General features: G+C 43.3%; 62 protein-coding genes and 3 tRNA genes (2 of these 65 running past the window's edge). 42 read left to right on the plus strand and 23 right to left on the minus strand.

What is annotated here, in order from left to right; translation table 11 throughout:
- From pfkC to BKM01_RS01595, 7 genes are all read left to right on the plus strand, one after another.
- Positions 1-612 carry the 3' portion of an ADP-specific phosphofructokinase gene (gene pfkC, locus BKM01_RS01565; RefSeq protein WP_072360474.1) on the plus strand. It extends 864 nt beyond the left edge of the window, so 612 of the gene's 1,476 nt are visible here — the last part of the coding sequence; its start codon lies off the left edge, out of view; it ends in the stop codon at positions 610-612.
- Complete coding sequence (locus tag BKM01_RS01570) at positions 613-1,935, plus strand: ADP-dependent glucokinase/phosphofructokinase (RefSeq protein ID WP_072360472.1); 1,323 nt, start codon at positions 613-615, stop codon at positions 1,933-1,935. It abuts the gene before it with no gap.
- Between the two features lie 137 nt (positions 1,936-2,072).
- The gene (locus BKM01_RS01575; RefSeq protein WP_072360470.1) at positions 2,073-2,792 is read left to right on the plus strand and encodes a sugar phosphate isomerase/epimerase family protein; all 720 of its coding nucleotides are present in this window, start codon (positions 2,073-2,075) and stop codon (positions 2,790-2,792) included.
- Positions 2,793-2,838: 46 nt separating this feature from the next.
- Positions 2,839-3,354, plus strand: coding sequence for an ArsR/SmtB family transcription factor (locus BKM01_RS01580; protein ID WP_072360468.1), 516 nt, complete (start codon positions 2,839-2,841; stop codon positions 3,352-3,354).
- A 69-nt stretch (positions 3,355-3,423) separates the two neighbouring features.
- A complete protein-coding gene (locus BKM01_RS01585; RefSeq protein ID WP_072360466.1) occupies positions 3,424-4,560 on the plus strand; it encodes a radical SAM protein in 1,137 nt (378 codons plus the stop codon).
- Positions 4,557-5,411: a DUF4130 domain-containing protein gene (locus tag BKM01_RS01590; RefSeq protein ID WP_072360464.1), complete on the plus strand. Its 855-nt coding sequence runs from the start codon at positions 4,557-4,559 to the stop codon at positions 5,409-5,411. Before BKM01_RS01585 ends, BKM01_RS01590 begins: the two co-directional genes overlap by 4 nt.
- Position 5,412: 1 nt before the next feature.
- A complete protein-coding gene (locus tag BKM01_RS01595) occupies positions 5,413-7,515 on the plus strand; it encodes a MutS-related protein (RefSeq protein ID WP_072360462.1) in 2,103 nt (700 codons plus the stop codon).
- On the opposite strand, the gene hisB is transcribed toward BKM01_RS01595, so the two are convergent.
- From hisB to hisG, 3 genes are read right to left on the minus strand one after another with little or no spacing between them, the layout of a single operon-like run.
- Positions 7,516-8,094, minus strand: coding sequence for an imidazoleglycerol-phosphate dehydratase HisB (gene hisB, locus BKM01_RS01600; protein ID WP_072360460.1), 579 nt, complete (start codon positions 8,092-8,094; stop codon positions 7,516-7,518). It abuts the gene before it with no gap.
- Positions 8,095-8,096: 2 nt separating this feature from the next.
- A complete protein-coding gene (hisA, locus tag BKM01_RS01605; RefSeq protein ID WP_072360458.1) occupies positions 8,097-8,849 on the minus strand; it encodes a 1-(5-phosphoribosyl)-5-[(5-phosphoribosylamino)methylideneamino]imidazole-4-carboxamide isomerase in 753 nt (250 codons plus the stop codon).
- A 12-nt stretch (positions 8,850-8,861) separates the two neighbouring features.
- The gene (gene hisG / locus BKM01_RS01610; protein ID WP_072360823.1) at positions 8,862-9,716 is read right to left on the minus strand and encodes an ATP phosphoribosyltransferase; all 855 of its coding nucleotides are present in this window, start codon (positions 9,714-9,716) and stop codon (positions 8,862-8,864) included.
- Positions 9,717-9,933: 217 nt separating this feature from the next.
- Here hisG and BKM01_RS01615 point away from each other — a divergent pair, with 217 nt between their 5' ends.
- The 10 genes from BKM01_RS01615 (at position 9,934) to BKM01_RS01660 (ending at position 20,217) form a co-directional block, all read left to right on the plus strand.
- Positions 9,934-11,133 carry a methionine adenosyltransferase gene (locus tag BKM01_RS01615; RefSeq protein ID WP_072360456.1) on the plus strand — a complete coding sequence of 400 codons (1,200 nt, stop codon included), beginning with the start codon at positions 9,934-9,936 and terminating at the stop codon, positions 11,131-11,133.
- 175 nt (positions 11,134-11,308) lie between these two features.
- A tRNA-Tyr gene (locus BKM01_RS01620) sits at positions 11,309-11,420 on the plus strand.
- A gap of 95 nt (positions 11,421-11,515) precedes the next feature.
- Positions 11,516-11,588 (plus strand) — tRNA-Asp (locus BKM01_RS01625).
- A 182-nt stretch (positions 11,589-11,770) separates the two neighbouring features.
- Entirely contained in the window at positions 11,771-12,436 is a 666-nt protein-coding gene (locus BKM01_RS01630) for a sarcinarray family MAST domain-containing protein (RefSeq protein WP_084006312.1), read from the plus strand.
- A 127-nt stretch (positions 12,437-12,563) separates the two neighbouring features.
- Positions 12,564-13,415: a sulfide/dihydroorotate dehydrogenase-like FAD/NAD-binding protein gene (locus BKM01_RS01635; protein WP_072360452.1), complete on the plus strand. Its 852-nt coding sequence runs from the start codon at positions 12,564-12,566 to the stop codon at positions 13,413-13,415.
- On the plus strand, positions 13,406-14,782 hold the full coding sequence (gene gltA, locus BKM01_RS01640; RefSeq protein ID WP_198926190.1) for an NADPH-dependent glutamate synthase: 1,377 nt from the start codon (positions 13,406-13,408) through the stop codon (positions 14,780-14,782). Before BKM01_RS01635 ends, gltA begins: the two co-directional genes overlap by 10 nt.
- A 39-nt stretch (positions 14,783-14,821) precedes the next feature.
- Positions 14,822-16,795, plus strand: coding sequence for a phosphoadenosine phosphosulfate reductase domain-containing protein (locus BKM01_RS01645; protein ID WP_072360448.1), 1,974 nt, complete (start codon positions 14,822-14,824; stop codon positions 16,793-16,795).
- 79 nt (positions 16,796-16,874) lie between these two features.
- Positions 16,875-17,969 carry an AI-2E family transporter gene (locus BKM01_RS01650; RefSeq protein ID WP_072360446.1) on the plus strand — a complete coding sequence of 365 codons (1,095 nt, stop codon included), beginning with the start codon at positions 16,875-16,877 and terminating at the stop codon, positions 17,967-17,969.
- Positions 17,970-18,021: 52 nt separating this feature from the next.
- Entirely contained in the window at positions 18,022-19,917 is a 1,896-nt protein-coding gene (locus BKM01_RS01655; protein WP_072360444.1) for a threonine--tRNA ligase, read from the plus strand.
- A 27-nt stretch (positions 19,918-19,944) separates the two neighbouring features.
- Positions 19,945-20,217 (plus strand): acylphosphatase, encoded by a 273-nt coding sequence (locus tag BKM01_RS01660; protein ID WP_236953531.1) that lies wholly within the window; start codon positions 19,945-19,947, stop codon positions 20,215-20,217.
- A gap of 1 nt (position 20,218) precedes the next feature.
- Here BKM01_RS01660 and ftsA read toward each other — a convergent pair whose 3' ends face one another.
- On the minus strand, positions 20,219-21,583 hold the full coding sequence (gene ftsA, locus BKM01_RS01665) for a coenzyme F390 synthetase (RefSeq protein WP_257790287.1): 1,365 nt from the start codon (positions 21,581-21,583) through the stop codon (positions 20,219-20,221).
- The gene (locus BKM01_RS01670; RefSeq protein ID WP_072360438.1) at positions 21,580-21,786 is read right to left on the minus strand and encodes a hypothetical protein; all 207 of its coding nucleotides are present in this window, start codon (positions 21,784-21,786) and stop codon (positions 21,580-21,582) included. Before BKM01_RS01670 ends, ftsA begins: the two co-directional genes overlap by 4 nt.
- Positions 21,787-21,890: 104 nt before the next feature.
- Between BKM01_RS01670 and BKM01_RS01675 the strand changes: the two genes are divergently transcribed.
- Positions 21,891-22,343, plus strand: coding sequence for a toprim domain-containing protein (locus tag BKM01_RS01675; RefSeq protein ID WP_234993665.1), 453 nt, complete (start codon positions 21,891-21,893; stop codon positions 22,341-22,343).
- A 132-nt stretch (positions 22,344-22,475) separates the two neighbouring features.
- Here BKM01_RS01675 and BKM01_RS10870 read toward each other — a convergent pair whose 3' ends face one another.
- Together BKM01_RS10870 and BKM01_RS01680 are read right to left on the minus strand one after the other, a co-directional pair.
- Positions 22,476-22,613 carry a hypothetical protein gene (locus BKM01_RS10870; protein ID WP_164999314.1) on the minus strand — a complete coding sequence of 46 codons (138 nt, stop codon included), beginning with the start codon at positions 22,611-22,613 and terminating at the stop codon, positions 22,476-22,478.
- A gap of 171 nt (positions 22,614-22,784) precedes the next feature.
- The gene (locus BKM01_RS01680) at positions 22,785-24,413 is read right to left on the minus strand and encodes an ABC1 kinase family protein (RefSeq protein WP_072360436.1); all 1,629 of its coding nucleotides are present in this window, start codon (positions 24,411-24,413) and stop codon (positions 22,785-22,787) included.
- Between the two features lie 87 nt (positions 24,414-24,500).
- Between BKM01_RS01680 and thiI the strand changes: the two genes are divergently transcribed.
- Positions 24,501-25,676 carry a tRNA uracil 4-sulfurtransferase ThiI gene (gene thiI / locus BKM01_RS01685; protein ID WP_072360434.1) on the plus strand — a complete coding sequence of 392 codons (1,176 nt, stop codon included), beginning with the start codon at positions 24,501-24,503 and terminating at the stop codon, positions 25,674-25,676.
- An 18-nt stretch (positions 25,677-25,694) separates the two neighbouring features.
- Here thiI and BKM01_RS01690 read toward each other — a convergent pair.
- From BKM01_RS01690 to BKM01_RS01715, 6 genes are all read right to left on the minus strand, one after another.
- Positions 25,695-25,766: transfer RNA gene (locus BKM01_RS01690), tRNA-Ala, on the minus strand.
- A 22-nt stretch (positions 25,767-25,788) separates the two neighbouring features.
- Positions 25,789-26,058 carry an elongation factor 1-beta gene (locus BKM01_RS01695; protein WP_072360431.1) on the minus strand — a complete coding sequence of 90 codons (270 nt, stop codon included), beginning with the start codon at positions 26,056-26,058 and terminating at the stop codon, positions 25,789-25,791.
- 9 nt (positions 26,059-26,067) lie between these two features.
- Positions 26,068-26,232, minus strand: coding sequence for an HVO_2753 family zinc finger protein (locus BKM01_RS01700; protein ID WP_013038060.1), 165 nt, complete (start codon positions 26,230-26,232; stop codon positions 26,068-26,070).
- Between the two features lie 65 nt (positions 26,233-26,297).
- The gene (locus tag BKM01_RS01705) at positions 26,298-26,927 is read right to left on the minus strand and encodes an amino acid kinase family protein (RefSeq protein WP_072360429.1); all 630 of its coding nucleotides are present in this window, start codon (positions 26,925-26,927) and stop codon (positions 26,298-26,300) included.
- 13 nt (positions 26,928-26,940) lie between these two features.
- Entirely contained in the window at positions 26,941-27,903 is a 963-nt protein-coding gene (locus tag BKM01_RS01710) for a hydantoinase/oxoprolinase family protein (protein WP_072360427.1), read from the minus strand.
- Positions 27,900-28,823, minus strand: a complete 924-nt coding sequence (locus tag BKM01_RS01715; RefSeq protein WP_072360425.1) for an ATP-grasp domain-containing protein — start codon at positions 28,821-28,823, stop codon at positions 27,900-27,902. The genes BKM01_RS01710 and BKM01_RS01715 overlap by 4 nt, the downstream gene beginning before the upstream one ends.
- A gap of 105 nt (positions 28,824-28,928) precedes the next feature.
- Between BKM01_RS01715 and BKM01_RS01720 the strand changes: the two genes are divergently transcribed.
- The 5 genes from BKM01_RS01720 (at position 28,929) to trkA (ending at position 34,615) form a co-directional block, all read left to right on the plus strand.
- Positions 28,929-29,330, plus strand: coding sequence for a heat-shock protein (locus tag BKM01_RS01720; RefSeq protein ID WP_084006320.1), 402 nt, complete (start codon positions 28,929-28,931; stop codon positions 29,328-29,330).
- 107 nt (positions 29,331-29,437) lie between these two features.
- On the plus strand, positions 29,438-29,980 hold the full coding sequence (grpE, locus tag BKM01_RS01725) for a nucleotide exchange factor GrpE (RefSeq protein WP_072360420.1): 543 nt from the start codon (positions 29,438-29,440) through the stop codon (positions 29,978-29,980).
- A gap of 69 nt (positions 29,981-30,049) precedes the next feature.
- Positions 30,050-31,921: a molecular chaperone DnaK gene (gene dnaK / locus BKM01_RS01730; protein WP_072360418.1), complete on the plus strand. Its 1,872-nt coding sequence runs from the start codon at positions 30,050-30,052 to the stop codon at positions 31,919-31,921.
- A gap of 70 nt (positions 31,922-31,991) precedes the next feature.
- A complete protein-coding gene (gene dnaJ / locus BKM01_RS01735) occupies positions 31,992-33,188 on the plus strand; it encodes a molecular chaperone DnaJ (protein ID WP_072360416.1) in 1,197 nt (398 codons plus the stop codon).
- A gap of 92 nt (positions 33,189-33,280) precedes the next feature.
- On the plus strand, positions 33,281-34,615 hold the full coding sequence (trkA, locus tag BKM01_RS01740) for a Trk system potassium transporter TrkA (RefSeq protein ID WP_072360414.1): 1,335 nt from the start codon (positions 33,281-33,283) through the stop codon (positions 34,613-34,615).
- An 81-nt stretch (positions 34,616-34,696) separates the two neighbouring features.
- Here trkA and BKM01_RS01745 read toward each other — a convergent pair whose 3' ends face one another.
- Positions 34,697-35,929, minus strand: a complete 1,233-nt coding sequence (locus tag BKM01_RS01745) for an NAD(P)/FAD-dependent oxidoreductase (protein WP_072360412.1) — start codon at positions 35,927-35,929, stop codon at positions 34,697-34,699.
- Complete coding sequence (locus tag BKM01_RS01750; RefSeq protein ID WP_072360410.1) at positions 35,926-36,099, minus strand: 4Fe-4S binding protein; 174 nt, start codon at positions 36,097-36,099, stop codon at positions 35,926-35,928. Before BKM01_RS01750 ends, BKM01_RS01745 begins: the two co-directional genes overlap by 4 nt.
- Before the next feature lie 148 nt (positions 36,100-36,247).
- Here BKM01_RS01750 and cutA point away from each other — a divergent pair, with 148 nt between their 5' ends.
- On the plus strand, positions 36,248-36,559 hold the full coding sequence (cutA, locus tag BKM01_RS01755; protein ID WP_072360408.1) for a divalent-cation tolerance protein CutA: 312 nt from the start codon (positions 36,248-36,250) through the stop codon (positions 36,557-36,559).
- On the opposite strand, the gene cofC is transcribed toward cutA, so the two are convergent.
- Genes cofC through cofG form a run of 4 tightly spaced genes read right to left on the minus strand, consistent with a single transcriptional unit; the run spans position 36,552 to position 40,330 of the window.
- Complete coding sequence (gene cofC, locus BKM01_RS01760; RefSeq protein WP_072360406.1) at positions 36,552-37,181, minus strand: 2-phospho-L-lactate guanylyltransferase; 630 nt, start codon at positions 37,179-37,181, stop codon at positions 36,552-36,554. The genes cutA and cofC overlap by 8 nt on opposite strands.
- On the minus strand, positions 37,178-38,248 hold the full coding sequence (cofH, locus tag BKM01_RS01765) for a 7,8-didemethyl-8-hydroxy-5-deazariboflavin synthase subunit CofH (RefSeq protein WP_072360404.1): 1,071 nt from the start codon (positions 38,246-38,248) through the stop codon (positions 37,178-37,180). The genes cofC and cofH (BKM01_RS01765) overlap by 4 nt, the downstream gene beginning before the upstream one ends.
- On the minus strand, positions 38,245-39,333 hold the full coding sequence (gene cofH / locus BKM01_RS01770) for a 7,8-didemethyl-8-hydroxy-5-deazariboflavin synthase subunit CofH (RefSeq protein ID WP_072360402.1): 1,089 nt from the start codon (positions 39,331-39,333) through the stop codon (positions 38,245-38,247). Before cofH (BKM01_RS01770) ends, cofH (BKM01_RS01765) begins: the two co-directional genes overlap by 4 nt.
- Before the next feature lie 13 nt (positions 39,334-39,346).
- On the minus strand, positions 39,347-40,330 hold the full coding sequence (gene cofG / locus BKM01_RS01775) for a 7,8-didemethyl-8-hydroxy-5-deazariboflavin synthase subunit CofG (RefSeq protein WP_072360400.1): 984 nt from the start codon (positions 40,328-40,330) through the stop codon (positions 39,347-39,349).
- A 102-nt stretch (positions 40,331-40,432) separates the two neighbouring features.
- Here cofG and BKM01_RS10705 point away from each other — a divergent pair, with 102 nt between their 5' ends.
- Both BKM01_RS10705 and BKM01_RS01780 read left to right on the plus strand, forming a co-directional pair.
- Positions 40,433-40,594 carry a hypothetical protein gene (locus BKM01_RS10705; RefSeq protein ID WP_157769602.1) on the plus strand — a complete coding sequence of 54 codons (162 nt, stop codon included), beginning with the start codon at positions 40,433-40,435 and terminating at the stop codon, positions 40,592-40,594.
- 8 nt (positions 40,595-40,602) lie between these two features.
- Positions 40,603-41,154, plus strand: coding sequence for a Maf family nucleotide pyrophosphatase (locus BKM01_RS01780; RefSeq protein WP_233125691.1), 552 nt, complete (start codon positions 40,603-40,605; stop codon positions 41,152-41,154).
- A gap of 27 nt (positions 41,155-41,181) precedes the next feature.
- Here BKM01_RS01780 and BKM01_RS01785 read toward each other — a convergent pair whose 3' ends face one another.
- From BKM01_RS01785 to BKM01_RS01795, 3 genes are all read right to left on the minus strand, one after another.
- Positions 41,182-42,162 (minus strand): bactofilin family protein, encoded by a 981-nt coding sequence (locus tag BKM01_RS01785; protein WP_072360398.1) that lies wholly within the window; start codon positions 42,160-42,162, stop codon positions 41,182-41,184.
- Between the two features lie 146 nt (positions 42,163-42,308).
- Positions 42,309-43,589: a phytoene desaturase family protein gene (locus BKM01_RS01790; RefSeq protein WP_072360396.1), complete on the minus strand. Its 1,281-nt coding sequence runs from the start codon at positions 43,587-43,589 to the stop codon at positions 42,309-42,311.
- Positions 43,586-43,747: a 4Fe-4S binding protein gene (locus BKM01_RS01795; protein ID WP_072360394.1), complete on the minus strand. Its 162-nt coding sequence runs from the start codon at positions 43,745-43,747 to the stop codon at positions 43,586-43,588. Before BKM01_RS01795 ends, BKM01_RS01790 begins: the two co-directional genes overlap by 4 nt.
- 194 nt (positions 43,748-43,941) lie before the next feature.
- Between BKM01_RS01795 and BKM01_RS01800 the strand changes: the two genes are divergently transcribed.
- The 15 genes from BKM01_RS01800 (at position 43,942) to BKM01_RS01870 (ending at position 55,376) form a co-directional block, all read left to right on the plus strand.
- The gene (locus tag BKM01_RS01800) at positions 43,942-44,361 is read left to right on the plus strand and encodes a DUF22 domain-containing protein (RefSeq protein ID WP_072360392.1); all 420 of its coding nucleotides are present in this window, start codon (positions 43,942-43,944) and stop codon (positions 44,359-44,361) included.
- Between the two features lie 11 nt (positions 44,362-44,372).
- Complete coding sequence (locus BKM01_RS01805) at positions 44,373-44,879, plus strand: hypothetical protein (protein WP_072360390.1); 507 nt, start codon at positions 44,373-44,375, stop codon at positions 44,877-44,879.
- A gap of 314 nt (positions 44,880-45,193) precedes the next feature.
- Positions 45,194-45,517, plus strand: a complete 324-nt coding sequence (locus BKM01_RS01810) for an NADH-quinone oxidoreductase subunit A (protein WP_394339268.1) — start codon at positions 45,194-45,196, stop codon at positions 45,515-45,517.
- The gene (locus tag BKM01_RS01815; protein WP_072360387.1) at positions 45,502-46,077 is read left to right on the plus strand and encodes an NADH-quinone oxidoreductase subunit B; all 576 of its coding nucleotides are present in this window, start codon (positions 45,502-45,504) and stop codon (positions 46,075-46,077) included. Before BKM01_RS01810 ends, BKM01_RS01815 begins: the two co-directional genes overlap by 16 nt.
- Positions 46,078-46,081: 4 nt before the next feature.
- Complete coding sequence (gene fpoC / locus BKM01_RS01820) at positions 46,082-46,558, plus strand: F420H2 dehydrogenase subunit FpoC (protein ID WP_072360819.1); 477 nt, start codon at positions 46,082-46,084, stop codon at positions 46,556-46,558.
- Positions 46,559-46,567: 9 nt separating this feature from the next.
- Positions 46,568-47,692 (plus strand): F420H2 dehydrogenase subunit FpoD, encoded by a 1,125-nt coding sequence (gene fpoD, locus BKM01_RS01825; protein WP_072360385.1) that lies wholly within the window; start codon positions 46,568-46,570, stop codon positions 47,690-47,692.
- A gap of 4 nt (positions 47,693-47,696) precedes the next feature.
- A complete protein-coding gene (fpoH, locus tag BKM01_RS01830) occupies positions 47,697-48,725 on the plus strand; it encodes a F420H2 dehydrogenase subunit FpoH (protein WP_072360383.1) in 1,029 nt (342 codons plus the stop codon).
- Between the two features lie 4 nt (positions 48,726-48,729).
- On the plus strand, positions 48,730-49,143 hold the full coding sequence (gene fpoI, locus BKM01_RS01835; RefSeq protein WP_013038034.1) for a F420H2 dehydrogenase subunit FpoI: 414 nt from the start codon (positions 48,730-48,732) through the stop codon (positions 49,141-49,143).
- Positions 49,140-49,412: an NADH-quinone oxidoreductase subunit J gene (locus BKM01_RS11110; RefSeq protein WP_072360381.1), complete on the plus strand. Its 273-nt coding sequence runs from the start codon at positions 49,140-49,142 to the stop codon at positions 49,410-49,412. The genes fpoI and BKM01_RS11110 overlap by 4 nt, the downstream gene beginning before the upstream one ends.
- The gene (fpoJ, locus tag BKM01_RS11115) at positions 49,402-49,755 is read left to right on the plus strand and encodes a F420H2 dehydrogenase subunit FpoJ (protein WP_250644926.1); all 354 of its coding nucleotides are present in this window, start codon (positions 49,402-49,404) and stop codon (positions 49,753-49,755) included. Before BKM01_RS11110 ends, fpoJ begins: the two co-directional genes overlap by 11 nt.
- Positions 49,752-50,054: a F420H2 dehydrogenase subunit FpoK gene (fpoK, locus tag BKM01_RS01850; protein WP_072360379.1), complete on the plus strand. Its 303-nt coding sequence runs from the start codon at positions 49,752-49,754 to the stop codon at positions 50,052-50,054. Before fpoJ ends, fpoK begins: the two co-directional genes overlap by 4 nt.
- Before the next feature lie 4 nt (positions 50,055-50,058).
- Entirely contained in the window at positions 50,059-52,071 is a 2,013-nt protein-coding gene (gene fpoL / locus BKM01_RS01855; RefSeq protein ID WP_072360377.1) for a F420H2 dehydrogenase subunit FpoL, read from the plus strand.
- Positions 52,071-53,558, plus strand: a complete 1,488-nt coding sequence (gene fpoM, locus BKM01_RS01860) for a F(420)H(2) dehydrogenase subunit M (protein ID WP_072360375.1) — start codon at positions 52,071-52,073, stop codon at positions 53,556-53,558. The genes fpoL and fpoM overlap by 1 nt, the downstream gene beginning before the upstream one ends.
- A gap of 2 nt (positions 53,559-53,560) precedes the next feature.
- A complete protein-coding gene (fpoN, locus tag BKM01_RS01865) occupies positions 53,561-55,012 on the plus strand; it encodes a F(420)H(2) dehydrogenase subunit N (RefSeq protein ID WP_072360373.1) in 1,452 nt (483 codons plus the stop codon).
- Position 55,013: 1 nt separating this feature from the next.
- The gene (locus BKM01_RS01870) at positions 55,014-55,376 is read left to right on the plus strand and encodes a F420H2 dehydrogenase subunit FpoO (RefSeq protein ID WP_072360371.1); all 363 of its coding nucleotides are present in this window, start codon (positions 55,014-55,016) and stop codon (positions 55,374-55,376) included.
- Positions 55,377-55,406: 30 nt separating this feature from the next.
- Here BKM01_RS01870 and BKM01_RS01875 read toward each other — a convergent pair whose 3' ends face one another.
- Positions 55,407-55,861: the 3' portion of a nucleoside recognition domain-containing protein gene (locus BKM01_RS01875; RefSeq protein ID WP_072360369.1), read on the minus strand. 484 nt of this gene lie beyond the right edge of the window; the window shows 455 of its 939 coding nt (coding positions 485-939); its start codon lies off the right edge, out of view; its stop codon occupies positions 55,407-55,409.

Consider the following 55,861-nt stretch of genomic DNA (forward strand, 5'->3'; position numbering starts at 1 on the left):
AAATTCATTCGCTCGGCAATTCTGAATGATATTGTGCGCAATCATGTCCATTCACTGGGTCTTGATACTGTGGAAGTTGCCAATGCATTGAATGTTTTAGGTTATGAAGAACTTGCATATTCGGTAATCAAAAAGGAAGAAGATGCTATAGTATCCCTTTATGAAGGAGCTGTCCGGCTGCTTCATGAGCTCAAGTTACAGAGGATTCATGTACACTCCTTGGGCTTTTATATCTGTGTTGTTTCCAAAGATTGTCCAATTGATGTTGAACAACATCTTGATTCCCTGCTTTTTGCATCCACTACAGCTGCTTCCAGGGCCCTTCTGGGCGGGATAAAAAGTTTTGAGGACATAAAAGCAGGTCTTGATGTACCTATATCCACCCAGGGAATGGACCAAATTGAAAAACTGGGTGCCTATCTTGTCAGGCAGGGAAAATGTAATCTGGAAGATTTTGAAAACGGTTGTATCTGCACCCGCAATCATGATATATTGATAATTCCGGCCAGGGTGGTGGATCATCCCGTTGATACGGTAGGTATAGGAGACACGATTTCAGCAAGTGCCTTTGCAGCTGTGCTGGCAGGCATGTGCAGTCTGCGGGAGGATTGAATGAATATCCTTTGCGGTTACAATGCTAATATCGATGCAGTTTACAGGGTAACCGGCAGGGATGTGGAATCCGTCCTTGGTGAGGTGGATAAAAATGAACTGCTGATGAAGCTTGAAAACCAGCCACATATTATCAATTCCCTCGAAGATTTCCTTGCCGGTCTTATCCATTGTATGGAATACGGCAGGGGTGCAGAATGGTTCATTTATTCCATGGATGTTCTTGATTATCTCAAAAAACGTTTTTTTGAAGAGGCAGAGATCAGGATAGGAGGGAATATGGGTATAATGGCCAATGTCCTCTCCGGGCTCAATGTAGATATGATTGTTCCCAATGTTGTTTATCTTTCCGGGACACAGGAGGCTCTTTTTTCAAAAAGGGGAATGGTGCTCCCTCCAAAATTCGAAAGCCAGAGTGGAGATGAGGAACCGGTACATTTTGTTTTTGATTTCCGTCAGGGAGATAGTTTCAACTTATACGGCCGCAGGATAACTGTATCCCGGGAAAACAGGTTCATTGCAACATTTGATGAATTCAACCCTCAAATGACGATTTCTTCCTTCTTCAAGCAATATGCAACAGCACATATTGGGGAAATCGATGGTGCAGTTGTATCCGGTTTTCATATGCTCCAACCCTCTTATCCGGATGGTTCTTCTTTCAAAGAAAAGTTGTCCCCTGTCCTTGCACAGATTGATGAATGGAATTCGGTGGCTGGGTTTTTCATCCATGCTGAGTTGGGTCATTTTGCGACAGCGGATATGGCCAAAAATGTCTTCGTTGAACTTGCAGGAAGGGTTGATTCTATGGGTTTGAATGAAGACGAACTTGCAACCCTGACGCAGAAGATGGGTTTTGGGATTGAAGGCATACATGAAATGGATATTTCCGCAATGTTTCAAGCGGCCCGCAATTGCATTAAAAATAGTTTGGCCAGAGCCCTTGTTGTACATACCAGGGATTTTGTCTTTTGCCTCTCTGCTTCAGATAACATGGATGAAGAGAAAATAGATGCTATTGATTTTGGTTTGAAGTGTGCGGCATACTTTGCTTCTTCAGGATCATTGCCTGACAGGTCCAAACTGGAGGAAAGGTGCAGTCAATTCAAGCGCAGTGAATATGGTAGCCTGCAGGTCAAGAGAATAAAGTCTATTACTGGAGCCAAGCAGTACGGTTTTGGAATCGATGGTATCTTCAATGAGTATTATTTTTGTGCGATTCCCACACTTGTGGTCAATGAGCCGGCAGTGACAGTTGGATTGGGAGATACATTTACTGCATCTTCTTTTCTGCGCTTGCTTGAATTACGCAATAAATCCTAAAATTTTAATTTATCCATTTTATTTTGCTGCTTTTATTGATTTTATTTGATTCGAGTTAATCTTAATATAGTCTCAAGTACACTTGCCATAAGTTAAAATAATTAGGGTTCTTATTTGTAACTCAGGAGTATTTTCTTATGATCGGTATCTCTTCGTTTGCTTATCACGACTTATCTCTTGGTGAAGCTTTACAAAATATTGAACACGTTGTCAATTGTGCAGAAATCTTTTCCGAAGGAAAACATGACCTCTTCAGGCAGGATGAAATCACTTTTTCCTATGACCTGGAATATACGGTTCATGCTCCCAGTACAGACCTCAATCTTGCAAGTATTCGCGAGCCTATAAGGAATGCAGCTCTTCAACTTGTGGAAGACATGGCAGATATATGTAATGAAATTGATGCTGAAGTCATGGTTGTCCATCCCGGTTATTTCCCCTTTGCTTATGATAGGGATTTTGCATTTAATGCATTCCAAAAATCGTTGCCTGTACTGGAAAGGATTGGTGAGGATGCCGGTGTACGGATATGTGTGGAAAATATGCCCAAATGGGAATGTTTCCTTTTCAGGGAACCGGATTTTGAGATAGGGGCAAATGATTTTGTACTGGATATTGGTCATGCCAACACAATGGGCAATCTGGAGGCTTTTCTTGAACGTGAGATTTCCCATTTTCATATTCATGATAACCACGGGAATAACGATGAACATTTGCCTCCTGGTGAGGGAAACATTGATTTTTCGGCCATACAGGGATTACTCCGCCAAAACAACTCTATTAAGATAATTGAGAATAAATCAGCTGAAGATGCTCTTCAAAGTATTTCTGCTCTGAAAAATATGGGTATCAAATGAACAAATCCAGTTAAATTTATATATTTACAATTCACTTGACTTATGTATGAGTTCAATGGGATGCAGGATTTTTCATGCACTTGGTAGTGAAACCCGGATTAAAATACTGGAACTCTTAAGCAGCAACGAAATGCATATATCTGAAATTGCCCGGGAGCTGGATATTTCAGTACCGGTAATTTCCAAGCATGTAAAGGTGCTTGAAGAATCCGAACTTCTTGAAAGGCATGTTTTCGGTAAATCCCACGTATTAAAACCCAACAGGAAAAATATCCATCTGGCCGTTGATTCGTTTGCTCCCACCAGGCATGTGGAAGTCGAGAAAGGTGCTTCCCTTATGGAAGCCCTGCGCAATGTGGCAGATATTGATGTCAGGAAAAAGGGGGATAGGGAGATGATTGTTTCTACTGATGGGGAGGAAGGCCTTTTTGTCTATGAGATTGATGGCCAATTCGGGGATAAAAACGTGAATGACTGCGTGCTGGAAGATGATACAATCGTGGACTGGAAAAAGCTGGAACCTATCACACGGATTCGGCTTGACATCCATGTCAGGGAATGAAGGTGCCCAATGAATACTTTCAATCCACTTTCTTGTCTCTTATATAGGCGATGAACTTAGTTACATGTAATGAGTATTCCTTCAGACGGCTATCATTTCACTTTGCATGAGAGGATGCGATACCTTTCCTCGGGTACAAAGTATGACAGCTGTAACCAGAGTGCAGTATGCCACGCTTTCGGGCCAGACGGGCGCTGCATACAATTATACAAGACATTGCTGACCAACTACTGTGCCGGAGAATGTACCTATTGCCCGAATCGCTGCCATAGGGATGTGCGCAGGGTTTCCCTGTCCCCGGAAGAGATTGTGAAGATTACCTGGGACTTTTACAGGAAAAATACGATCGAAGGCCTGTTCCTTTCCTCCGGTATTATCGGAGATCCTGAAACAACAACCGAAAAACAGCTTCATGTGGCCCGGCTCCTGAGAAATCAGGGGTTTAAGGGTTATATCCACCTTCGGCTCATGCCCGGTACACCTTTCCATTTGCTGCAGGAGGTAGCCGGGGTTGCCAACAAATTTGGGGTAAATGCAGAAACAACGGGTTCTGTGAACTATTCGGAAATCTGTCCCAATTTCGATTACAAGAATGATGTCCTTCAGCGTTTGAACTGGACCTGCAAATTGATAAGAAAACAGAGGAAACTGCACAGATATGATCGTAAGATCATAGGTGCCAACGATACCCAGTTTGTGGTGGGTGCCCTCGACGAACCCGACAGGGATATTGTGAATACCGTGCATGATTTCATGGAAAAATACCAGTTGCGCAGGCCTTATTTTATGAGTTTTGACCCGGTTCCTGATACGCCGCTTGAGAATGGTTCAACATCTCCGAAATGGAGGGAACAGAGGCTCTATCAGGTATCCTATCTTTTGAAGGATTATGGCCTGGATTCCGGGCATATTGATCAAATCTATAATGATGATGGTTTCCTTTTGAATGATGATCCTAAACTTGAACTTGCCCGGCTTAACCCGGAAATGTTTCCGGTAGAAATAAACAGTGCCGATTACTCTACTTTGCTCAGGGTGCCGGGTATAGGGCCTATAAGTGCTTCCCGTATCCTGAGATCCAGGCCAATTTATGGGGAGGATGAACTTGCACGTATGGGTGTTGTTATGGGTCGTGCACGTCCCTTTATCAAAATTGGTGGTTCCGGGCAAACTAACCTTATACAGTTTGCAGGAGAATGCACATGATTATTCTTTTTAAGGCCACTGTGCCAGGTGTCTTACTGGCCTGTCTGGAATTGAGAAAAAGGCCTGAGGCAGATCTGATTTTTGCCTGTGATCCCGGAGAAGGGGAAACGAAATTGAAAATGACCAACCCGACAGCTGAAGTAATTCGAGTTGGATTCAATAGTAAGGTTGATAAACAGGAGTTGGTCAAAAGAGTTTTTCCCGATGGGTGGCACAGAATAACCAATTTTGATTCCCCTCCATTGAATTACATAGAATTGGTGCTCAGGCACAGGAAATGCAATCCTGCAGAGTTTGTGAGACTATTGCATGGGTATGAAGGGGAGGTAGATAGTCTTTATTGTGGTAAAGAAAGACTTTGCAAGCGATATTACCGATACATGCGTGAGGTAAAGAACAATTATCACAGACTTTGCATGTTTGTGCGGCCAGTTTGCGGAGAAACAGTCCTTTATGCAAATGTAACTCCCAAAAACCGTGTTTCTGATATGCTTTGCAGGTGGCTTGCAGTACGCAATCCCGATAGGGCCGTAATTGTTGTTGATGGAAAATTTGCTTATGTATGCAATGGTGAAATCCTGAAGATGCAGCACTTCCTGAAAACATCTGTGGATTCAATACGACATTTGATTCCTTCTGAAGATTCTGCTAATCTGGAAGAATTTTGGGATACTTATTACAAAAGCCAGATGATAAACAACAGGCGTAATCATTCACTTTCAAAAAGATTACAGCCCCGCGGCGATTCCGGCTATAGTACAATGTCTAAAAAAGATCGGTATTTTGTAGAACGGGGTATTCCCACATCTACACTACTTGATTTTGTGAATGAGAAACAAGGTGGTCAATAATATGCAGTCACTGGTTGATGCTCCACGTATAGGAGAAAAGATGGCACAGCGCTTTATATCTCATTTTGGATGTGAAGAGGACGCCATGGCGGCAATTCTCAGAGGGGATATAGCCAGTATATCGGAGATCGAAGGGGTAGGAAGAAGGTATGCCATATCCCTCGTACACGATGTGAGATCAACAGAGGATGGTATTGATATCTCCTCTTTTTTGAAAACCCGGGATTCAGTCGATATTTATGAAAGGGTAATTGATTCTATCAAAAATTATGCTTCTACCCCCTATGCGAGGGATAAGTTGCACACTTATATCCCATATCCTTCAAGCAGGAAAGACCTTATTGGCATAAACCGGGACTGGGTTGAAAACCATATGGAATATCTCTCCATGCTCGATGATATGGATAGGATTTCAGCAAGTCTTTCCAGAATAAAACCTCTGAAAAACTTTCCTTCAATTCCCCGGGTCAGGGATAGGGTAATTGTCACTTCAAATACTGATGATTACAGCATTTTAAAAGAAAAATATGGTAAAAGCATTGAGGTCCAGCTGGTGGAAGATCCTCTGGAATTTGCAGATGTTGCACGCAGTTATCCCCATGTAATTGCCATAGGAGAACCCTTCCTGGAATATGATTTTCCAGAGGATACGAATCCTGAAATAATAACAAATACCCGGGAAATTGAGGAATGGCATATTTTACCCGAAAAACAAATTTCTTTTTTTGCTTTCAATCATGAACGAATAATGAATGCATTGGATCTTGCAATTATACTGGATAAAGCGGGCATACCTTCAATAGTCAATGCGGATATTTCGTCTCTTAGCAATCTCATGGCTGCCATTAATCCTGAAGGAAATATTGTTGAAGGCAGGGACGGCGAAATAGACCGCTTACACCATATTCTGGACAATGTGGATTCGGAACTTACAAAATATGTAGACCAGTGCAACCGGGAAATAAATGATCTCCTCCAAAAAAGTAGTATTACACTCAGCGGGAATGACATGTTGGGTGTTATCAGGGATGAGGTGGAGTTAAAGGATATTCTTTCACGCAATATATCGGCATCTTTCAGCCAGATAATTAATGATGCCAGGAAAGAATTCATTGACACTCTTTCAATGAAGCAAAATGAATGCCTATTTGTGGATTATTTTTTCCCCTCTGAACTTTGTTATCCTGTAGAAGCCGACGTGTCCCAGTTACAAAAATTCAAAGAACAGATCAAACAGCAGATATTCCGCAGGGAAGTTACTCATAAAAGGGATATTGCATATGAGCTACACGAATTCAGGCAACCCCTGAAACAACTTGTTATGAGGTTACTTGATCTGGATGTGGGTTTGGCAGTGGCCCGTTTTGGTCATTCTCTGCAGATGCAACTTGCCGGCTTTGAAGATGAATGTGGTATGGGACTCAAGAATGGAAAAAATATTTTCCTTTGCGAAAAGAGTGTTGCTGTGGAACCTATAGATTATTCCCTGGGCTCGATCATGTCTCCTTCGCAAGTTCCCTCCTCTCCGGTAGTTCTCTTAAGTGGTGTGAATTCCGGAGGAAAAACATCCATGCTGGAGTTAGTGGCTCAATGTACAATTCTTTCCCACATGGGTTTCCCTGTGCCTGCAGATGAATTAAAGATAGGGCCGGTTGATAGTTTGTATTATTTCAGCAAATCCAGAGGGACTCTTGATGCGGGGGCATTTGAAACGACCTTACGCTCATTTTCAGCTCTGGCAGGGGCTGGATCCAAACTTGTGCTTGTCGATGAACTTGAATCCATTACCGAACCCGGAGCTTCTGCAAAAATCATAGCCGGTATACTTGAAACCCTTTCTGAAGAATCCAATACAATGGCTATTTTTGTTTCCCATCTTGCCGACCAGATACTGGAAAATACCGACGCTTCCATCAGGGTGGATGGAATTGAAGCAAAAGGACTTGATAATGAATTGAACCTGATTGTTGATCGCAATCCGATTTATAATCATATTGCAAAGAGTACTCCGGAATTAATCGTGGAGCGTCTTTTCAGAAGCGGGGGGGAAGTTGAAAGGGAGTTTTACAGACGTCTGAAAAATAAATTCGAAAAAGGATGCTAATCAGAGGCATCCCTTTGTACTTTTGACCCCTTTGCCCTCGATAACCGTCGCTTTTTTCATTGCCTGAGCAAATGCCTTGAAAAGGGCTTCGATTTTGTGGTGGTCATTGTAACCATATACAGTTGCATGTAGGGTGACTTTTGCATTGGAGACGAATGATTCAAAGAAATGCCTTGTAAGCTGGGTGTTGAATTCCCCTACTTTTTCGGATTCAAAAGTAGTGTCCATCACGAGATAACTTCGCCCTCCTATATCCACTACTACGCTGGCAAGAGCCTCATCCATTGGTATTCTTGATTCTCCAAAACGGGCAATTCCCGACTTTTCTGCCATTATCCGATCAAAGGCCTGCCCCATTACGATCCCAATATCCTCCACCAGGTGATGACCGTCTACTTCCAGATCACCTTTAGCATCGATTGTAAGGTCAAAACCTGAATGTCGTGCAAAACACACCAGCATGTGGTCAAAAAAACCGATGCCTGTATTTATCTGTGAATCCCCTTTGCCATCGATGTTGATCGTAAGTTCTATGCTGGTTTCTCTGGTAGTACGGGATACAGTGGAAATTCTTGGCATACTTACTCTCCACCAGAGATTTCCTCTCTGATTGTATTTATCGCTTCTGTAAGGGTAAAATTTCCTGCATAAAGGGCACTACCTACCACAACACCGCAGGCACCGGTCTTTTTCAGGGTCATTATGTCTTCCAGGGTGGTAACTCCTCCGGAAGCAATCACCGGTATTGTAAGTTCATTAACCAGCTCTGTTGTGGGTTCTGTGTCCACACCTTCCATTAATCCTTCTTTGTCTATGTTGGTGAACAGAATGCTTCCTGCGCCTTTTTCTTCGAACATTTTCCCGAGCTGTACTGCAGTATACTCGGATTGCTCGGTCCATCCCTTTGTAGAAACCTTGCCATTTTTTGAATCCAGGGCGACATTAATGTTTTCAGGCTTGAATTTTCTGGCAAGTTTTTCAACCAGATCAGGATTTTGGACAGCTGCGGTGCTTAGTATAACCCTTTTGGCGCCCATGTGCAGGAGGTTTGCAGCATCCTCAAAAGAGCGAATTCCGCCACCTACCTGTACTTCGACTCCTTGTCTTTCACACAGCACTATGATTTTTTCTATTATAGGGGCGTTTTTCCTTTTCCCTTCGATGGCTCCGTCAAGGTCTATCAGATGCAGGGTTTTTGCTCCCTGTCCAATCCACTTAATCGCAACTGCTTCGGGATCATCAAGTGAAATACGTTCCTGGTCTGGCAGTCCCTGTATCAACTGGACACATTTCCCGTTTTTCATATCTACAGCGGGGATGACCTCAAATTCCATTATTTACTCTCCTCAGGGTATCATTCTTTCGATGGGTACAACAAGTATGTCTGATGCACCTGCTTTTTTCAGTTCACTGACTATTGCAAAGACCTGGTCTGCATCAATAACAGCATGTACTGCATGGGTGGAATTCTTTGATTCTACTTTCATAACAGTCGGTCCCGCAAGACCGGGTAGTATGTCTTTGATATTTTCCAGTTTTCCTGATGGGGCATTCATCATAAGATAGCGTTTTTGTTTTGCATGGAGTACGCTTTCAAGGGCTGTTTTTATGTGCTGGATCTTTTCTTCCCTTTGGGAACTTTCGGCATTTGAAATCAGGTAAACAGATGAGCTGAACACCTCTGCAATTTTCCTGAGATGATTTGTCACAAGAGTTGTGCCGGAACTGGATATATCAACAATTGCATCCGCAATTCCCACATGGGGTGTCATCTCGCAGGCACCACTTACTTTGATCACTTCAACTGGTATGTCAATATTTTTAAAATATTTCTCTGTAATATTTGGGAATTCAGTAGCAACCCGCATGTTTTTCAGCTCTTCAGGGGCTTTTATCCCTGAGTCTTCAGGGACTGCAAGTACCAACTTTGCCCTCCCGAAATGCAGGTCCAGCATAACTTCAACTTCTGCATCAGTTTCATCTATAAGATCAAGCCCGGTAATTCCTACGTCTGCAGCTCCGTCCTGCACATATTCGGGGATATCCGCCGCTCTTGCGAATAAAAATATCATTTCCGGGTCTGTTGTTTTTGCAAAAAGTTTCCGGCTTGATCCCTCAAGTACCGGGAGACCTGCTTCTTTGAAGAGTTTCACGGTCGGATCGTGGAGTCTGCCTTTATTTGGTATTGCAATGCGTATCATCCTGGTTGCCTCTGGAATCTGGGTCAACATTTCCAATACTTTCATTGCATATAAAGGTTTGATGAAGAAAAAGTATCCATAAGATATCTTGCTTCCAGTAATTAATTCATTTTCATATAGTATCCAATTTATATAGAATGGATATTTTCATATCATCTGGGATTTGATACTGGAACCTTATTTAGTTCATATTTCATTGTTTTCATGAGGTTTGTTTATGCGGAATATAAAGGTTGAGCAACTTGTCCAGACACCTGTGGAAAATCAGGAGATAGAGCTTGTTGAACGTAAGGGTCTGGGACATCCAGACAGTATATCTGATGGGATTGCAGAGGCTGTAAGCCGTGCCCTTTGTGCGGAATATATCGAAAAATGCGGTGCAGTACTTCACCATAATACGGATGAAACCCAGATTGTTGCAGGTCGCTCCTCTCCTGCTTTTGGAGGTGGGGAAGTCATCAAACCAATTTATACTCTTCTTGTAGGACGGGCTACAAAAGAATTTAATGGTGTGGAAATCCCGGCTGAGGCAGTGGCTCTCTCGGCAGCCCGTGATTACCTGAGGAAGAATATTGTAAATCTTGATCTTGACAGGGATATAATCCTTGACTGCAAACTTGGTACGGGTTCTTCTGACTTGCGGGATGTTTTTGGCCGGGAAAAAATTCCCACTGCCAATGACACATCTTTTGGTGTTGGACATGCATCATTCTCCGAACTTGAGCGTATCGTCTATGATACCGAGAAGCAGCTTATAGGTGATCTGAAAGGTAAATTACCTGCAATAGGTGAAGACATCAAGGTTATGGGATTGCGGGATAAAGATGATATTTCCCTGACTGTTTGCTGTGGAATGGTTGACAAATATGTTGATGATATGGATGCCTATGTTAGTTTCAAGGAACAGATGAAGGATTATATTCTGGATATTGCGGGCAAATACACTGACAGGAACATTAATGCATATGTCAATGCTGCCGATAACACCGCAGATGGTTGTGGCTGTATCTTCCTGACGGTAACAGGCACCTCTGCGGAAATGGGTGACGATGGTTCTGTTGGTCGGGGTAACCGGTGTAATGGTTTGATAACCCCGAACAGGCCCATGAGTATGGAGGCAACCAGTGGTAAGAACCCTATCAATCATGTAGGTAAGATATACAATTTGCTTTCTACTCAGATGGCCTGGGATATTGTGGAAGCCGTGCCACAAGTAGATGAAGTATATGTGCGACTGCTATCACAGATAGGTAAACCTATTGATCAGCCCATGGCTGCCAGCATCCAGGTAATTCCCGAAGATGGGGCAAATTTTGCTACGGTTCAGGATGATGCCGAAGCAGTAGCCGATGAGTGGCTTGGTAATATTACCAAGGTTACCGATCTTGTTATAAATGGGGCAATTGACACTTTCTGAGACAAGATTGCCTCTTTTTATTCTTTTCAGTGGTTTTGAATTCTGTTTTTTTATTTTTGCTTTTAAGCGCTGGTGAAATTTCCTGCGGATATTGAATTTATATGCCTTTGGAATGGGAATTCGGCGAAAAGTCTATATAAGATTGTGAGGATGAGAGTATCTCGCTGAGTAATGTCCCGCCTTAACTCAGTTGGTAGAGTGCGCGGCTGTAGTATGGTTTGTGTGGATTATCCACATACCGCGCGGTTACCGCGATGCCCCCGGTTCGAGTCTGGGAGGCGGGACCAAACACCTCTTCTAAAGGGGTGTAAACAAAACCCTTATATAGAATTAAATGTATTTGGGTGCTGCTCTTGTGAGCGGAAAAGTGTGCCCGGACATTGTCCGAATAGTGTAGAGGCCTATCATGGGGCCCTGTCGAGGCCCCGACCCGGGTTCGAATCCCGGTTCGGGCGTACAAAACTTTTCCGAAAGGTCCCGGTTCTGCCGGGGCCAAAACTCACATCTAATTTTTCTATAATTCTGTAACAGAGTAGTATAATTATTGTTCTAGTAACACGTCTGTCCATGTGTATATACAATTACTTAGTTCTAAAACGATAATTTTTATATAGTTTTCATCCTTAGTTGTTTCAGAATGTCGGATAGAATATTGCTATGGAACAGAATCACAGATCACTACCTATTCAGATTGCTCTGTGTCTTTTTCATTTTCACAATATCTTTTTCTACAGGCGTGCTTGCCAATGATTCCTATGCAGTGACTGAGGTCTATTGTAATGGTGAATTATATCCAGAACATTTCACCCCTTCTCCGGTTCTGGATGCAAATGAGTCTTTCTCATTGGCGGTTGAGATGACCGTAAAACAGGCAAGCGTTGTCGATGTCACTATCGATCAACATATTTTGGATCCTGGTGCGTATCTGGAAATACAGAAAGGCCCATGTGCATTCAATTCAACTCATTCACGTGAGTTTGCCCCAAATGAGACTTTTACTTATAAGTGGATACTCAGGGAGACAAAAAATACGGCGTGTGGGCCGGTTCCGGTTGGATTCCACTATTCAATCAATCCGCTAAATTCTCCTGAGTTAACTATTGAGCAATCTTCTATTGTTGTAACTCCCCGCATCACGGATGAATATGTTGAAGATGAGATATGGGATGATGATTATCCTCTCTCTTTAAATTCCTACATCCCACGATCAGAATCATCTTCAGGGTTTTCATTTGTTGGTTTTTTCAGTCCTCTTTTTGCTTTTGCAATAGTGGGTGTACTATTGCTTCGTCGCAAAAATTAATAATATTGTGATTTATGGTTTCAGGATCAATTGAAAAGCTACAAATATTATTAGTAAATTGAAACCATCGGATAGACTTTTATACGTACATCTCTCCCTCTTATCCAATAATCGTTGATGTGATCATATGTCTTATAATATACTTGAAACACGTAATCTTGTTCCTGATGTGAACCTCATGAAGGTCGAAGCTCCGGATATAGCAAAAGTAGCGAAAGCGGGGCAATTTGTAATATTACGTATTGATGAAAGCGGAGAACGCATCCCTCTAACAATAGCTGACTTTGATGTTGATGAGGGTTCTATAACGGTAATCTATCAGGTAATGGGCAAGACTACCAAACAATTAACAATCCTCAAAAAAGGTGACACACTGCAGGATTTTGTCGGTCCTCTGGGTACCCCCTCGGATATCCGCAAACTCGGCACAGTAGTAATGGTGGGGGGTGGTGTCGGTGTGGCTCCTGTCTACCCGCAGGCACGTGCCTACCGTGAAGCAGGCAACCATGTAATATCTATAATCGGTGCCCGCAATGAAGAAATGCTCATTCTTGAAGATGAAATGGCAGAGGTGAGTGATGAACTCTATGTGGCTACTGACGATGGGAGCAAAGGCCATCACGGTTTTGTAACCGATATTGTCAAAGATATTCTTGACAGTGACCAGCAGGCTGACCGTATTGTCATAATCGGACCACCTATAATGATGAAAGTAGGGGCCGGTGTAACTGCTCCCTATGGCGTGGAAACCCTTGTTAGCCTCAATCCAATTATGATTGATGGTACCGGGATGTGTGGTGGTTGCCGTGTATCTGTTGGCGGGGAAACCAAGTTTGCATGTGTTGATGGACCGGAGTTTGATGCCTCCGGTGTGGATTTTGACCTTATGATGAGCAGGCTTTCACTTTACAGGCCGCAGGAAAAGGAAGCTCTTGAAAGTTACAACAAAAAATGCGGAGGGGATTGCAAGTGTCACTGAAACAGGAAATGCCTGAGCAAAAACCACAGGAAAGAATTGGAAACTTCGGTGAAGTGGCGTTGGGTTATACGCAACAACAGGCTGTAATTGAGGCAGGACGCTGTCTTGAGTGCAATGATCCCCAATGTGTGGCAGGATGTCCTGTTAATATTGATATACCAGGTTTTGTTTCAAGGATCAAGAACAAAGACTTTGATAAGGCTATAGGTCTACTCAAGGAATCCAATGCCCTGCCGGCAATCTGTGGACGTGTTTGTCCTCAGGAAGAGCAGTGTGAGAAACTCTGTGTACTTGGGAAAAAGGGTGAACCGCTTGCTATCGGAAGGCTTGAGCGTTTCTGTGCGGATTATGAAAGGGATGCAGGAGTAAAATCCCCGGAAAAAGCAAAATCCAGCGGGAAAAACGTGGCTGTCATTGGTGCAGGTCCTGCTGGACTTACTGCAGCAGCAGAACTTGCAAAAGCAGGGCATGGTGTAACTATTTATGAAGCCCTCCATGAACCTGGGGGTGTCCTGACCTACGGTATACCCGAATTCAGGCTACCCAAGGACATTGTCAAGCAAGAAGTAGATTATATCCGTAACCTTGGTGTTGACATAAAAGTAGATTATGTTATAGGAAGGATAAAAACTCTTGATGAACTCCGCGATGAATTCGATGCGGTCTTTGTGGGTACAGGTGCCGGTCTTCCCAGATTTATGCGTATTGAAGGGGAGAACCTCAATGGTGTTTATTCTGCAAATGAGTTCCTTACAAGGGTCAATCTGATGAAAGCCTATCGTTTTCCGGATTATGACACACCCATCAAATGCGGAAATAAGGTTGTTGTAGTAGGGGCCGGCAACGTTGCGATGGATGCTGCCCGCAGTGCTCTCCGGCTGGGTGCAGAAGAAGTAACAGTTGTGTACCGGCGTAGTGAGGCGGAGATGTCTGCCCGTATTGAAGAGGTTGAACATGCAAAGGAAGAAGGTGTGATTTTCAACCTGCTTACCAATCCGGTCCGTATCCTTGAAGGTGAAAATAAGACTGTGAATGGTGTGGCATGCGTAAAAATGGAACTCGGTGAACCCGATGAATCAGGCAGGAAGCGACCTATGCCAATTGAGGGTTCAGAGCATGTGATCGATGCTGATATAGTAATAGTTGCGATCGGAACGTCTCCAAATCCGGTTATCTTTGTAGGTTCTGAAGAACTTGAAACCACATCTAAGGGCACAATAGTTGTCGATGAGGATGCGATGTCATCCATGGCAGGATTATGCGCAGGTGGCGATGTGGTTACCGGTGCTGCAACCGTAATCAGTGCAATGGGTGCAGGGAAACAGGCAGCTTCAACCATTAGCCTTTATCTTGGTAACCAATCCTGACAAAAGGTTAATTGAAGAAAGGATTCATATCACTATAAAATGCAAAAAAAACGTTCTACATTTACTTTTGCTTCCGCAGGCAAAAAGAGTCGTCCCAAGACCCGGAAGACGCGAAAACGATCTGATAAACAGGTGTTAGCAGATCATATTTTCTGGTGTAACTCCTGCAATGTACCTTTAATAGGTCCTGTCTGTGATATTTGTGGCCGTGAAGGTACAAAATTACCCTTGACCTCTCCTTGTGATGTGAGATTTGCTTCTGCCTATGAGCGGGAATTACTTGATGGCCTGCTACGGCAACTTTATGATTGTAATCCTTTTGTTGACAGAGTCATACTGTTGAACAAGGTTGCAGGGGATGACCGCAATGATGAGGTGCTGGTTGATGGCATATGTATCGGGCATATTTATTTTGATATCCTGCAAAAACAATTCAGGTTTGAACCCACTGACATTGGTGCCAGCGTCCTGCTAAACCATACACATTCAAAAACAGCATATCTTCATTATACCGGTCGCCATCTGAACGGTAAAAAAATCTCCATGGAAGGTATCGACCATTTTTCACCGGATATCGAAAAAGGTGACCCGGTATTGCTGCGATGTGGAAATCTGGTGGGTATTGGCATATCTCTTGAGGATTCAGCTAATTACAGGCCGGGCAAACCTTTGCTTCGGGTCAAAAAAATCAAAAAGATTTCTGCAAACCTGAAGCAATCAGCGCCTTCCATGGATTCTGTCATTAAGGCCAACCAATCTTCTCTCAAAAGAATAGAATCCAATGCGATAAACATGATAAAAGGGATTGGCAATGATCCTGCCTATTCTTCTTTTCCCGTCAATGTATCATTCAGTGGGGGCAAGGATAGTCTGGTTGTGCTGGATCTTGCCCGAAAGGCACTGGACGCCAGCCGTCTCAGGGCAATTTTCCTCAATACGGGGATAGAATTTCCTGAGACAGTGCAATTTGCACATGAGTTTTGTAATGCCAATGATATAGAACTTATTGAAAAAAGGGCAGAAAATGCTTTCTGGGATAATGTGGAGAGTTTCGGTCCACCCGGCAAGGATTTCCGCTGGTGCTGTAAAGTCTGTAAACTGGGTCCTGCTAATTCGGCTTTTGAGTCCTGCAGTGCGGACAATCCCTGTCTTGCAGTTGACGGTAAACGCAAATATGAGTCTTTTTCCAGGCAGGAGACTGCCGCAACCGAGGCCAATCCCTTTGTGCCGGGTCAGCTGAACGTTTTTCCAATCAGGCAGTGGAGGGCTATTGAGGTCTGGCTGTACATCTACTGGAAAAAACTTGCTTATAATCCTCTCTATGACATGGGTTTTGAAAGGGTGGGTTGCTATCTTTGTCCTTCGACCCCGGAATGTGAATTTGAGAGGGTCAGGCAATTGTTTCCCGACTTGTATGAAAGATGGATGACATACCTTCAAAATTGGACGGCTTCAAAGGGCCTGCCCCCTGAATATGCCGAATATGGTTTCTGGCGCTGGCAGCAACATCCTCCTAAAATGCTTGCCCTGGCAAAACAGCTGGGAATATCTATCACACCTGTTGAAACAGAAGATTTCAGCATAAGTGCAGTTTCCGGACATTCTGTCTGTAGTGGAGGCGATTTTTCCGTTGAGGCCCGGATATGCGGGGTGTCACTTTTAGAAGCAGCGGATGTAATGAGAATGCTGGGTAATGTCGTATATTCCCCTGAGATAGGTGTTGTCCTCGCAAAGGGCCGCTCATATACGGTTAAATTCTTTGCATCGGGTAACTTGAAAGTAACAGCTGCTGACAGGAAGATTGCAGACAGGATGTACAGGAATACATGTTTGCAGTTGCTACGTATTGCCCGTTGCAGTGGCTGCGGGGTATGTCTCAATGCATGTGCCAGAGGTTCCATTGAATTGAAAAACGGGAAAATAAAAATACATGACTCATGCACAGGCTGTGGAAAATGCAACGAATCCTGTGTGGTAGTCCGGTATGCGAATCGGATCATTCCTGACATTTGATGCGCTGCTTTTAATATTATGAAATAGTAATATGAGGTAGTTTATTCAGAGACTATTATCAGTAATGTAAGGGAGTTTCATGGAGTTAAAAGATATAGACGGTGTATCTGTAATTATCGAAAACAGGTGGAAAATACTTGCTTTTATTGTTTTTTTCATTGTATTCCTGGCTCTTGTGAAAATTCTTCTACCTCTTGCAGACGGTATCGTGTTGGGTCTGGTTTTTGCCTATATCTGCAGGCCTATATATGACAAGATAAACAGGAAAAACCATTATGGGGCATTCATTGCGACGATGTTTATCGTAACGCCTCTAATTATCATAATAGGCACAGGTTTTATTGAGATATTCAGACAGCTTATCTGGGTTATCGAAAACCAGTCACAGGTCCTTGAGATCATATTTGATTTTATAAGGGCAATAGTGCCGGGTACATATTTTGAACGTATCAATCAGCTTGTTTGGGAATCATCGCTTTCGATTCTTTCTTTTGCAGGTAGCCTGGGTTTTGTTTCGTATGCCAAAAGCCTGGGTATGTTTATGATCAATCTGGTTGTGGCAATCTTTGTTTGCTATTTCCTGCTGCTTGAAGGTGAAAAACTGTATGCTTCCGCTGTATGTATCGCTCCAACGGGGACCCAGTTAAATACGGGCCGTTACCTTCGGGAGCTGGACCGGATACTGAGTGGAATATTTATAGGTAATGCCTACGCTGCTCTTAGTGTAAGTACGATTTCAGTAATTGTGTTTTATGCCTTTGGTTTATCTCATATACCGGCACTTGCGACCCTGATATTTATTGCTTCTGTGATACCCCTTTTTGCCGGTTATATGGTACTTCTGGCACTGTCTGTTATCAGGTACATAGAAATGGGTGCAGAGGCTGCAATTCTCTTTTTCATTGTGTCATCTATAGTAATCTACGTCCCTCCTGAGCTTTTCCTGCGTCCATATTTTGTGAGCATGAAATCCCAGATACATCCGGTAGTACTTGTCGTTGTATTTCTGGGTGGAGGTTTTGTAGGAGGAATAGCGGGATTCTTTGCCGCACCGGTACTCCTGGGGGCTTTGGTGGCGGCTTACCGGGTATATATTGACAATTCGAACAGCCAGGATACCGAAGATTCAGGCAATGATTTGGATGAAGCATGCCTTAAGAATGATTCCATTTGAAAAAGGTTAATAAGGATTGTTCCAATTTATCCAGAAGACCCGAGGTGAGTTCATGCAATTATTGCTTATCCATTCCGATTATATTGAATATGAAGTGAAAAAAAGTACTCCCGTTGCAGAGCAAATAGAGGATTCCTTCAAAAAAGGCAGACTAGATGAAGCTTTGACCGCTTTCATGGCGGTGGAAAGTACTGATGAGGCAAACCCGAAAGATGTGGCTGAAAAGGCAGTTGCTGAGATCAAAAAGACTGCATCGCAGGTAAATACTGACAATGTAATGCTTTATCCTTATGCCCACTTAAGTTCCGATCTTTCTTCCCCTAAGATGGCAGTTTCTGTAATGAAGGATATTGAAAATAGCCTTATTGATTCATTTAATGTCAAACGTGCTCCTTTTGGTTGGTACAAAGCATTCAAAATCAGTTGCAAAGGGCATCCTCTCTCAGAACTTTCCCGAACGATCAACCCAGAAAGCGAATCATGTGGTGAAGGCGTAGATACAGCGGAAGAAGTTGTATCTGAAGCCCTGAAAGCCGAAAGTACGGCCAAATCTTACTGGAAGGTCCTGTCTCCGGACGGTGTTCTACATGATGTTGATGATTTCAATTTCAATGATCATGAGAATCTAGGTACCTTTGTAGATCATGAAATCTCTAAAAGCAGGGCTGTGGAAAAGGTTCCTCCTCATGTTGAATTGATGCGCAGGCTTGAGATTGCTGATTATGAACCCGGGTCTGATTCCGGTAACATGCGTTATTATCCCAAAGGCAGGCTGATCAAATCCCTGCTTGAGCGATATGTGCTGGATTCTTCTGCCAGGGAAGGAGCAATGGAAGTAGAAACACCTTTGATGTACGATATGAACCACCCTACACTCAAAAAATACCTGGACAGGTTCCCTGCACGTCAGTATTCCATCGAATCCGACAAACGCCAGATGTTTTTGAGATTTGCTGCATGTTTTGGTCAGTTTCTGATGAGTCATGATATGACCATCTCCCACCACAACCTCCCAATGAAAATGGTGGAACTTACACGTTACAGTTTCCGTAAGGAACAGAGGGGTGAACTGGTGGGCCTGCGCAGGTTGCGGGCTTTTACCATGCCGGATATGCACACAATGTGTGGCGATATGGACCAGGCTGTTGAACAGTTCGGTCGCCAGTACCAGATGTCAATAGATGTGTTGAAAGATGTCGGAATCGATGTTTCCGATTATGAAGTTGCAATCAGGCTAACCCGGGAATTTTATGAGGAGAACAAGGAATTTATCACTGCTCTTGCAAAGAAAGTCAATAAACCTGTTCTTGTGGAAATGTGGGAGAAACGTTTCTTCTACTTTGTGCTCAAGTTCGAGTTCAATTTTGTGGATGCCCTGAAAAAGGCAAGTGCGCTTTCCACAGTCCAGATAGATGTGGAAAATGCAGAACGATACGATATTAAGTATATCGACCAGGCAGGGGAAGCTAAAAGACCTGTCGTATTGCATTGTTCACCCAGTGGAGCAATTGAACGCTGTATTTATTCCCTGCTGGAAAAAGCCTCGATGAAGGCTGAAGGTGGAGAAGTCCCGATGCTTCCGGTCTGGTTATCGCCCACGCAGGTCAGGATCATACCCATTGCAGAGCGACATATGGAATTTGCCGAAGAGATTGCATCACGTCTTCAGTGTCGTGCGGATATAGATGACAGGGAAGAAACAGTTGGTAAGAAGATACGTAATGCAGGACAGGAATGGGTTCCCTATGTGGTAGTTGTCGGTGACAGGGAAGCCGAAAGCGGTAATGTCAATGTCACTGTGAGGGAAGAATCCAAACCAAAGAAGCCTTCCAAGATTGAGATGACTGTGGATGAACTCAACAGCCGCATTCTTGCAGAGACTGCCGGGATGCCTCAGGGTCACCTGCCTCTTGCACAAAAACTTAGCATGAGACCAAGATTCATATAATATCATCTCGAAAATTAATTTATGGATATGGAACGCGCAATAATACATGTATCCGGTGTTGTGCAGGGTGTTTTCTTTCGCTCCTTTACCATGCAGAAAGCATCCGACATCGGACTTACCGGTTATGTGGTAAACCTCACGGACGGCAGGGTTAAAGCTGTTGTCGAAGGTAGCAAGGTAAAAATAGATGCCCTGTTGGATGCTCTCAAACAGGGCCCTCCGGCATCCCAGGTCAGAGATGTCGAAATAGTTTGGGAGTCACCAACAGGCGAATTTAATGATTTCAGTATCAGGAGATAATTCATCTCCTGTCAACTACTCTTTTGGGGCGTCCCTTGACTTTATAGAATTCCATCTCTCCTTCAGGAAGGAAATTGAATAATATCTCAAAGGCTTCCTCATTATAGGCATCCTGCAGACCAGGTTTGTATTGCAGGAAACTCTTCAGGAAGTTTTCCTGAACCATCTCGCGGTCACATTTTTCAGGTTCTTCACATTCAAGACTTACCCGTAAAGTGGTGTTTCCGGTTTCACCATAAAGGAATGCCTCATATTCACCGGTCAGGTATTCCATGTTATCTCTCTGGAAGACTCCTTTTTCAACATTCACACGGTTGAAGGGTGTTCCTTCCACCCAGAATGTCTCGGCTTCCCTTTCAGGATTTAATATTCGCATATGTGTCCTTCCACATTCACACTTGTCCCTGGAGACAACTACGGTAGTATCTTCCGTATCATAATTTAGCAGCAGACTACCACACTTTTCCCCCGGTGCAAGTAATGTTGTTAGGACGATCCTGCCACATTCACCATCTTTTACAAATGTTTTTTTGTGTGGATCATAGACATCCAGATGCACAATATCCTCGGGTACATGCAATCCGTTTTTAATTCTACACTCACCGCACATGGTACCTTCAGTACTTCCATATGTGTTGTAAACCGGGCAGTCCCATACCTCTTCAAGATACGTTCTGGATTCTTCTGCAAAACTTTCCCCGCCGACCACCATTTTGTTAATTGAGGTTTCTGAGGGTTCAATTCCCTGTTTTCGGAGCCTTTTTGCAAGACGTAGTAATTTGAATACACTTGCAACAACACCGGTAGGTTGATAACTTTCAATTATGCGGGGAGGGAACGTGCATTTTCCTTCAGGTATGATTGCCATGCCAATATCCCGGGCTGCAAGGGTCATCGTGTTTGCTCCCACGTTCATTCCATAGGAAGCGCACATGATTACCCTGTCATCTTCATTAAAATTCTGTGACACAAAACTTCTGCCATATTTCTGGGCGTACCTTTGCCAGTCCTGCCATGTAAGGAAAAACGATTTGGGTACTCCGCTGGTGCCACTGGTTTCATGCACTGTATAGACATCTTTCCAGCCTACACTCTTAAAACGAAAATCCGGTGTTTCAGGAGGCTGGTTGTTTCTTATGATTTCACCTGTAACAATTGGTAATTCCAGCAAATCCTCATGGGTGGTAATATCTGCGGGTGTGACATTATTTTCCCTGAACCATTTCCTGTAAAATGGCGAATTTTCTGCTGCATACTTGACAGTATATTTGATCCTTTCATCAACAAGGTTATCCAGTTCTTCTCTTCCGAGATTTTCCATCTCCGGGTTAAAATAAGGGATAAAATCATCCTCCTTATTTATCAGCGGATAGTCTCTTCAACTATCTCATATTCTACGGAAGAAACTTCCCTTTCAAGAGAAGTGACTCCCAGTACATCTCGCAATTCTTCGATACAGTCCAGGCATACATGGACTTTCCCTATTATTTTCCCCGGTTCTGCATCTTTTTCGGATCCGCCCTCAATATCGTAATCCATACATTCTTTTCCACAAAATATACAGCTCAAGAAACCCCCTCCTTCTTATTATATTTTGAAAAGATTTGTATATATTACTTTCGACCCTTTACAGAAGGGTTATTTTTATAAGTTCTCCCTTTCTATGGCTATTGATGTCTTCTTTTTTGAACAATAGTTCCTTGACCCCTTCTTCGATGTATGAAATTAAGAGAAGATATGAACTGCTTGATGAATTGCTGAAAGAGCTCATCAAATGTTCTGATGAAGGTGACATTATTCTGGTTGAAGGAAAAAGGGATGTTTCTTCATTGCGCAGTCTCGGTATACATGGTATTATTAAAAAGGTAACCCATATCCCCCTGCTTGATCTATCCGAAAAACTGCGGGACATGGATCGCTGTGTTATTATTCTGACTGATTGGGACAGAAGGGGAAATATACTTGCAGACAAAATTTCTTCCGATCTGGAATATATGGATGTCGATGTGGATACTTCTATCAGAAATAGATTGGTGTCCCTTGTTCAAAAAGAGATAAAAGATGTAGAAAGTCTTGATAGTCACATGAAAAAAATGAAACATACTGTTTTACAACAGTATTATTGAAGTAATTCTCGGGAAGTTGTCCTGCCACATTTGCGGCAGTAGTAAAGGACATTGGATTTCATCTTCATTACTTTTAACTTTTCCCTGCATTGAGTGCATATCTTACAGGAGGATGCTTGCATCATACTACCCTCAAGCAAGCATAGTTATGGAATCAAGGCGTGCTGTTCCCTCTACTGTCCAGTAATCGCACACATTGCAATATTCTATTCCATTTTCATTGACTTCCATTTCTGAATGGCATTCAGGACATCTTTTCAGTCTTGTCATATTATTCTCCCCATATATCTTTGAAATAGGATTAGTACTAAAAGTAAATTATTCGTACCCCACTTATTAGTAAATCCCGTTTGTACTTATAGGATTATTTTTGTATTTAAATGTAGTGTGACAATTCAACTTGTTTTTTATTAAATGTTATTTTCATGTATGTTTGGTCCTTCAGGTATTTCTCAGGAATGAATATCCAAAAAGCAGGATGGCTACTACAAATCCGGCGATTCCCAGTTCATTGGTTGCTGTGTCGGCTCTGGTAGCAAGATAGGCCGATGTAATCAGGATTATTGATAGGAATACATAGCTTGCGAAGTTTTCATACATCCTGTTTCTTTTAATCTCATTGGTTTTGTTCTCCAATTTTTCTATCCTGTAACCCCGGATCGTTTCGATAACGTCATCTACTCCCTGGGGCAAATTTTTGAAAATTTCAAGATAACGATCTCCTTCAAGCTGGAAGTATTCCATCGCCCTGCCCGGCGAATATCTCTGCAACATTACTTTTGTTATGAGAGGTTTAGCATCATCAATAAGATTGAAGCCGGGATTTAGTTCGAGGCAAACACCTTCGATGAGGATAAGGGATCTTTCAAGTGTGGAAAAATCACTTGGAAGAGATAGGTTGTATTTCAGGGCGAGGTTTGCATAACTGTCATTCTGTCTCTGGCCCAGCGCATAGTTTTGCTTTGCTATCAAATTATCAAGATCAAGTTTGAAATGACGCACATTGATATCTTCCTTTTTTATATCCGCGATTCTCAGGAAAGCCTCAAAAGCAATATCCAGATTCTTTTTGTATATTCCGTAGAAAAGGTTGAGCATGTTGCGTCTCAGTTCACCATCTATGATTCCGATTGCTCCAAAATCAATGTAGGCAATACTATTATTCTGGATGAGGATATTCCCTCCATGAGGGTCTGCATGATACAGGCCATCGAGATAAACCTGCTTTAAGTAACTGGAACTAATCATGTGGGTATATTTTAAACGCTGTTCAGGATCCAGGTCCTGTATATTTTTCACCGGGGTTCCTTCCATATACTCCATTACAAGTACGCTTTCAGTACAGTAGTCGTCGTATACCTGAGGGATGTTTACATCATCAATTGATTCAAAATTTTCCCGGAAACGCTTGATGTTGCGGGCTTCATTGCGAAAATCCAGTTCCTTGTTCAATAATTCCCGAAATTCATACAGGAATTCATCAAAATCGATGTTGTTTCCAAATCCCCCGATTCTTACGATGAAAGGCTTTAGGTCTTCAATTATGGATAGGTCAATGTTAATTTTGTTTATAAGGCCGGGTCTTGAAACTTTTACGGCCACTTTTTCATTATTCAGCTTTGCTCTGTATACTTGGGCTATTGATGCACTTGCTATAGGCTTTGTATCAAATTCATCAAAATATCCCATCACCTGTTCCATTGATATTTCAGGTTCGCCGTTTTGGGTGCCCGGTATTGCACATTGCAGGCTCGAAAAGGAAGGCAGCATCTGTTCAAACTCAAGGGGCTTTACGCGATCCTGCAATTTTGCCAGTTCTCGTATGTAACTTTGGGGCAGGATATCGGACCTTTTACTCATTATTTGGCCCAATTTAACAAAAGTAGGCCCCAATTCCTCAAAAGCAAGTCGCATTTTGCGGGCATTGTGCTGGTTCTCAACATCGAGATAACAGGTACCACGTCTACCGGGTATGTAGTTGCGATTTATTTCTTTATATAGAAGACTGAAAAGATTATATTTTGTAGAAATCCTGAGAATTTCCAGATATCTGCGAACCTTTCTTAACATCAACCCGTTTTTGCATTTTCCTTATTAAATATGTATTGTTATATTTTGTGGAATAGGTTTAATTAACATATGTGAATATTTCTTCCCATGAACAATATAGTCATTATAAGATACGGTGAACTGTCCCTTAAAAGCCCGGGTGTACGCAGTTTTTTCGAACGTACACTGGTCAATAATATTAAAGCAATGCTTGATCAGCAGGCAGTTTCATATAATAGAGTTATCAGGGACAGGGGACGTATTTTTGTTGAATCAAATGACGTGGCAGCTGCAGAAGTATGTTCGAATGTTTTCGGGGTGGTCTCTACCTCTTTTGCCCATAAGGTCGATCCAAATTTGAAATCAGCCGCAGAGGAATGTGCTGCAATCGCTGGTGAGTTCATCGCAGAATCCGAATCGTTTGCAATCCGTCCACGTCGCTCGGGGAATCACTCTTTTACCTCCGCAGATTTAGGAAGAATTTGTGGCGATGCGGTGTATGAGAAACTTGAGTCCCTGGGAAGGAATCCTTCGGTGAATCTTGATAATCCTGATAAAGAGATATTTGTGGAAATGAGGCAAAACGCCGCTTATGTGTTTACGGGAATTTCCAAAGGTGTGGGTGGTCTGCCGGTGGGTACTCAGGGTAAAATGGTGGTTCTGGTATCAGGAGGAATAGATTCCCCGGTTGCTGCCTGGTTGCTGATGAGAAGGGGTGTAAAAATTATTCCTGTATTCTGCAATAATGCACCCTTTTCTGATGAAGCAACCCGACAGAAAGCCATCAAATGTGTGAAAGTGCTTAACGAGTGGTCTGCCGGCAACCCCATAAAAATGTATGAAGTTCCCAACGGAAAAAATTTACAGGCAATTCAGGACAACTGTTCTCTCAAAAATACCTGTATATTATGCAAGAGGATGATGTACAGGATTGCTTTTGAAGTTATGGAAAAAGAAAAAGCATCAGGTATTATTACCGGTTCATCCCTGGGTCAGGTGGCTTCCCAGACAACTTTCAACCTGCATGCTGAAATTTATGGTCTGGGATTTCCGATATATCATCCCCTCATAAGTTTTGACAAAACTGAAATAATCGATCTGGCCCGGAAAATAGGCACATTTGATATTTCTACTCTGAGTTCTGCAGAGTGTGGAGCTGTCCCTGAGCGTCCGGAGGTAAGGGCCATGTATGATGCGGTAGTCGAAGAAGAAGCAAAACTGGATGTTGATGGTCTTATTGACTATTCCCTGGCAAATGCCAAGGTATTGTATGAGTTTGAGTGAAAATAAGGCTTGAAGGGATGGACCTGGCGGGATTCGAACCCGCGGCCTTTACGTTGCGAACGTAACGATCTTCCCCTGATCTACAAGCCCAAAAAAAAGACTGTGAAGACCTTCAGACAGGTCTTCCTACTTCTTCTACCTGTACGCTTTCGACGCCTTCGATAGTTGCTATGGCTTCCTCAACAGGCTCGGTTCCGCCTTCCAGGTCGCCTACAAGAACTGTAGCTTTAATGGCCTTGAGGCCAAATGCGATAGGCTCTTCGGCAGTTCCGAAGAGTTCTGAACCTTCAGGCAAAACACCTGCGATCTTTGCTTTGATCTCTTCAAGATCTCTTTCTACGCCATCGGGCATTATTTTAATAGTAGCTGCAACATCTCCCATATTTACACCTCATGGACCCATAAATCCACATTTAGGACAGACGTAATTGTTACTCTGCTGTCTGCATTTTATGCATCTTCCAAGTTCGGTGTCACATTCGGGGCATGCAAAACGTGCAAAACCCTTGTCCGAAAGGTGTACACCGCAGGAGGTACAGTAATTGACCTTCTCCATTGTATTTCTCCTTATTGTGATTTTACTATAAGTATGACGGATTGAGTACATAATCCGTATATAATTTAAAATTTCCCCCTGATGTAGGTACTTGTATCCCTGTTTCCCATAATAGTCCCTGTTATTCTGGAAAAATAGTTACCATTTACAATAGTGCAATTCATTTCATGTTGTTTGAGGTAGTGTGGAAGATAGGTATCCACACAACTCTGTCCCATTCTTATGATGTCAGAAGCGGTAATTTCCCGTAATAATTTCCCCTGTTGCAGGATTCCGTCCACATCTGTTACTTTAATATATTCTGCTCCTGTCATTTGGGCAAATTTAGCACCGATTGTGTCGGATGTGACCTCCCATGAATGAGGCAGGTCGTCGTTATCTGTAAGAAGTCTGTAGGGTAGCAGAATTCGTATCCCTTCAAAAGGTCTGAGGGTAGCAGTTGTATCAATTTTCGTCTTTTCCCTGAGGTATATGCCGTACTGTTCCATAGATAGGATTGCCAGCCAGTGAGAGGTATCATCATTAAAACCTGCTGTCTTTTCCATGTCCCTTATTATATCTGCAAAGGGTCCTCCGCCGGGAACCACGAGCAACTGTATTTTTTTATCCTTTGCCCAACTTTTAAGTGACAGCAGTAATTCAGGCCCCTGTTTTATCAGGCTCCCGCCCAATTTTAATACAACTTTCTCTTTCATGTTTTGTTCAGTTTCACTCCAGCAGATTGGCGACTGCATAGGCGGGGAATACCTTTGATATATCAAGGCTCCATTTCTCTGCAAGTGAAATGCATTCAATACCCAGTTCATCACATGTGTTTTTGATCAAAAATTCACCAAGTCCTGCTGCCAGGACGGTATTTATGTCGTTTTTGTGGCAAAGTTCTGAGATTGCTTCTGTGAGCCTTTCTTTCTGTCTATCCTTTACAGCTACTGCTATCTCTCTGACATCTGCCATGTCAATTTCATTCAGGTCCGCGCAGACAACCCTTGCAAGTCTCCTGGCAGCCTCTTTCTCTGATTTCCCTTGTCCGTCAGCAGTTTCACATGTATATGCATCTTCATCGATATCGGACAGGAGGAGGTAAGCATCCGCGCTTGTGGCAAAGAGCTCAGAGGCGAGTCGGCAATTCCCCTGACTTATCGCCACACTGTCCAGCAGGGCCGCTATATTTGTCCTCAGGACACCCTGATACAATAATTCGTTGTTTGCAAGACGTTGTGTATCGGTATTGTGTGCAATTACTTTCCCGTTTTTTACAGGGATTAAATCACTTGTAGTACTACCCATATCCACAAAAAGGCAATCTTTCATTTTTCTGGCAATGAAACTTGCAGAAGCCATCCAGTTTGCTGCGGCAAGGGAGGCAGGATCTTGTGTATGTTTTACAAAATTACCTCTCTGGTCCAGAAAATCAATCTCACAGCCAAAACTGTCTCTTACAATATCCATAATGCCAAGGACCCCTGCCGTTTTGTTTTCGTAACAATCGGCAAGTTCTCCGGTCATCACAACGCCCACATGAGATGGATTGTGCTTTTCTGAGATATTTTTCAGGACCGTTGGAAGTTTTGTTTCTTTCCAGAGGGGTACATAGTGAAGTTCACAGACAGCGCCGTCTGCTGAGGCTATTTTTGTATTTGCCCCTCCTATATCTATCCCGAGTTTTTTCATAAAAGGTCCTCCTTTCGGAATTCATAATTGCCGGTAATATGTACTGTTGATGGCAAGTTCTCTTCCAGGGCATCAATCAATAATTCTCCTATTTGGGGTTTGATTATTTTACAGATGCCCACAAGCGAAGTGGTTGGCCTGGGATTTATGTCTATTACATAGGGCCTGTCGCCCATTACAATATCAACACCTGTGTACCCTCTACATCCAAGCGCCCGGGCCGCCCTTTTTGCAGTATCGATAATCAGTTCCCTGTCAGGTGTTTCATAGGGGGTTATTCCTCCCTTATAATCAATGGCAGTTTTGTCCCCTCTTCCTGTAATTTCTATGTACTGGCGATTGATTGTCAGGGCAAGAGGTGCATCTGCACAGACAAGACTCACACTCAGGTGTTCTCCTTCTACATATTCGGTTACGACCATGTCCTGGGATATTGAAGGATTGGATGTAATGATCGTATTTTCCGCAGCACATCCATAACGTGGCTTGACCACATAATTGGTATCTTTTTTGAGCTCTTCCACAGTTTCAACAAGTTGAGGTACAGGTATTCCATTGTTTTCAAGGATTTTTCCGCACTTGAATTTATCCGCACACTCCCGGATAACTGCCGGGGATGATCCCATATTAGAGGTGTGTTCCTCTATTTCTTTCACAAGCCCCGCAAGCAGGTCATCGGGTGCAATTACCAGTGCAGCATCACATTTTTTGGCCTCGGCCTGTAAAACCGTCTTTATATTCCCTTCGTTACAATATACAGGGGTGCCGACCTGAATTTCGGTTGCAGATGTCGTATATTTGATCTCATGATGGCCTGCGACAAAGCTTTCTGCAAGGCTTTTTAGCATGGCTTTACCCTCAAGCAGGAAGGTACCTCCCATTCCAATACTTGTGGCATATTCGCAAATTAAGACGTTCATATTTCGAGAAATGTTTTATTTAATATATGCTTTGGGTTTATATCAACGAGACAATAAATATATACTATCAGGACCTCTTTTTTGCAGAGAGGGATGGATTTGGAAATGTCAGAAAATCCTTTTATTCAGGCACTGTTAATATCTTTTGCAATGGCAATTTTCATGGTGGGTATGGCCATGGGTATAATGCAAATAGTAACCACTGGTTCAAACCCCGTACCTTATGCCATTATACTTTTGGTATTCGCCATAATATTCATTCTTGGCTCTGTTTTCTTTGAAAAGAGAGGGGCTGACGAATTAGGATCAATTGCTGGTGCAGCACTTGTTTCCTCGGTAAGTACCTTTTCAATCATCTCTTTTCTGGGAGGACTGAGTTTTGCTTTTAATGATGGACTTTTTTCTATAGGATGGAACAGACTAGTTTCCGCACTGGCGATTTGTATGATTGTTAGTATGTTGGTTGTCAAGTTCTTCTCTTACAGGATACAGAACCAGTATTCCTGATTAGATGCTCACATCCCACAAACTATTTATAGAACATCATACAATCCACATCATTGCAATTTCTATTATAAGTTGGACCGCTCAATATACAGGCGGAGATGTCAGTGATGGTAGGTAAAGATAAACAAGAAGATGATAACTCCTCAGACGCGGAATATTCTCCTGAAGAGCTGGAACAGCTGGTTCAGGAAAAGGATGCGGAAATTGCATCCCTGAAGGAAGACCTTTTGCGTAAGAGAGCAGAATTTGATAATTTCCGCAAACGTACCCGCAAGGAGCAGGAAGAATTCCGCAATTTTGCTGTGGAAAACCTAATGGTGGAATTGCTTGATGTCTATGATAATTTCGAGAGGGCCATTGAGTCTGCTCGCAATACCGATGATGTGAATTCGGTTGTCGAAGGGGTGGAAATGGTGTTCAAGCAATTTGTATCGATCCTGGAAAAAGAAGGTCTCAAAAGGATTGAATGTGAAGGTGAGGAATTTGACCCATCTGAACATGAAGCCATGATGCACGTTGAACATGAGGATCATCCTGACAATACTATCATTGATGTTTGTAAACCTGGATACAAGTTAAATTCCAGGATAATCCGGCCCGCTATGGTGGCGGTTTCCAAAAACACTTCTTCTGACAAAGAGGAGAAGTAAAGTTCATTGAAATGAATAGATAAGAAATATCAACTATAAATCTGATAATATTACAAAGAGGTAATCTATATGGGTAAAATACTTGGAATTGATCTGGGAACTACAAATTCCTGCATGGCAGTGATCGAAGGTGGCGAACCAACTGTATTACCAAATGCAGAAGGTAGCAGGACGACTCCCTCTGTTGTGGGATTCTCAAAGAAGGGAGAAAAACTTGTGGGCCAGGTAGCCAAAAGACAGATGGTGGCAAATCCGGACAATACGGTAAGTTCAATCAAACGTCATATTGGTGAAGGGGACTATCAGGTAACTCTCAATGGCAAGGAATATACGCCACAGGAAATTTCTGCAATGATACTGCGCAAACTCAAGGAAGATGCAGAAAGTTACCTTGGTGAAACAATTACAGATACTGTAATCACAGTCCCTGCTTATTTCAATGACTCCCAGAGACAGGCTACAAAGGATGCCGGTAAGATCGCAGGGCTTGAAGTTAAGAGGATCATAAATGAGCCCACAGCAGCTTCTCTGGCATATGGACTGGATAAAGAAACCGGTGACCACAAGATTCTTGTTTACGATCTTGGAGGCGGTACTTTTGATGTGTCCATCCTTGAGTTGGGAGAAGGTGTTTTTGAAGTACTTTCCACAAGTGGTGATACCCATCTTGGAGGAGATGACTTCGATGACAGGATTGTCAACCACATCATAAGCGAATTCAAAAAGGAAGAAGGTATCGATCTATCTGGTGACAAGGCAGCAATGCAGAGGTTCAAGGATGCTGCGGAGAAGGCCAAGATTGAATTATCCGGCGTGGGTACCACAAATATCAACCTTCCTTTCATTACAGCTGATTCAAACGGTCAGCCAAAACATGTTGACATAGATATTACGAGAGCACAGTTCGAAAAGATGACTGAGGATCTTCTCGACAAGACCCTCCAATCCATGAAAAAAGCGCTCAGCGATGCAAACCTTAAAACTTCAGATATCGAAAAGATCCTGCTAATTGGTGGTTCTACCAGAATGCCTGCAGTTGTCAGGACTGTGAAAGAATTCATTGGTAAGGATCCGTACAAGAATATCAATCCTGATGAAGCGGTTGCTGTGGGTGCTGCCATACAGGCCGGTGTAATGGGAGGAGAAGTTGAAGATGTATTGCTGCTGGATGTCATTCCTCTGACCCTTGGTATCGAAACAATGGGTGGCGTTGCAACGCCCTTGATTGAGAGGAATACCACTATTCCTACACGTAAGAGTCAGGTGTTCTCGACAGCTGCGGATAACCAGAGTTCTGTGGAAATTCACGTATTGCAGGGTGAAAGAGGCGTTGCTTCTGCCAACAAGACCCTCGGACGTTTTATCCTTGACGGCATACCACCTGCACCGCGGGGAATGCCACAGATCGAAGTAACTTTCGATATAGATGCCAATGGTATCCTCAATGTTTCTGCAAAAGATAAGGGAACCGGCAAAGAGCAGTCTATAACTATCGAGAAGCCAGGCGGTCTTTCTGATGAGGAGATCGACCAGATGGTCAAGGATGCAGAGGCACATGCTGAAGAGGATAAGGCAAAGAAAGAAGAGGTTGAGGCAAGGAATAATGCAGAAACCCTGGTAAGTTCTGCCGAGAAATCTCTCAAGGAGGCAGGAGACATTGCTTCAGATGAGCAGAAATCCAAGGTAGAATCTGCGATTTCAGATCTCAATACTGCTCTTGAAGGTAGTGACATTGAAGCAATCAAGAGTAAAACCGAGACTTTGCAGGAAGCAATGTATGAAATCTCTGCCCTTCTTTACCAGAAGGCACAGGAAGAGGCTGAAGCTTCCGGACAGGCAGCAGGCGGAGAAGGTGCTTCTACATCTGGTGCTGAAGGCGGATCAGATGAAGATGTTGTCGATGCTGACTTTGAAGAAGTAGACGACAACGACAAAAAGTAATCGAATTCAGGCAGGATTCCTCCCTGCCTATTATATTTTATAAACAAAAGACATCTTTACAGGTTTTCCCATGTCTACAAAGCGTGATTACTACGAAATACTGGGTATTTCCAAGGACGCATCAGCCAGCGATATAAAGAAAGCTTATCGAAAGCTTGCAATGAAATACCATCCGGACAAAAATAAGGAACCGGATGCTGAGGAAAAGTTCAAGGAGATATCCGAAGCCTATGCCGTCCTTTCTGATGAGGAAAAGAGAGCACAATATGATCGCTTCGGACACGCGGGAATTGATAATCAGTATTCGGAAGAAGATATATTCCGTACAGCCGATTTCGGAGGTTTCGAGGATATCCTCGAGCATATCTTTGGCGGCGGATTCGGTGGTTTTGGTGGCTTTGGCGGATTCGGCGGCTCACGCAGTTCACGCCGGGGCCCACAGAGAGGTTCTGACCTGAGATATGACATGGATATTACCCTCAAACAGGCTGCATTCGGAGACAAGGTTAACATCGATGTTCCACGGGCACATAATTGTGACACCTGTGGTGGAACAGGGGCCAAACCCGGTACAGAACCAGTCAAATGTTCTAACTGCGGTGGCAGTGGACAGGTAACCCATGCCCGTCGTACTCCCCTTGGTAATTTTATGACAGCCACTACCTGTGACAAATGTCACGGCAGGGGACAGATAATTGAATCACCCTGTGAAACCTGTAATGGTACCGGCAAAGTCAGAAAGACAAAGACCATTGAGGTAACTATTCCCAAAGGTGTGGAAACCGGTCTGCGTTTGAAAATGACTGGAGAAGGAGAAGCCGGAAGTCCAGGTGCTCCGCCGGGGGATCTTTACATTGTACTTCATGTTAAGCCTCATGAACTCTTTGAAAGAATGGGTGACGACATAGTATGTGAAATTCCCATCTCATTTGCACAGGCTGCTCTGGGTGACAGTATACAGGTTCCCACTCTTTACGGGGATGTAAAGATGAATATAAAACCCGGCACCCAGACCCATTCAGTATTGCGTCTTAAAGGCAAGGGGATGCCGCATCTGCATGGGCATGGACAGGGGGACCAGCTCGTAAAAGTTATCGTACAGACCCCTACAAAGCTCAATGAGGAACAGAAAAAGCTCCTCAAGGAATTTGACAGTCTGGGTGGAGGATCCGCCGGCTCAGGTAAAGGTGGTGTTTTTGATAAATTCAAAAATGCTTTTGAATCTGTAATCTCTCCTGATGACTCTCCGGGCGATTCTACTGCCTGATTTTTCTTTTTTCAGTAAGCTTTAACAACAATAGCATATATTATCGCTCAATCCAGTTTATTAATGTATGTTAATTGGATAGAGGTGCCTTTATGAAAATCATTGTCATAGGTGCAGGTGAAGTTGGGTATCATATAGCTAAATCACTGTACCTGGAAAATGATCTTGTTATCATTGATGAAGATGAAGATGCTTGCCTGAGAGTCGATGAATTCGATGTTCAGGTTATTCGGGGCAACGGAGCAAATGCTGCAATTCTTGAAAAAGTTTTGATCGGTGCAGATCTGCTTGTGGCTGTAACCGGTGATGATGAAGTAAACATAGTTTCATGCATGGCTGCTAAATTGATAAAACAGTCCAATAAGAACTTCAAGACCATGGCAAGGGTCAGTAATCCTGATTATATAGATAGGCCGGTAGCCAAACGTACACAGGTTGGTATTGATGTAATGGTATGTCCTGAACTTGCCCTTGCATCTGAAGTTGCTGACATTTTATCAATTCCTTCTGCTATCGATTCTGAATCCTTTGCAGATGGAAAAGTAAAAATGATGGAGTTTGTTGTAAAGGACAATAGTAATATTGCAGGCAAACATCTTCGAGACGTAGATTTGCTCGATTGCTGTATCGTAAGTGCTCTTTTCAGAGGTTCGCAACTGATCATTCCTCATGGTGAAGATATTATTCAGGCCGGCGACCACATCGTAATTATTGGTAAAACAGAAGCAATGAAGGATATTTCTTCCTTTTTTGGCGAGATCAATAAATCACGCAGCCGTGTGATGATAATCGGAGGGGGTGTAGTCGGGTTTTACCTGGCACAGCTACTTGAAAATACCCGTTTGAATGTAAAGATTATTGAAAAGGGTCGCCAAAGGTCTGAAATGGTAGCCGATAATCTTCAAAAGGCACTTGTTTTGCGTGGGGACGGTTCCGATCTGAATCTTCTAAAGGAAGAAGGTGTCGGTGAGATGGACGTAGTTATCTCTGTCACAGACAGTGATGAAAAGAATTTATTGTGTTCGCTAATGGCCAAACAGCTGGGGGCAAAGAAGGTAATTGTCAGAGCTGATCACTTTGATTACGTGCCACTTTTCGAAATGGTAGGTGTAGACCGTGCTGTCAGTCCCAGGGAAGCCACGGTTAATGAAGTACTCAAACTTACTATGGGAACGGGCATCGAAGCCCTGACGACCATTGAAGGTGAAAAGGCAGAAATTATCGAATATACCGTATCTCGCAAATCAAGAGTGACAGGAAAGCTTCTAAAAGATGTTAATTTCCCGGATGATTCACTTGTAAGCATGGTAGTGCATGGAGGAGTTACTATTATTCCCCGGGGTAACTACAGGATAAGGGAGGGAGACCACCTGCTTGTATTTTCCCTGCCCACGGCACATCAGGCCGTAGAAAAACTGTTCAAGTAAGGGTAAATTTCTGGTGTCCATAGCCGGTGACTTGAGGATAGAGAAGCCGAAAACTCCTGAATTCTGGAAATATAAAAAAAATCAGTCAAACTGATTCTTTTTATATTTGAATTCAAAGTTGTTGTTAACCACATCTCTGAAAAGACCCCTCAGGTCCCATAATAGTTTCTTGTTTGCTTTGAATAGGGCATAAAGCAGGTCTTTAAGACTCAGGCTATAAAAATTAACATTGGACAGGGATTGTGCAAGGTGATTGAGGTCCTTGTCTGTAAATTTGATAAATGTCTCTTTTACTACCAGGCTATATTCGATTTCCTTTCCGATGGTGGATCTCCAGAGAGTTTCATATTCGTTCAGGGTATCTGTGGTGTAATCTCCTTTTTTAATGGCATCCGCAGCAACTTCTGCAGCAATCTTTCCAGCTTCCATGGCATTGATTATACCTCCTCCTGTAATTGGATCTGATTGGCGTGCAGCATCACCTACGAGGATTAACCCATCACTAACTGTTTTTTCGATGGGGCCACTAACGGGAACTCCTCCATAGACCATTTCGATGATCCTCCCCTCTGGGTAAACATCTCTCATAAATTTATCAAGATAGTCGATGGCTCTGTGGTCACCTGATTTACTTCCCAGAATACCAACGCCTATGTTTGCCATATTTTCACCTTTCGGGAATACCCAGAGGTAGCCTGCTGGTGCAATTTCGTTTCCGAGATAAAAATCACAGAATTGTGGATCAATATCAATATTAGTAACAAGATATTGTACGCAGGTTTCCATATCGGTTGGTTTCAGGGAGGTATCGATCCCGGCCCATCTGCCTACCTTTGATTCCATACCGTCAGCGCCGATCACGATCTTTGAGCGTATTTCGTATTCCTCGCCCAGGTACATTGCATAAATTCCGCATACAACACCTTTTTCCATTATAAGCCCGGTTGCCCGTGTCTTGACCCTAACTTCTGCACCTGCCCTGGCACACTGGTCCACAAGGGCACGGTCGAAAACTTTTCTCTCAAGGACGTAACCTACCTCTCCTCCGGACATTTCTTCACTCATTTCAACCATTGTGCCGTCAGGGGAATATATGCGGGAGCCTGTAAGATCTGCACATATCCATCGTGGATCAGGTTCAATGTGGTCACTGAGGCAGATTTTAGAAACTCCCTCTGCACATCGCACAGGGTCTCCTATTTCCTGCCTTTTTTCGATAAGGAGTACATCAAGTCCGAGTTCTGCAGCATTTTTTGCGGCGATCGCTCCCCCGGGTCCACCACCTACGACTATTAAGTCATACATTTCTTTCATTTATTCACCTCAATAGCTCCTACAGGGCAGATTTTGGCACAGAGACCACAACTTGTGCAGCAATCATTAGCTTCCACCCATGTTTCTACAAGCTCGAGGGCTCCGCTGGGGCATACACCCACACATGCACCACAGTATCCGCACTTGTATCGATTTATCTTAATACTCATCCAATCACCGAAATAAGATATGAATTTACCTTAATAACACATGTAAAGATATATGTTTTGTCAGTAAAGGTTTAAAATTATTACATTTTACCTTTTCAAGTATCATATATGCAGGAGATTTATAAATTATTGCATGTTATCATTTATTATGGAATTTATTATTGTTTATATCACAACTTCAGGTACAGTTGAGGCACGCAATATAGCATCCGAGTTAGTTTCCAGAGGTCTTGTCGCCTGCGTGAATATGTATCCTATAAGATCGGTTTTTATGTGGAAGGGAGAAGTAAACGAGGACGATGAAGTCGTCCTTTTTGCCAAAACGACCAAGAACAATTTTGAACCTGTACGAGAGCTTGTGCGCAGCATACACAGTTATGAGTTACCTGCAATTGTTTCATGGGATATTGAGGCAGATACTGAATTTTTGGAATGGATCAGGACATCGGTATCTAATTAAAGGGGCTTATTTTCACCCTTCCTTTACCTTCCTTTTTACCGAATCTTTTTTCGGCATAATCCTTTGCAATTCCCTGTCCATGTAATAGGAGTTCTGTAATATCCTGTGGTTCATCAATATCCGTACTTGCAAGGAATGAATCATATACCCGAATAGAGAGTTTTTGTTGTGCGGCAATCATGCAGTGATTCTCAAAACTTGAACCGTAGTATTTGACCCTGAAATTCTCAGGTTTGCGGATGAACAGTATATTTGTGCCGCCTCCTTTGCCCGGTACAATAGTCACATCCGCTTTACTCGCTACTATATCTTTTATATGAATGAATTTCACAAGGGGCAGATCCGCCATAATGATCAGTATCGGCTCTTCCTTTTGAGAGAGATATTTATTCAAACAATCGTTGAGGTCCGTGTCATCCTCAATTATATTTGCTTTCACTTCCTTTTTCACGTCACAGGCTTTGGGGGTGATTATATCTATATTCAGAATCCCACCCTTCCTTAAAGTTGCAACAACATCCAGAAGCATCTTTTCGACAAAGGTTTCCCTCTGCTCCTTTGTCATAACAGTTGAAAGCCTGGATTTGGCATTTTCCTTTTTGTAGGGTATTACTGCTCTCATTTACATTCCCTGTAATGTGTATCTCGTCTGACAGGCCTGCGTCCGATTCCTCTGATGATCCATTGCATCTCTTCGGGGTGCAGGTATTCACCATTCTTTCCCCCGGATGCAACGGTGATCTGGTCTTCCATAAGTGTACCACCCAGGTCGTTGGCACCACAATTCAGGGCTACCTGTGCAAGCTTGTTTCCAAGTTTTACCCAGCTGGCCTGTATATTCGGTATATGTTTACTGAGGAGAACGCGTGCAATGGCATAGAATTTCAGGTCTTCTATTCCACCCGGGCCATATCTCCCTTCTTTAATCATTTTTTTACCCACCCTGTTATTGTAGGGCAGAAATGGAAGGGGGACAAGTTCTGTGAATTTGCCCGTTTTTTGCTGGATATCCCTGAGTATAAGGAGGTGGTCGATTCGCTCCTTCCAGGTCTCCACATGGCCATACATAATGGTTGAATTTGTGACCAGACCTGCATTATGTGCTGATTTAATTGTATCAATCCATTCTTCTGTAGTAATCTTTTCAGGACAAATTATATTTCGCACTCTTTGGCAGAGGATTTCCGCAGAGGTGCCTGTAAGGGTCCCCAATCCGGCTTCCAGCAATTTTGTGAATGCCTCTTCCAGAGAAATACCATCAACTCTGGCAGCGTGGTTGATCTCCATGGGAGAATATCCATGAATGCTTATATCTGGATATTTTTCCTTGATCGCTCGTACGATCTCAAGGTAAAAATCAAGTTTGAGTTCAGGAAGAAAACCTCCCTGTATGCAAATCTCGGTGGCGCCTGCAACATATGCTGTTTCCACCTTTTCCAGGATTTCCGGTATTGTCAGTATGTAACCGTCAGGCTGGTTGTATGAACAGAAATTACATTTCCCCCTGCACATATTGGTGATGTATACATTGCGATTCACAACATAGGTTACATCGTCACCGACTGATTCCCTGCGCAGCCGGTCTGCCATGTCAAAAAGTTCAAAAGGGTTTTCTTTGAGAAGTTTCAGGGCATCTTCCCTGGTGGCCAATCCGTTTCTAGCCCGATTTTCAATATCTTCAGGAATCATTTCCCTGCCTCAATGCTTTCATAGAGAGTATTCCTTTGCACAGGTTTGCGGCCGGCCGTTCGGATCAACCATTTTATTTCGGAAACTTCCATACTTTCCCCGTTTTTTGCACCTGCAGAGCTGGAGATTTTCTCTTCCATCAATGTCCCCCCAACATCGTTGGCACCAGAGACAAGAGCTACTTGTGCAAGTTTCTTTCCGAGTTTGACCCAGCTTGCCTGTATATTGGGGATGTGGGTATGCAGGAGGATCCGGGAGAGCGCATAAAACTGTAAATCCTCTATGCCGCCGGTGGCATACTTGCCTTCTTTTATCATCTTTTTGCCGATAGGATTGTTATAGGGCATGAACGGCAAAAGTACAAATTCGGTAAAACCAGCGGTTTTTTGCTGGATCTCCCTTATTTTCAGTATGTGATCTATCCTTTCTTCCTTTGTTTCCACATGCCCGTACATCATGGTCGCAGTAGTGGCAATTCCAAGCCTGTGGGCTGTAGTGATTACATTTTCCCACTGAAGGGTGTTCAGTTTGCCGGGACATATTATTTCGCGTACCCTGTCTGAAAGGATCTCTGCAGCAGTACCGGGCATAGTTTCAAGGCCACTGTTTTTGAGCCTTTTTATTGTGGATTCGATAGAAAGTCCGTTTTTCTTTGCAAGGTGGAAAATTTCCATCGGGGAATAGGCGTGAATATGTATGTCGGGATAATTAGCTTTGATGGAACTAAGAATATTCTGGTAAAATTCCAGGTTTGCATCTTCAAGTAATCCGCCCTGGATACAGACTTCTGTAGCACCCAACTCAACAGCTTCTTTTGTTTTTTTGAGTATATCCGATTTTTCCAGAAGGTAATTTTCCTGGTGCTTGAAAGCACAGAAACCGCAGTTTCCGATGCATTGGTCTGTGAAATTGATATTTCTGTTGACAACATATGTCACATCATCGCCGACGGCTTGCTTGCGTAATCTGTCAGCAAGGGAAAATAGTTGTAAAGGGGGAACTTCCAGCAATTTGAGGGCATTTTCTTTTGTAACTTTTCCCTCATATGCCTGCTGTATGATATCATCAGGTATCGTGGTTTTCATAGGAATCCTTCTGTTATTTTCGATAACCTTCGGAATTTGCAAGGGAATTTATTAATCCATCAAGTTGCTTACTATACCATCCACTTCTTATGTATTGCGGGTAGATTGGTAATCTTTCCTTTAATGGGATATCTCTTGCCATAGTTTTCAATTTTTCAACATCCGGCCATTCAGCTTCGGGATTAATCCAGTCAATCGTTGTGGGGGATATTCCTCCCAAATCTTTGGCACCTGCTTTAATCAGCAGGTAAGGATCAATAAGGTTTGGGGCTACCTGCACTTCTACATCTGCAGGCAGAATACTCCTTGCAAGCTGTACAGTATCGAGCATCTCTTCTTTTGATGGTGGCTTGATGCTTTCCATCCTGGTGCCAGGCTTGGGCATGAAATTCTGGATAATTACTTCCTGGATATGGCCATATTTGAGCTGTATCTCTGCAATGGTTTCGAGGGAATAGATACGATTTTCGCGGGTTTCTCCGATACCTACAAGGATGCCTGTTGTGAACGGGATATGTAGTTTACCTGCATCTTCTATCATGCGAAGACGGATTTTGGGTTCTTTACCCGGCGACAGTTCATGGGCAGGTAATCGTGCAGTGGTTTCGAGCATGAGGCCCATACTTGCATTTACAGGTTTAAGGACCTCCATTTCTTCATAGGTCAGTATCCCGGCGTTTGTATGGGGCAACAGTCCTTTTCCAATTGCCATTTCACACAATTTATAGACATAATCCACAGTTGAAGAATAGCCTCTACTTTCCAGCCACTCCATGTATTCGGGCACTTCCTCGGCATACTCTCCGAACACGAACAGGGCTTCCGTACAACCCGCCTTTTTTCCGTGGCTTAGAATATCACCTATCTCTTTTTCACCCATCAGTTGTGCATCAGGATGGGATGGCTCACGACGGAAGGTACAGTAATGGCAGTTGTTCCTGCAGATGTTTGTGACAGGAATGAATACATTACGTGCGAATGTGGCATACTCTGGCATGAATGGAGAATGAAATGATATATATCCTACATAAGATTAATGCAACACAAATACGGGTTTATATTATGGGACGTACATTTCTTTTCAGGGAGGTCCATACAATTGCTTGAAGCACTGATTGAAAAATGTCCTCGGGCGGGCAGGAAGAATGTTCTTTATTCTGCGTGTCGCTCTTGTGAAGACTTTGTGAAAGTGGATTGCATTTACATTGTCTGTGGCTATAAAGGCTATGCAAAGAGACGGTTTATTTATAAGCAAAATTGAGGCTGGCGATGCGCAGGATAATTCTGGCTTCTACATCTCCCCGGCGCAGGGAATTGCTGACACAGCTCATTGGGGATAGCTTTGAGATGGTCCCTTCTGCTTACAATGAGCTCATGGATGAGGAGTTGGACCCTCCTTCCCAGGTACTTCAGCACGCTCTGGGAAAAGGTCGTGATGTTACGACAAAATATCCGGATTCTGTGATAATCGCAGCTGACACGGTTGTATCATGCGGCGGAAAACTTCTCGGCAAGCCTTCAGATAAAGAAGACGCCATATCTATGTTGGAGATGATAAGTGGCAGAACTGTGGAAGTTTTAACCGGAATTGTAGTTATTTATCCGGTAAAAGGGATTGAGGATACTGATATAATATCTACTCAAGTTAGGATGGCGAACCTCTCTCGGCAAGATATTGCAGCTTATGTGAAAACCGGTGAACCAATGGGTAAAGCAGGGGCCTTTGCCATACAGGGACTTGGTGCTGTGCTTGTGGAAAAAGTGGAAGGGATTTTTTTAATGTGGTCGGCCTTCCTCTTTTCAAGCTTTCGCAGATGTTAAAAAAGGTAGGTGTAGATGTATTTTAACTCATGCAGGCCGATTTCTGACCTTTTCCTTTAATAGGTAGTAGATTGCACCTGTTGACAGGAGGGTGGTGACCACATAGACCATCCAGCCGATGTATGGGATGCTCCCCAGTAGCAGTAGTATGAATATGCCAGCTGCCATCTCCCGCCATCTTGTAGTAGTCCTGCCTAGCAATCCGAATAGTTTTTTTCCCAGCCATAAGCCGGCTATTATCCTTGCACAGTAGAGCAAAAAAATCATTATCAATAACAGTATCAATGCTAGGGGGATTCCAACCACTGTTACTGCAAGTATAATTGATCCCATGAGGATTCCCAGCAATGATAAAAGGCCGGCTATAGTCTTGTGAATTGGTTTATCCGTGAGATGAAAGGTCATATCCTCTATGCTATTTGTTGCCAGGTAGAGAATTATCCAGCCGGTTAACAGTAACATTATGTAACGCAATAACCAGAATACAATATCCATGAATCCATATCCATTTTCATCGGATTCTGTTATACCCGGTTGCGTTTCTTTAGAGGTAATTCTTTCCCCTTGAATAGTGGCATCAGAAAGGGTTTGTATTTTATCGGTATCAACATCCAGTTCCCCTGCGACATTCCCGCCAAGTATTATATTCCCGAAGTTTCCTGACACATTGCCCGCAATATCTCCGTAGAGGTATGCCTGATTTGTGCTGGCTGCCAGATCTCCTCCAATTGTTGCATTTTCTTCCAGGATGAATTGGCTGCAGCCTGCAATTACATCGTCTCCGATACTTCCTGATATTTTCAGTGTCCCGGCTGCTATCCTGGCATCATCGGCTATGTTTCCTTGTATTGTTATTGTACCGCCCGCAGCTATCAGATCTCCGGCAATATCTCCGTTGACGGTAATGGTACCTCCGGTAACGATCAGATCACCGTTTATGTCACTGTTGATCTGCAGATTGCCTCCTGCAGCATAAACATCATCATCGATCTGTTGTAAGATTTCCATATCCTCTCCACCATCATATGAGGTGAAGGCAAAAACAGGTTGGATGTTTAACAGTACACCTACCAGTAACAGGATAGCAAAATTTCTGATTTGTATAGTATATCCCCCGTAATGAATTGGTTGAAGAGGTATTTAAGGAACACCGGTCATTCCCGATGCTGTTGCTTTATGATATCCAGCGTGTTCATAACACCCAGGGCAACGCCTTCTACTTCGATGCCTCCTTTTCCCTTTGCCCCGTCCCCAACGACGTAAAGGCTATTGATGGGCGTGGTATTGCCTATATCCGATCCGGAGGATGCCCGGTTTACGGGCCAGCCGTCATAATATGACTGGGTGAGGATTACTTCGTATTTTTTATTGGGGAAGACTTCCTTGAGATCCTGCAGGCCAATTTCAATCTCCTCTTCAAGCTTATCGATTTTTTCCTGCTGGACACTTTGGTGTGCCATTACCAGATGTTTCTCTGCAGGAGCAAGGTTGGGGTCTGTGTTGGTCACTTCATTGATTCCATTGACCCGGCGGCAGTAAGGTGTCAGGAGAATGCCGTTGTGGCCGATCAAAGGCTCCTCTGAGGCCAGGCATATCTTAATTCCTGCAGACGGTTTGGCATTGTCTATTTTTTCTTCATAAGCATTATTAATGGTACCTGAGTCATAAAGATCTCTTGTAAATGGGTGGCCAATATTGCTTATTATAACATCGGAGTAATGTTTTTTTCCATCTGCTATTAATCCCCGGGCTGTATTGTTTTCCACAATTATCTGACTCACTTCGGTACTTTTATGAATTTTTCCGCCATTTGAACGAATTATTTCTACAAGAGCATCCGTAACTCCTTTACATCCACCCATCGGGATTCCTGTTCCTCCATAGCGGTAGAGATTCTCAAATATTTCAAAAGCTTCCTCTGCAGGTACATCTCTGTTTGTCAGGCTCAGTGCCCAACCGCAGAATGAGTTGGCGGTTTTGTGTGCGCTATCTTCATTCAGGTATTTACGAATCCAGTTTTCAAAAGAAATATTTTTAGGAGGCCACCTTCTGGTGGTAACTAGAAGAATTGCAAGTTTGAGCCTGTTCCACATGGAGAATTGTGAACCATATTGATTGAAAGATATATCTTTAAATCCGGATTTATAATTATTTGAACCATTTGCGGGTATACGGATCATGGCCATAGGTTCACAGGGTACGATTTCCACGTCTGCACCTATTTTCCTGAGCAGGTTGCCCAGAGGACCTGTAGAACCATGAGGTATCATGTGCAATGCTCCCGTAGACAGGCTGAAACCGTGATATTCGATGTTTGTAAACCGCCCTCCTGTAATGGGTAATCTTTCAAAAACTTCTATTTCATGTCCTTCGACTGCGAGTGAAGCCGCGCTTAAAAGACCTCCGAGACCTGCTCCGATTACATTGATTTTCATTTTTCAGCCTCGATAGCCTTAAGGGGACAGTAGAATGCACATACGCCGCAGTTGGTACATTTGTCAGTAATATATGCATTTCCTTTGACTACAATGGCATCCTGTTTGCAGAAAGCGGTACATTGTCCGCATCCGACACATTTTTCATTGACTCGCATATGATTCTCCGCTATTCTGGTAGGTGTAATATGTTTTGAATTCTGATATGGATTGGAATTGAGATGAATACACAATTTATTAATATTTAGTTTTCGTTACTTTAAAGGTAGTAATTGTGGAAGCGACCCATTGTTAATTATCAATGGTGATAGTTATATATCTCCTTGTTCATATATTCTTAAATGGTGATTGGATGTCTGCAGAGATAATACAGGTAGTATCCCGGAAAAAGGGTGAAATTGTTTCAAAAAAGGTAAAGGCAGCGCCCTATGAATTTACTATCGCAACTCGTGCAAGATGGGAAATGGTGATTGCGGATAACGATCTGGAAATCAGGGCAGGAGAATACAAAAAGATTCCTGTAAGGGAAATCACCCTTGATCCAGATACTCTTGCAATGCCATGCGCTTTTACTTATCATGCGGTTGCTTCTGTTCTCAAGATTGCTTCTACTGAGGGGGCATGTCCTGTGGATAAAGAGCGTACTGTCAGGTATGCATATGTCTTCGGCCAGACAAATGGAAAAATCAGGGAAGGGGACCTTCTCGGCGTCCTGAATGTTTTCCCGATAATGTTTACCAGGGAAGCCATGACTCCTACTGAAGTTGATTGAGGGGTATTGGGATGGAAACCTGTTTGATCTGTGGTGAGGCTCAGGATTATAAACAGTATGGTAATTACAATATCTGTACTACCTGTGCTGATGTTATGGAAGATGTGATGGGGGAATTTTTCCTCCGTACAATTTGTAATTGCTCCAAACCCCAGTCACATGAAACGTATTTCAGTTATTTGAACAGTACCTCAAAATACATTTCTGATTACAAGAAAATCACATCCCGTTCGAAAAAATATGAAAGACATATTTCCGAAAAAGCTTCGGATGCGATTGAAAAAGTGGAAGTCCCTTCAAAGCAGCGATATTTTGAAAGAATGCAGACTGTTGTAAAATGGCTGGAAGACAACCCGGCGTTTTATCATTATTATTTTAAGAAATATTATGTATGTCCTTCTTGTGGCGCTTCTATCTTTGACAGGTATTCAAAAGAGGAAGTAGGGGATTGGATTGTTATTTCCTGTTCGGAATGTGGTGAGCTGATTAAGAAATACTTCGCTCCAAAAACTCTTTGATATATACATTCCCTACTATTTTTTAATTTCAGCCATATTTGTATTTTGTATTTCTCACGTCTTGTGTAATGCCTTTTTTTAAATCAACTTTTGATTATAAAGCGTGATAAATCCAATATGTTTTTATGTGATGATTCATTAGAAGATTCAAAATAAAATCCAGTGGACCATTTATTATACAAATGCAGTGACGTTACATAAAGTCAATTGGTTCACATTTATTTGATATTCATAATCAGGTGAGTTATATGTCAGATAGTAATATCGTATATAGTTACATCCCGGTTGCGGTGTTTCTTGTCGTCTCACTACTGATGCCTCCAATGACGATGCTGATCGTAAAATTGCTCAGTCCAAGGAGCAAAGGCGCGGAGAAATATTCCACTTATGAGTCTGGTTCGGTTCCTACCGGCCCTGCACGTATCCAGTTTAGTGTGGAATACTATCTCTATGCGATCGCATTCGTGTTGTTTGATATCGAAGTCCTCTTCCTTTACCCGTGGGCTATGATATACAGAGGTAATACAGGAGTAGATACGACGGTAGCGGTAGTCGAAATGCTTGTGTTCATTTTTGTTCTCCTGTTCGGTTATGCATTCTTATGGAAGAAGGGGGCCCTTAAATGGATGAAGAATTAAAAGAAAAATCCTATGAACAGCCCGTTGCTAAAGAACAGGGTGCAGAAGAAGAAAATATTCCCGGTGTGGTAACCACCACTTCAAAGGAAATAAATAAATTCCTCCAGAAGACCAAAGCTCAGGACTTTATAAACTGGGGTCGTAAGAACTCTTTATGGTTTATGGCCCAGGCAATGGGATGCTGTGGTGTAGAGATTATTGTAACAGGTATGTCTCCTATGGATACCGATCGTTTTGGTATCATTCCCAGGAACTCTCCCAGACAGGCAGATGTTATGATAATCAGTGGGTATGTTACAAAGAAATATCTTCCCGCTCTCAAGAAATTATATGATCAGATGCCTTCTCCTAAATGGGTAATCTGCATGGGTGACTGTTCTATAAGTGGCGGTCCCTTTTACGAGTCCTACAGTACCGTACAGAATATAGATGAGATATTCCCGGTTGATGTTTTCATCCCCGGCTGTCCTCCCAGACCTGAAGCATTAATTCAGGGCTTCCTTGAAATCCAGAAAAAGATTGAAGCCAGGGAAGACAAGGGTTCAGGATATGATAGGTGATATCATGGATGCGGAAAAGATTATTGATTCACTGACTAGTAAGTTCCCGGAAGCAATCTCAGATACAAACACCGAGTCTGAAAGACGCATTTCTGCATATGCTGATGCTGATAATATTGTGGAAATATGCCAGTATCTAAAAGATGAACTCCAGTTTGGACACCTTTGTTCTGAAACAGCGGTAGATTTGATTCAGAAAAACGAAATTGATGTTGTGTATCACATAGGTTCTTATGATCATCCGGTAGTGCTGACATTGAAAGCCAAACTTCCCAGGGATAAACCGCAGATTGAATCTGTTGTACCGGTTTACTGGAATGCTAACTGGTATGAAAGGGAAACCTATGAGTTATTTGGTGTACAGTACAAGAATCATCCGGACCTGAGAAACCTTGTCCTTCCGGACGAATTGTTGGGAGACTGGCCTCTACGTAAGGATTACGAAGGATTCCCCCAAAATACTGCTAAAAACCTGGTGTGAGTGATAAATATGGATACTAATGTTGGTCCTGATGAGATGCTTATCCACCTGGGTCCTCAGCATGTTGCACAACCCGGACCTTTCAGACTGAATGTCAAAGTGAAAGGTGAGACTGTGCAGGACTCTGAGGTCGAGATTGGTTTCATCCATAAGGGCATTGAAAAAATACTGGAAAGCAAGACCTATCTTCAAGGCATTCCTGTGGTTGACAGGGCATGTTACCTTGCAGCCCTTTCCAATGAGGAAGCATTCGTGGGCAGCGTAGAAAAACTTGTAGGCATTGAACCAACTGAAAGGTCACAGTATATCAGGGTTATAGTTGAAGAACTTTCCAGGATACAGAGTCACCTGCTTGGATATGCGGAATATGCTTCTTTCCTTGGATTTGTCTCAATGTTCATGTACCCGATAGCTGTAAGGGAAAAAGTACTGGAACTTCTTGAAATGACCACCGGTGCAAGGATTACGCACTCATACCTTCGTTTTGGTGGTGTACGTGACGATCTGCCGGAAGGTTTCGAGGCAAAATGCAAGGAAACATTCGAGTACGTCAGAAAAGGTGTTGAGGAATGGGGCGAGTTGATGAAAACCGATATGATCTACAGGGAACGTACTGTAGGAGTCGGTGTCCTTACTCCTGATATAGCCAGCGACCTGGGAGTTTCCGGTCCGCCACTGCGTGCAACAGGTGTTGCTTTTGATATAAGGAAAGATGATCCTTATCTTGTTTATGATGATTTTGACTTCAAGGTTTGTACCGAAACTGCAGGAGATATTGACGCACGTATCTGGGTGCGTATCGCAGAAATATACGAAAGTATGTATATTATCGAGCAGGCTCTTGACCAGATACCTTCCGGTCCACTATTCCCGGAAAACCTCCCGTATGATCGCAGGTCCCCTGTCATGAGGGTTCCTGAGGGCGAGGTTTTCCACAGGGTTGAGGATCCAAGAGGAGAAATGGGATTCTATATGGTTTCCGACGGTTCAGACAAGCCATATCGTGTAAAGATCAGAGGTCCCGTATACCCTACAATGCAGGCACTGCCACCTCTTATAAAAGGCACCCAGCTTGCAGATGTTGTAGCGATTGCGGGAAGTATGGACGCATGTACCAGTGAGGCGGATAGGTGAAAATATGTTCGATATTCCAGCAAACATTTTTCCATGGGTAAAAGCAATCGTTGGTCTTGCGCTAATAGGAGCTCTTTTTGGAGCCGGAATGGCCGCTATCTGGATTGAACGTAAACTTGCCGGTGATATACAGGAAAGATATGGTCCCAACAGGGTAGGTCCGATGGGTCTGCTGCAGCTTGTTGCGGATGCAATCAAATTGTTTACAAAAGAAGATATTATTCCTGCCAGAGTGGACAAGATTCTGTATATAGGTGCACCGATAGTAATTATGATGTCGGTCTTTTTGATGCTTGTTGCTATTCCCTTCGGGGCTGTTTACATAAACGGTGTCGAATATGTATTGGCAGCAACCCAGATGGACATAAGTATTCTCTACATTGAAGCCGTTTCTGCTATTGCCGTTATCGGTATATTTGTACTCGGATACGGACAGAATAACAAGTATGCAATGATGGGTACTTTCCGTAACTTTGCAAGAATGATCGGCTATGAGATTCCTCTGGGAATCACCATCGTAAGTGTTGCCGTGATGGCAGGCTCTCTTGATGTGGTTGAGATCGTCCATGCCCAGAGTCCCATATGGTATGCATTCCTGCAACCTATTGGTTTCATAGTATTCTTCATTGCTATGATGGCTGATATGGGTCGTCTTCCTTTCGACCAGAATGAGGCTGAAGAAGAACTTCAGGCTGGTGTTTTTACTGAATACAGTGGCATGAGATTCGGTCTGGGATTCTTCGCAGAATACTTCCATTTGATTCTCGGTTCATTCCTGATTTCACTGCTTTTCCTGGGTGGATGGAACCTTCCGGGATTTGTAACTGATAATATTGTACTTGGAATAATCCTTCCAACACTGTTCCTCATAGCCAAGGCAACGATCGTTATGATGTTTATTATAATGATGCGTTGGGCTGTTCCGAGGTTCAGGATCGACCAGGTGGTTGATCTTAGCTGGAAGAAACTCCTGCCCCTCTCCCTGTTGAACCTTGGATGGGCCATTGCATTAGGTTTGTATCTGGGAGCGTGATTAGATGGTTCTGAAAAATATCACAAGAGCTTTAAAGAACATCCGAAAGCCCCGTGTTACCAGAATGTATCCTGAAATACGCTCGGAATTGCCTGAAAGGTTCAGAGGGCTGCAAAAACTTGATAAAAGTAAATGCATCGGGTGTGGAATATGTGCAAATACCTGTCCCAACTGCGCAATCAAGATTGTGAGGGCCAGGGTAAGTAAAGATAGTACCAAGACCCGGTGGTTCCCCGAAATAGATGTGGGCCACTGCCTGTTTTGTGGTCTGTGTATTGACCAGTGTCCGCAGGATGCCCTCTCAAGTTCAAAGATTTATACAGATGGTATAATCACGTGGAAACATGAGGATCTTCTCTTTACACCAGACCAACTGGCAAGGGAAGAACCTATTGACGCACCGGAGGCTGAACAATGATTGGAATAGGAGAAGCTTTAGTCTTTTTCATATTAGCAGCCGTGGTAATTTTCTTTTCCCTGGCAGCAGTGTTGGCTAAGGATATAGTAAGAGCCGCACTTGCACTCATCTTTTCGATGTTTACAGTGGCAGGCCTGTTTATCACGCTGAATGCCCAGTTTTTGGGTGTCGTACAGATCCTGGTCTATGTGGGCGCAATCGGTGTGCTGATCCTCTTTGCAGTGATGCTTACAAAGAATACAATGGGAAGTGATGATAATGGCAACTGATAAGCCAGATATCTGGGATTCGTTTGTACACGAGTTCAATCCCCGCAGGTTCCTTATCCGTCTTGCACACATGGAAATCCCTCCACTGGAAGTAATTGGAAGGGCATTTGCAAGGGCGGCAATTGTAGGTTTGTTCCTTGCGGTGGTCCTCGTATCCCTTTACGGGACGTCCTGGACAACAGTTGACCAGCTCCCACAGAATCTGGAAGACCAGAGTAATATTAAAGCCATAGGTACCCTGATATTCACTGAGTTTGTAGTACCATTCGAAATTCTTTCAATTGTACTGCTGTCTTCACTCATGGGTGCTATTTACATGGCAAAAGGAGAGGATAACCAATGATTCCCCTTAATTGGTATCTTGCACTTTCTGCAATAATTTTTTCCATAGGTCTCTATGGTTTCATTTCACAGAAAAACGGTATTCGTATCCTGATGTGTGTGGAACTTATGCTAAATGCAGCAAACATTAATCTTGTAGCTTTTTCCAGTTACAATGACGACATGAGCGGTCAGGTATTTGCTCTCTTCTCGATAGCACTGGCAGCAGCAGAAGCAGCAATAGGTTTCGCAATCATGATGTCCATTTACAGGATGCGGGATGCTATCAATCTTGACGAGCTTAACTTGTTGAGGTGGTAATGATATGGCTTATGATAATTTAGCGTTTTTAATACCACTTTTACCCGCACTCGCCTTTGTAATTACCTTCTTTGTAGGTAAGAAAACCCCATATGGCGGAGCATTAATCCCGATATTCGCAATAGCAGCATCCTTTTTGATCTCTCTATTGATCACTATAGGATTGCTGCAGAACCCTGATCAGGTAATTAGCCAGTCCTATCACTGGTTTGCAATTCTTAATCTGGGTATCCTGATAGATCCGCTTGCAGCGGTAATGCTCACAATGGTGACCTTTGTAAGTCTGCTTATTCACATCTATTCAGTAGGCTACATGTCACATGACCCGGCCAAATCAAGATACTTTGCAGAGACCTCTCTTTTCACTGCGTCTATGTTGAGTTTGATATTGTCCGACAACATTCTCCAGTTATTCATAAGCTGGGAACTTGTGGGTCTGTGTTCTTATCTGTTGATCGGTTTCTGGTACCAGAAGCCCAGCGCTGCTTCAGCGGCAAAGAAGGCTTTCCTCACCACGAGGATTGGAGATGTCATGTTCCTTGCAGGTATTATTGTCCTGTTTGCCGACCTTTTCAAACTGGTAAACGGCAGTATTCCCGAAGGTGTCTACCTGCTCCGCTTCGATGAGATCTTCTCATACATCCCCGAAATAGCTGCTATGAATGCAACTTTCCTGGGATTTGAGGTCAGCCATCTGACTATAATCACCCTTCTGTTCTTCGGAGGTGCCGTTGGTAAATCCGGTCAGTTCCCGCTACATGTGTGGCTGCCTGATGCAATGGAAGGCCCAACAACAGTTTCGGCTCTTATCCATGCTGCAACAATGGTTACAGCCGGTGTCTATCTGGTTGCAAGAACTTTCCCCATGTTCATCGCTGCACCACAATCTCTCATAATAGTGGCATATGTGGGCGCTTTCACTGCACTGTTTGCCGCAACAATGGGAATTGTGATGAATGATCTGAAACGGGTACTTGCTTATTCTACCATCAGTCAGCTTGGTTACATGATGCTGGGATTGGGGATGGGAGCAGTCATCGGTGCAGAAGCAGTCGGTGTATCTATATTCCACCTTGTCAGCCACGCATTCTTCAAGGCACTTCTTTTCCTTTGTGCCGGTAGTGTGATCCATGCTGTGGGAACCCATGATATGAGGGAACTCGGTGGTGTGGCAAAGGTCATGCCGATAACAGCAGCAACAATGGTAGCTGCATCTCTTGCCCTTGCGGGCTTTGGTATACCCGGAACCTCTATAGGAAGTACTGGTTTCTTCAGTAAAGATCCAATAATTGAAAATGCGTATCTCTTCGGGGAGCATGCAGGAAACTGGTTCCCATACCTCTTTGCAATCGTGGCAGCACTGCTTACTTCACTCTACATATTCAGGTTGCTGTTCATGACATTTGCCGGAAAACCCAGGACCAATTACGGTGGACATGAATCTCCTGCATCAATGACAGTTCCGCTTTCCATACTGGGTATACTTGCCCTGATTTTCGGAGCTATCGTTGTTGAGCCATTTAACAAGTTCGTAAGCGGTACTTTTGTGAACAATTTTGTTAACATGGATATCCCTGCTCTGGCAGAGGTGGGTAACTATGAACTTGCCCATCATGCAGGCCACGAGCCACTGCTCATCCTGTGGATGCCTGTTATCGTTGCAATCATCGGTCTGTTGATCGCCTTTGTGATCTACTATCAGAAAGCAATAGACATGAGCAGGTTTGTTTCAAAAGATAATGTTGTTTACAAACTCCTCTACAACCGCTACTATCAGAATGAGATATTCACCCAGCTCTTTGCTGTCAAGTTTGTCTATGAAGGTCTTGCTATGGCAGGTTATCACATAGACAGGTTTATTGACGGTATTGTCAACGTAATAAGTTACCTGACAATAGAGGCAGGGGATTCCTTCAGGAAGATACAGACAGGAGTTATACAGCACTACTCGGTGGCTGTCATTACGGGAGTAAGTCTCCTGGTAATATTGATCAAGCTAGTCATGGAGGTCTTCTAATGTTGCCGGTATTATCACTCATAGTGCTGATTCCTCTATTGTTCTCAGCATTTGCATTCCTTACTAAGAAAAGGGAACAAGCTCGTGTGGTGGCCCTTATGGGTACACTTATCACCCTGATATTGACCCTTTACATGTATTTCAGCTTCGACAGTTCATCAGCTGCGATGCAGTTTGAGGAATTGGCAAGCTGGATTCCAAGTCTTGGTATAAACTACCATCTTGGTGTCGATGGCGTCTCAATGCCCCTTATATTGCTCAATGCAATCGTAATCCCACTGCTAATACTGTTCACCTGGGATGATGTCAGATCAACTCCCAACAGGTTCTATGGTCTGATCCTGGCAATGCAGGGAGCAGTTATCGGTGTATTCGTTTCCCTGGATTTCTTCCTCTTCTATGTATTCTGGGAACTTACACTGATCCCGCTGTTCTTCATGGTGAACATATGGGGCGGTCCGAATAAGAGACATGCTTCAATCAAATTCTTTATTTACACCCACGTGGCTTCCCTGGTGATGCTTCTGGGTATCTTTGGACTTTACTTTGCTGCCTGGGACCAGACAGGTGTGGCAAATATGGGTATTGCTCATCTTATGAGCCAGTTCCCGATGATCGGGTCAGGTATTGCCAGAGATGCAATATTCCTTGCACTTCTCTTCGGTTTCCTGGTGAAACTTCCAATAGTACCATTCCATTCCTGGTTGCCTGATGCTTATGCAGAGGCACCGACTGCTGGCAGTGTACTATTCATCCTGCTCAAGATCGCAGGCTACGGAATCTTCCGTGTTATCCTGCCAATGCTTCCTGCTACAGGAACCCCGGATATGATGATTACAATCTTGGGATTGCTTGGTTCTGTAAGTATTGTGTATGGTGCATTCCTGGCACTGTCACAGAAGGATCTAAAGAGAATGGTTGCTTATTCCAGTGTAAGCCACATGGGATTTGTGGCCCTGGGAGCTGCAGGTCTTGTTGCACTGTCCATTTCAGGAGCAATGTTCCAGCAATTCTCCCACGGTTTGATCATGAGTATCATGTTCATGTCCGTAGGAGTGATTCAGGCATCTACCGGTACCAGGATCATCAATGACCTGGGAGGCCTTGCTACCAAAATGCCCAAACTGGCGGTTATAATGATGCTGGCTTTCATGGCATCTCTCGGATTGCCAGGTTTGACCGGTTTCATCGCCGAATTCATGGTTTTCACTTTCAGTTACGTGAATGTGCCAACATTTGTAATACTCGCACTGTTTGGTGTAGTCATAACTGCTGGTTACCATCTCTGGGCAATGCAAAGAACTATGTTTGGAGTCTATAATGGAAAGATTGGAGAGGTCTTAGACCTGTCCAACGTACAGACCTTCTCCATGGCAGTTATAGCCCTGCTGGTACTGTACTTTGGATTGAACCCAAGTCCGGTGCTGGATATGATGATTACAGGTTCGAATGAAATAGTCAGCCTTATGGCTGCAATGGGGGTGTAAGAATGGTAGATTTGATGTTACTTGCACCTGAGATTATAGTTGCATTGACTGGATTGATCGTACTCACGATTGGTATTTTCATGGGTTCGTCATCCAAAAACGTACTTGGCTATATTGCAACAGCAGGCTGTCTGGCAGCCCTTGCAATGGTGATCGGCAACTTCAATGCTTCTGCATTGATGTTTTCCGATACTCTGAGTGTGGACCCCCTTTCCCAGTTCTTTAAACTGGTATTTTTGGTGGTTGCTCTTATTGTGTCCATTGCATCTATCAAGTACACTGAAGACAATACAGACACGGAAATCTTCTATGCCCTTGTGCTGTTTGCCACCTTCGGTATGATGTTTGTGGCATCTGCCAATGACCTCATGGTTCTTTTTGTGGCCTTTGAACTGGCAAGTATAGCAACTTATGCCCTTGCCGGATTTGAGAAGAAGAATCCCCGGTCTGTCGAAGCATCTATGAAATACCTGCTTATGGGTGCTCTCTCAGCGGCCCTGTTGCTTATGGGAATATCCTTTGTTTATGGTGCAACTGGTACCACATCCATTCCGGGCATCGCCCAGAATATGGATGTATTGGCCTCCAATGCAATCGGTTTACTTGCAATAGTACTCCTTATAGCAGGTTTTGGTTTCAAGATTGCTCTTGTACCATTCCACATGTGGGCTCCGGACACCTACCAGGGTTCACCTTCTGTTGTATCGGCTCTTCTGGCCGCAGGCTCTAAGAAGATGGCATTTGTTGCTGCATTCAAGGTATTCATAGTAGCCCTTCTGGCAATCCAGGCTGACTGGAGGATGGCATTTGCGATACTGGCAGTAATTACCATGACCTACGGTAACCTCGTGGCCCTGTCCCAGAGAAGTGTGAAACGTATGCTCGCATATTCCTCTATTGCACAGGCAGGCTACATTTCAATGGCATTTGTTGTCCTGACCCCGATGGCACTGACCGGAGGTATACTCTATACCCTTTCCCATGGTTTCATGAAAGCCGGTGCTTTCATAGCGACTGCCGTTGTAGTCTACATGGTTATAAAGGAAAAGAGGGATACGGAAATCCCGGACCACCTTGATAACTTCAAGGGACTGGGTAAGAAAATGCCAATAACTGCACTGTGTCTTACTGTATTTGTACTTGCACTTGCAGGAATTCCGCCAACAGCAGGTTATATGAGTAAGTTCATCCTGTTCTCCTCGACTATTCAGTCAGGAATGGTATGGCTTGCAATAATAGCAATCTTGAACAGTGCACTTTCCCTGTACTATTATGCAAGGCTTGTACGTTACATGTATGCAATGCCCCATGAAGGTGAAAAAGTATCCGAGCCTGTTCCCTATGTAGCAGCTCTTCTGATCTCCCTTGTGGGTGTAATGGCTATTGGTCTGTGGCCAGAGCCATTCGTTGAAATTGCAATGCAGGCAGCCAGTGTACTTGTCGGAGGTATCTAATATGGCAGATTGTGATCTATGTGGTGTGTCAATACCCACCGTTTGTCCGATAAAAGTGTTTGAACCCCGGTTCGAACACTCTTATCCCGAAGGAATCTGGAAAGGTCTTTGCGAAAAATGTCTTGACTCTGCAAAAGGCACATTTGACGAAAAAAGAGATGAGGAAGGAAAATGCGTTCCCGGCAATAAATTCGATAAATGTGATCTATGCGGAACCACATGCCAGCTCTATGACATAGATGTTTTTGTTCCCTCTTTCAAGAATGTATATGATGAAGAGGTAAGACATCTCTGCAGGCGCTGTCTTGAAAGCTGCAATGAAGCCTATGACAGGAAAGATGAGTGTTTTGGAGAACACCACTAAAAGGGGATTCTCCCCCTTTACCTAATTTTTTTAAACTATACTGAGCAATATTACCAGTATTGTAAACCGTATCAGTATACTCATTCCGGTTGATATTGTTACTATTTTTACACCCAGTTTTGGACCGAATATAGAAATATATCTTGGCAACAGAGTCCTTATGCTGAATATCGGCAGCATGAACATGCTTCCAAGCATTATGACGATCATGGCCTGCAGGTAGGATATACTTCCCTCGCCGATCATGGGGCCAAGCAATGACACTCCCAATATGGGGCTAGCAATATAAGTTGTCAGGGGAATGATGCTTTCTGAAGGAATCCCAAATAGATCAGCCAGAGGTAATACACTGAATATCTCAAAGAAGCCTTGATCCCTCAGTGCAAAAACAAGGGTTGTCATACCCAGATATATTGTGGCAATCTTGAAGAAAAGTTTCTTTTCTTTTTTGAAACTTGCTTTCATTGCTTCCTTTAATGGAGGTC

It is taken from the genome of Methanohalophilus portucalensis (assembly GCF_002761295.1).
Taxonomy (GTDB): domain Archaea; phylum Halobacteriota; class Methanosarcinia; order Methanosarcinales; family Methanosarcinaceae; genus Methanohalophilus; species Methanohalophilus portucalensis.

What these genes read in the sequence shown, in the direction of transcription:
- BKM01_RS01595 (WP_072360462.1), top strand. Translation starts at nt 5,413, where the DNA reads ATGCAGTCACTGGTTGATGCTCCACGTATAGGAGAAAAGATGGCACAG.
- fpoM (WP_072360375.1), top strand. Translation starts at nt 52,071, where the DNA reads ATGTTGCCGGTATTATCACTCATAGTGCTGATTCCTCTATTGTTCTCA.
- trkA (WP_072360414.1), top strand. Translation starts at nt 33,281, where the DNA reads ATGAAAATCATTGTCATAGGTGCAGGTGAAGTTGGGTATCATATAGCT.
- fpoL (WP_072360377.1), top strand. Translation starts at nt 50,059, where the DNA reads ATGGCTTATGATAATTTAGCGTTTTTAATACCACTTTTACCCGCACTC.
- BKM01_RS01870 (WP_072360371.1), top strand. Translation starts at nt 55,014, where the DNA reads ATGGCAGATTGTGATCTATGTGGTGTGTCAATACCCACCGTTTGTCCG.
- BKM01_RS01585 (WP_072360466.1), top strand. Translation starts at nt 3,424, where the DNA reads ATGAGTATTCCTTCAGACGGCTATCATTTCACTTTGCATGAGAGGATG.
- fpoH (WP_072360383.1), top strand. Translation starts at nt 47,697, where the DNA reads ATGTTCGATATTCCAGCAAACATTTTTCCATGGGTAAAAGCAATCGTT.
- fpoN (WP_072360373.1), top strand. Translation starts at nt 53,561, where the DNA reads ATGGTAGATTTGATGTTACTTGCACCTGAGATTATAGTTGCATTGACT.
- BKM01_RS01810 (WP_394339268.1), top strand. Translation starts at nt 45,194, where the DNA reads ATGCCTCCAATGACGATGCTGATCGTAAAATTGCTCAGTCCAAGGAGC.
- BKM01_RS01675 (WP_234993665.1), top strand. Translation starts at nt 21,891, where the DNA reads ATGTCTTCTTTTTTGAACAATAGTTCCTTGACCCCTTCTTCGATGTAT.
- BKM01_RS01785 (WP_072360398.1), bottom strand. Translation starts at nt 42,162, where the DNA reads ATGGAAATCTTACAACAGATCGATGATGATGTTTATGCTGCAGGAGGC.
- BKM01_RS01575 (WP_072360470.1), top strand. Translation starts at nt 2,073, where the DNA reads ATGATCGGTATCTCTTCGTTTGCTTATCACGACTTATCTCTTGGTGAA.
- cofH (WP_072360404.1), bottom strand. Translation starts at nt 38,248, where the DNA reads ATGATTCCTGAAGATATTGAAAATCGGGCTAGAAACGGATTGGCCACC.
- hisG (WP_072360823.1), bottom strand. Translation starts at nt 9,716, where the DNA reads ATGATACGCATTGCAATACCAAATAAAGGCAGACTCCACGATCCGACC.
- BKM01_RS11110 (WP_072360381.1), top strand. Translation starts at nt 49,140, where the DNA reads ATGATTGGAATAGGAGAAGCTTTAGTCTTTTTCATATTAGCAGCCGTG.
- fpoJ (WP_250644926.1), top strand. Translation starts at nt 49,402, where the DNA reads ATGGCAACTGATAAGCCAGATATCTGGGATTCGTTTGTACACGAGTTC.
- BKM01_RS01800 (WP_072360392.1), top strand. Translation starts at nt 43,942, where the DNA reads ATGTCTGCAGAGATAATACAGGTAGTATCCCGGAAAAAGGGTGAAATT.
- BKM01_RS01780 (WP_233125691.1), top strand. Translation starts at nt 40,603, where the DNA reads ATGCGCAGGATAATTCTGGCTTCTACATCTCCCCGGCGCAGGGAATTG.
- BKM01_RS01580 (WP_072360468.1), top strand. Translation starts at nt 2,839, where the DNA reads ATGAGTTCAATGGGATGCAGGATTTTTCATGCACTTGGTAGTGAAACC.
- BKM01_RS01705 (WP_072360429.1), bottom strand. Translation starts at nt 26,927, where the DNA reads ATGAAAGAGAAAGTTGTATTAAAATTGGGCGGGAGCCTGATAAAACAG.
- cofG (WP_072360400.1), bottom strand. Translation starts at nt 40,330, where the DNA reads ATGCCAGAGTATGCCACATTCGCACGTAATGTATTCATTCCTGTCACA.
- BKM01_RS01715 (WP_072360425.1), bottom strand. Translation starts at nt 28,823, where the DNA reads ATGAACGTCTTAATTTGCGAATATGCCACAAGTATTGGAATGGGAGGT.
- hisA (WP_072360458.1), bottom strand. Translation starts at nt 8,849, where the DNA reads ATGGAATTTGAGGTCATCCCCGCTGTAGATATGAAAAACGGGAAATGT.
- fpoD (WP_072360385.1), top strand. Translation starts at nt 46,568, where the DNA reads ATGGATACTAATGTTGGTCCTGATGAGATGCTTATCCACCTGGGTCCT.
- BKM01_RS01815 (WP_072360387.1), top strand. Translation starts at nt 45,502, where the DNA reads ATGGATGAAGAATTAAAAGAAAAATCCTATGAACAGCCCGTTGCTAAA.
- cofH (WP_072360402.1), bottom strand. Translation starts at nt 39,333, where the DNA reads ATGAAAACCACGATACCTGATGATATCATACAGCAGGCATATGAGGGA.
- BKM01_RS01750 (WP_072360410.1), bottom strand. Translation starts at nt 36,099, where the DNA reads ATGAGTATTAAGATAAATCGATACAAGTGCGGATACTGTGGTGCATGT.
- fpoC (WP_072360819.1), top strand. Translation starts at nt 46,082, where the DNA reads ATGGATGCGGAAAAGATTATTGATTCACTGACTAGTAAGTTCCCGGAA.
- BKM01_RS01720 (WP_084006320.1), top strand. Translation starts at nt 28,929, where the DNA reads ATGTCAGAAAATCCTTTTATTCAGGCACTGTTAATATCTTTTGCAATG.
- thiI (WP_072360434.1), top strand. Translation starts at nt 24,501, where the DNA reads ATGAACAATATAGTCATTATAAGATACGGTGAACTGTCCCTTAAAAGC.
- BKM01_RS01695 (WP_072360431.1), bottom strand. Translation starts at nt 26,058, where the DNA reads ATGGGAGATGTTGCAGCTACTATTAAAATAATGCCCGATGGCGTAGAA.
- BKM01_RS01700 (WP_013038060.1), bottom strand. Translation starts at nt 26,232, where the DNA reads ATGGAGAAGGTCAATTACTGTACCTCCTGCGGTGTACACCTTTCGGAC.
- BKM01_RS01645 (WP_072360448.1), top strand. Translation starts at nt 14,822, where the DNA reads ATGCAAAAAAAACGTTCTACATTTACTTTTGCTTCCGCAGGCAAAAAG.
- BKM01_RS10870 (WP_164999314.1), bottom strand. Translation starts at nt 22,613, where the DNA reads ATGACAAGACTGAAAAGATGTCCTGAATGCCATTCAGAAATGGAAGTC.
- dnaK (WP_072360418.1), top strand. Translation starts at nt 30,050, where the DNA reads ATGGGTAAAATACTTGGAATTGATCTGGGAACTACAAATTCCTGCATG.
- BKM01_RS01795 (WP_072360394.1), bottom strand. Translation starts at nt 43,747, where the DNA reads ATGCGAGTCAATGAAAAATGTGTCGGATGCGGACAATGTACCGCTTTC.
- fpoK (WP_072360379.1), top strand. Translation starts at nt 49,752, where the DNA reads ATGATTCCCCTTAATTGGTATCTTGCACTTTCTGCAATAATTTTTTCC.
- fpoI (WP_013038034.1), top strand. Translation starts at nt 48,730, where the DNA reads ATGGTTCTGAAAAATATCACAAGAGCTTTAAAGAACATCCGAAAGCCC.
- BKM01_RS01790 (WP_072360396.1), bottom strand. Translation starts at nt 43,589, where the DNA reads ATGAAAATCAATGTAATCGGAGCAGGTCTCGGAGGTCTTTTAAGCGCG.
- BKM01_RS01635 (WP_072360452.1), top strand. Translation starts at nt 12,564, where the DNA reads ATGTCTTATAATATACTTGAAACACGTAATCTTGTTCCTGATGTGAAC.
- BKM01_RS01590 (WP_072360464.1), top strand. Translation starts at nt 4,557, where the DNA reads ATGATTATTCTTTTTAAGGCCACTGTGCCAGGTGTCTTACTGGCCTGT.
- BKM01_RS01650 (WP_072360446.1), top strand. Translation starts at nt 16,875, where the DNA reads ATGGAGTTAAAAGATATAGACGGTGTATCTGTAATTATCGAAAACAGG.
- grpE (WP_072360420.1), top strand. Translation starts at nt 29,438, where the DNA reads ATGGTAGGTAAAGATAAACAAGAAGATGATAACTCCTCAGACGCGGAA.
- BKM01_RS01680 (WP_072360436.1), bottom strand. Translation starts at nt 24,413, where the DNA reads ATGTTAAGAAAGGTTCGCAGATATCTGGAAATTCTCAGGATTTCTACA.
- BKM01_RS01615 (WP_072360456.1), top strand. Translation starts at nt 9,934, where the DNA reads ATGCGGAATATAAAGGTTGAGCAACTTGTCCAGACACCTGTGGAAAAT.
- dnaJ (WP_072360416.1), top strand. Translation starts at nt 31,992, where the DNA reads ATGTCTACAAAGCGTGATTACTACGAAATACTGGGTATTTCCAAGGAC.
- BKM01_RS01655 (WP_072360444.1), top strand. Translation starts at nt 18,022, where the DNA reads ATGCAATTATTGCTTATCCATTCCGATTATATTGAATATGAAGTGAAA.
- BKM01_RS01660 (WP_236953531.1), top strand. Translation starts at nt 19,945, where the DNA reads ATGGAACGCGCAATAATACATGTATCCGGTGTTGTGCAGGGTGTTTTC.
- BKM01_RS01745 (WP_072360412.1), bottom strand. Translation starts at nt 35,929, where the DNA reads ATGAAAGAAATGTATGACTTAATAGTCGTAGGTGGTGGACCCGGGGGA.
- cutA (WP_072360408.1), top strand. Translation starts at nt 36,248, where the DNA reads ATGGAATTTATTATTGTTTATATCACAACTTCAGGTACAGTTGAGGCA.
- BKM01_RS01570 (WP_072360472.1), top strand. Translation starts at nt 613, where the DNA reads ATGAATATCCTTTGCGGTTACAATGCTAATATCGATGCAGTTTACAGG.
- BKM01_RS01710 (WP_072360427.1), bottom strand. Translation starts at nt 27,903, where the DNA reads ATGAAAAAACTCGGGATAGATATAGGAGGGGCAAATACAAAAATAGCC.
- cofC (WP_072360406.1), bottom strand. Translation starts at nt 37,181, where the DNA reads ATGAGAGCAGTAATACCCTACAAAAAGGAAAATGCCAAATCCAGGCTT.
- BKM01_RS01630 (WP_084006312.1), top strand. Translation starts at nt 11,771, where the DNA reads ATGTCGGATAGAATATTGCTATGGAACAGAATCACAGATCACTACCTA.
- BKM01_RS01805 (WP_072360390.1), top strand. Translation starts at nt 44,373, where the DNA reads ATGGAAACCTGTTTGATCTGTGGTGAGGCTCAGGATTATAAACAGTAT.
- hisB (WP_072360460.1), bottom strand. Translation starts at nt 8,094, where the DNA reads ATGCCAAGAATTTCCACTGTATCCCGTACTACCAGAGAAACCAGCATA.